Origin of the sequence: Vibrio sp. S457-15 (assembly GCF_000960545.1) — a bacterium.
GTDB classification, from domain to species: Bacteria; Pseudomonadota; Gammaproteobacteria; order Enterobacterales; family Vibrionaceae; genus Vibrio; species Vibrio parahaemolyticus.
Genome location: NZ_JYOQ01000121.1, coordinates 346029 through 403699, shown reverse-complemented (window position 1 = coordinate 403699; position 57671 = coordinate 346029). Strand labels below are relative to the sequence as shown.

The following is a 57671-nucleotide window of genomic DNA, read 5'->3' as shown; positions in this document are numbered from 1 at the left end:
AATGTGGCAGATGTTCGTTAGGACTCAACGGCGTTCTACCACCAAGATAACTCCAACACACCTGCCAGAATGATTGCGGACTAGGGACATTTGGCATCTCGTTTTTAACGCGGCCGTTTTCAAATTGAGGCGAGTGGTGAACACGGTGCGCCAACTGCGCATGGTAGGTTTGAGGGGAAATCAGTGAACTTGGCTTTTGTGTCTTTTGTTCACTCGTTAGGTATGTGCGCTTAAGTATCGTTTCAGACATATCGTAGTTTTGTCTCGCTTGTGAACGCTCACATTAGGTTTATTAAAACGTGCGTGTATGTCTATTTCGTGACCAAAATGAGGTGTAAGATGAAGATTCAGTTTCAATCAAACGTCTTCTATTTAAGGATACGGTTCTCATACCTTCTGAATACTGCGTCGGTTTGAAAGGAGAAAACTATGGTGACTTGCAGCCAATACGATTTTATTGAAATCGCCTGTATGTTTAAGCTCCCGATCGAGATCACACTAAAAAATGGTGAAACTCATCAGGGCAACGCGTTCGACACAGGCTACGACATGCAGCGACAAGAGTGCTTGTTTTTAGATATGGATGGTGAGCACATCGCCTTCCCGACTGAACAATTAGTCGCAATGCGCGCGCTCAAAGCCAATCCGCATTTTGATGAAGTGACGTTTGAGTAAACGTCCTTCTTTCACTGATACCGTCCAATAAAAAACGCCTCTCAAGCTGACACAACTTGAGAGGCGTTCTCTGGCACAGTTCACCTGAACTTGTTGTTATTCACGCGACCGGATGAAAACCAGCATCGGCATCATGATCACGAACATCACTCCTACAAGCTGGAAAGTGTGTACAAACGCAACCATTTGCGATTGCTGCTGCAACATCTGTTGGTATTGGTCTAACGCAACCGGGTCGGTAATGGAAAGCCCCTGATTGGCCGCCCAGTCATGCAAGTTAGGATTATAAGGATTAATACCCTCTCCCAGCGCATGCCATTGCTGCTGACTATCACGATATTGGAACGTGGTGGCGATAGAGATACCAAACGAACTACCAATCGTACGGAACAGATTGTAAATACTCGCCGCCGCAACAGATTGCTCTTTCGGAATCGTTAAATACGCCAAGGTTGATAGCGTCGAGAAGGTTAAACCAAGCCCCATCCCCTGAATCATGCTCGGCATCACTATCCAAAATGTATCGATCTGCAGTGAGTATTGCGTCATCAAATAGCTACCAATCCCGATGCAGCTCAAGCCAAAGACTATTTTGATTCTGGGATCGAATTGCGGATTGAGTTTAATCACCAAAATCAACATCGCCGCCGACGCCAACCCACGCGGTGCCATTAATAAGCCAGTGGTTGAGACCGGATAATCCAGCAAGCTTTCCAACAGCATTGGTTGTTGAGTCGTCAGACCAAACATCGCCATCGACACCACGGCAATCATCAATGACGAGACCATAAGGTTTCGGTCTTTCAGTAGCCACAATGGCGCTATTGGACTTTTGGTTTTCCAACTGCGATAGATCCACATCACCAATCCCATTACTGCGAGCAATATCGCCGTCTGAATCATACGTGAGTCGAGCCAGTCTTCTTCGTTACCTTTATCCAACACAAACTGCAACGCGCCCACACCTAATGCCATGTAACCGATGATCCACCAGTCAAAGTTAGGTTTGGATTTGTTGTCGATGTGGATATAGCGATAAATCAAAGAGGTACAGATCAAACCGAATGGCAAGTTGATGTAAAAAATCCAGCGCCAGTTGATGTTGTCGGTGATCACGCCACCCACGACTGGGCCCAAAATAGGACCAAGCAAAATGCCGATAGAGAAAATCGCCATCGCTTTGCCTTTTTGTTCGTACGGATAAATCTGTACTAACGTCGACTGCGCCAATGGAATCACCGACGCGCCGAAAGCGCCTTGGATAATGCGAAATAGCACCATCTCTTCAAGCGACTGTGCTTGCCCACAAAGCGCACTGGCAATCACAAAACCGATCACGGCAACCAGCATGACTTTGCGTTCACCAAAGCGAGACACCCAGAAACTGGTCATCGGAATGAAGATCGCTTCCGCCATGCTGTAACCCGTCAGCACCCAAGTAATTTGGTCTGCCGTTGCGCCCAACGCGCCCATCATGTGCGATAGCGACACGTTCGCAACGGTCATATCGATTAACACCATGATGGCAGAAAGCATCACGGCGACGGTGGCAATCCCCCGTTTGTCTGCCGTAATTTGATGGTTCATTGCACGCTACTTTGCAAATCAATGGTGACTTCTGAGCTCGCACCCACGCGAAGTTGCGGCGCATCGGCCGGTACTTCTAATGCCAAACGTACAGGGAAACGCTGTTTGATTTTGACCCAGTTACCCGTTGCGTTTTCTGGTGGCATCAAGGAGAACGATGTACCACTCGCAGGCGACAGCTGCTCTACCGTTGCTTTCCACACCACGTCTGGGTACATATCAATCACCACATCCGCATGCATACCAGGTTTGATGTGAGTAAGATCGGTTTCTTTAAAATTCGCGCGTACCCAATAGCTGTCTTTTAAAATCACAGGGAACAGCGTTTGACCCACGCTAACGACCGAGCCTACGTGCGTATTGATTTCACCGGCAATGCCATCCACTGGTGACGTAATGTCGGTGTAGCTCAAGTTCAGCTCCGCTTGCGCTAACTGAGCTGCCGCTTGTTGAACGACCGCAGCCTCTGCGCCTTCTTCACCACGGTTCGCAATGGCTTTTTCTACCGTCGCGCGCGCTTGCTCTAAGCTCGCTTGGGCATTGGCTAGTTTGTTTTTCGCCGTATCTAAATCTTGGTCCGACGCCAGTTTGCGTTTCACCAGTGAGTCTGTACGTTTGTACTCCACTTGCGCTTCTGTCAGGTTAGAGCGCGCCGCATCTAAGCCCGCTACGGCTTCAGTTACCTGCTTATCGGCAACGTCATGTTGCTGGACCGCCAATTGGTATGCCGCTTTTGCTTGCTTCACTGCCAACAGATATGGGCGTGAATCTATCTTCAGCAGTAGGTCACCTTTATTAACAGATTGGAAATCTTTGGCATCCACAGAAACCACTTGGCCTTTTACCTGAGGCGCTACCGACAAAATTTTTGCCCTAACGTAGGCATCTTCCGTGCTTGGATGACTGTCAGAATACTGCCAAGACCAATACATCGCACCAAATGCGATAACACAGAGAGTAAAGAAAAGAGTTTTTACCAGCTTAGATCTGGAGGAAGAATGCTTCGCGATGTCGCCGCTCATTTATATTGTCCACTTGTTCAATTATGTGATCAGTGTAGGACTTTTCGATCTTGGAACAATAAAATGATCTGCAAGGTTAAGATCCAGTTTTAAACCTTGAACTATTGCTTGAATCGTGTGCAATCTAATACACACGGAAATGCAGATAAAAAAAGGGGCAGTCCCCGTAACCGCCCCCAAAGTCATGCCAATAATTGTAATGCGCGTGTAATGTGTGTAACTACCGCTTTTCTTAGAACTTGTAACCGCCGCTGATCATAAATACCCAAGGGTTAATTTTGACGTCAGTTTTTTGCTTCGCTCCACCAAATTTGTATGTTGCTTCTGTTTCAATGTTTGCATACCACGCTGATGCGTTAAGGAACCATTGATCATTGATCATGTAGTCCACACCTACGTTTGCTGCTAAACCAAATGAATCGTCTAGCTTAAGATCAGTTAAGCCCACGTTTTTCGCTTTGTTGTTAAAGCCTTCATCAAAAAAGATAGTGTAGTTGAGACCTGCACCAACGTATGGACGGAACTTACTTTGTGGCTCGCCAAAGTAGTACTGAACCATAAGCGTTGGTGGAAGGTGTTTGGTGTCCGCGATATCACCAAGACCTAACAAGTCTGTTGAAATATCGTGGCTGAATGGTGTTGCTGCTAGAAGCTCTAGACTGATGTTATCTGTGAACATGTAGCCAAACGTCAAACCAAGCTGCGTATTTGAATCCACTTTCAATTCTTCTTGAGAACCAAGAATCTTATCGCTGCTGTCATTTGGAACGACAGAGGCCGCACCAACACGAAGAACGAAGTCACCTTGTTTATGAGCGAAAACACTTGGTGACATGAGTGCAGCAACCACTGCTAGACTGCAGATTGTTTTTTTCATTTTTTATTTCCTTTTGTAGCGCTTCGTTATGTCGTACCCAAAGGTGTGCCTGCTGAATGGCCTTAGGTTTCAAGTAAACTCAGCGCCTTGAAGCACACGGGCATCTATATTTTTTTTTGAGCTGCGCGCAATCTAGCACATAGAAACCCTACTATTTTGATGGAAATCAATTTGTGAAAAATATAGGTTTTTTGTATAGAAAAACGACATACCGATCAACAAATTATGCAAATCGGATACAATTCTGTAATGCAAACTGTGCGTGTGAGAAGCCATGCATACTCAAAAATACGAATCCTCTCGCTAAGGCTCGTAGCCAGCAAAAACTTTTTTCTTCCTCTACGTCTTCTATTTTCAAGAAACAACCCACTTAAAACGCTCGTTTTCCCCCTTAAAATCTCGATTTGAGGGGTTTGTAAAACACTGAAATACAAGAAGTTATTTTTCTTGAAAATCAGTCACTTGGAGTGCTAGTCTGCTCGCAGATAAGGAGAAGACATGTTAAAAACCGATCTCATTTTTGAACGAGAAAACTTTTCTCATCACGATTTTCAGAATGCCACCTTTAAAAACTGCCACTTTTATATGTGCAGTTTCGACCATGCCGATCTGCGCGATGCTAAGTTCATCGACTGTCGCTTTATCGAATCCAAAGCGCTAGAAGGATGTAGTTTTCGTTTCGCGAACTTAAAAGATGCTAGCTTTACGAACTGTATGCTGGCAATGAGCCTGTTTAACGGCGCAAATTGTATGGGCTTGGAGCTGCGTAAGTGCGATCTCAAAGGGGCAAACTTCCAAGGTGCGAACTTTGCTAATCGCGTCAGTAACACCATGTTTTTCTGTTCTGCTTTTATTACTGGCTGCAACCTCACCTACTGTAACTTCGAGCGAGTGTTACTAGAAAAATGTGACCTCTTTGAAAACCGTTGGAACGGTGCGAACCTCGCAGGGGCAACTCTCAAAGGCTCGGATTTATCTCGCTGCGAATTCTCGCCAGAACAATGGGGAACCTTTAACGTTGAGCAATGTGATCTGACTCATGTCGAACTAGACGGGCTGGATGTTCGCCGCGTTTCTCTGTTTGGTGTTAAAATTTGTGATTGGCAACAAGAGCAATTGCTTGCGCCTTTTGGACTGATCATTATCTAAGGAAAGGCCATGAACCTGTTTAAAGACTTACCGAATAACCTCGACGAGGAAGTGTTCGAAGACCTGCTGACCCACAAAAACCTGCGTATAGAACGCATTGTCTCAACAGGGCAAACCTCGCCCAAAAGTGGCTGGTACGATCAAGAAGAACATGAATGGGTATTGGTTCTTAAAGGAACTGGAGAGCTGACTTTTGAATCAGGTGTAGTGAAACGACTTGAGGCAGGCGATCACGTGACAATTCCGGCTCATACCAAACACAAAGTGAGCTGGACTGACCCAACGCAAGAAACCATCTGGTTGGCAGTGTTTTATCAATAAACACAAAACGATCTTAAATCGAAAGATAGGCGCTGAATTTGCTCGATACTACCAAGCCGTCACTGGCACTGTTTGATTTTGATGGCACCATCACTCGAGAGGATATGTTTAGCCTTTTCCTCCACTATTCTGCTTATGGCCTGCGCAAGCGAGTAGGAAAGGTCGCTATCATGCCATTTTATGCGCTGTACAAACTCGGAGTGTTACCCGCTCGTCTTATGCGTCCGCTCAGCAGTTTTATTGCATTTTCAGGGAAAGAAACGCAGCAAATTGAAGCGATTGGCGCTCAGTTTGCCCATGAAGTGATCCCGCTGTACTTACGGCCAGAAGCGATGGAAAGGTTGGCGTGGCATCAACACAGAGGCGATACCATTGTGGTGGTGTCGGCATCACTCAATGCGTATCTCAAGCCTTGGTGTGAAGCGAACGGTTACCACTTGCTGTGCAGTGAACTGATCTCAGAACAGCCAAAACTGAGTGGCTTTTACCAGCAAGGTGATTGCAGTTTAGAAAGAAAAGTCTCGCGCGTTAAGGCGGCGTTTTCGCTCGACGAGTTTGCGTCTATTTATGCCTACGGTGATACACACGAAGACATTCCGATGCTCAAACTGGCAGACTACGCGATGCTCAACTGGAGCGAGTGGAGAGCAAGCGAATAACGATATATGCTCTGATTTTCAAGACAACCACTCGCCAAAGTGGTCGCTTTAGACTGAAAAAACAAACCCTTCTCACATGAGAAGGGTTTTATTATTCAGGGCCCGAATAACTGGCTTAACGCCATACCCCCCATTGACCCGTTGTGCCTGGTTCCTCACCAGACGTCCACCACTGGGCAGTCCATTCTTTGCCGTTGTGCGTCACCACATCACCTTGGTTGTAAACGGCCGTCTTGTCCCACAAGTTGGTTGGCTCAACTGGTGGCGGTACATCCGCTTTGATCAGTGACAACGCATAACTGAAGTCTGCGCTTGGCGCTAATACTTGGTTCGCATTCACGTTCTTACTATCGAACATGTAGTGGTTCATCTCTTGATGCCAAATGCCTACATACCAATCGCCCGTTTGCTGCGCGTTAAATTGATCCGCAATTTCTGCCGCCCAAGTAGCCGTATTGTTTGCGCTGATTGGTAGTGAAATATCGACAATTTCATTCCCCGTCGCATTAAACGTACGGAAACGCACCGTATCGCCAGACTCTACTGGCCCAAAACCTTGCTGAACAAAGTAGCCTAGAGATGTCAGATTGTTGCCCGGTTCGGTTGGATCTACAGGGTCAGTCGGTGGCGTCGTGCCCGTTCCGTTTAACGTAATGTCACTACAGTTGTAGAAACCTTCCCCAGCGACATCAATGCGCTGCCAACGAGTATAAAGCACCGCATCGCCGGAACGATCAGCAGGGAAAGTCACCTGAATACGGTAGCGTTTTTCCGCATCAACATACACATCACCTGCGGTGTCGATCAGCTCTAAATCACTCCAAGTAAGAGGCTTTGAATCATCATAAGTTGGCTTGGTGAGATAGAATTCCCAGTACGATGGGTTGTGCGGCGCTTTACCGTAAAACACCAATTCAATTTGGTTGTTTGCATCTGGCGTAACATTGGTGCGCTGCCAGTTTGGAGAAGGAATGTTCAAGCCTTTCTTAGCGGCATCGCCGGCAGAACACAGTTCACCGTCACGAACCACCGCCTGAACGTGTGCCATGTCGCGGTAGTTTGGTACGTTCGCCGCGATTTCGCTGCGTTGCACAAACGGGTACGCGCCAGATTCTTCAAAAGCCGCTTTACACGCTTGGTTAGGAATCTCGTTGGTCCAAAAACCACCGTCTAAATAACACGTATTTTGACGAGCACTTGGAAACTCTACCCAGCCATGGGCGTTGACGTTAAATGAGCTCAATGCGGCAACAGCGCTTAAGCTCAAAAGAGGAAGTGTTACATGTGATTTCATCGTTCATCCTTAATTTTGCTGACTCGCCGCTCTGAAACACAAGCGGTTTAAGCAAAACTAGCAGGATGGGATTATTTAGAAGGTGAGAATAAATATGGAAATTGTAAGAGTGCCATCTGCTTTCCAGCATTTGTTGTGAACCATTCTCATACTCGACTGACTCTTTCGAGTCACTTCAAATTCGTGTGCCACAAAAACTGTCACTCTCGTTTGGCTAGCGCTCGTCTTTTGGTGTGTCCATCACCACCATGGTTGTGATCGACTTGACGTGTTCGCACTCACCCAACACATCAGCGTGAAACGCTTTATAAGCGGCGAGATCTTGCGTTTCCACACGCAGCAAATACTCGTTCGCACCAGTGATGTTGTGACATTCCACCACCTCGTTTACAAAACGCACATGCTCTTCGAAACCCAGCTGCGCCTGCTTAGAGTGCGAGGCCAAACCAATCGACACATAAGCGACAAAACCCACGCCAAGTTGCTGATTATCCAGTACCGCTCGGTAGCCTTTGATCACGCCTTTACGCTCTAAATCTTGCACTCGGCGTAAGGTTGCAGACGGAGATAAACCAACGCGTTCCGACAGCTCCACATTGGAGATTCTTCCGTCTCGTTTGAGCACTTGCAATATTCTTTCGTCAAATCTATCCATGATGATGTTTCATTGCTTATTTAGTTTCTAATCATCAAATAAAAGCACAATATTGACCTCAGTTCTACTTATAGTTGTTCTCAACTTATCGAGAACTGATTCAAGGAACAATCTATGGAATATCATCAACTGGGCGCTTTGGCGTTGTTCGCTTTTGTCTCCACTTTTACGCCGGGTCCCAATAACATTATGTTGATGACCTCAGGGGCAAATGTCGGCTTTAAACGCACTATCCCACACATGTTGGGCATTACCTTCGGCTTTGGTGCCATGTTAATTTTGGTGGGCATTGGCTTGATGAGCCTGTTCCATGCCTACCCGCTCACCCACTCCATTTTGAAAGTATTGAGCTTGAGTTATTTGCTGTACTTGACGTACAAAATCGCCACCAGCGACAAAACCGAAGCAAAACACGATTTTCGCCCGATGTCTTTTTTAGGGGCTGTCGCATTCCAGTGGGTGAACCCAAAAGGTTGGTCGATGGCGTTGACGGCGATTACGGTATACACCAGCGGCGGTTCTTGGCTTGAACTGACTTTTATCGCCGGTATCTTCTGTTTAGCCAACTTGCCATCGGTGACATTTTGGACGGCGGCAGGCATGCAATTGCAGCGTTGGTTGACCACATCTAGGCGTGTAAAAGGGTTTAACTATGGGATGGCAGCGCTTTTACTGCTGTCGACTATCCCAATGATATAGAAGACAAAATAGCCGTAAAACCGTGATCTAATACAAAGTTCAGGTAGATACTGAATCAATAATCACAATCTAACGCCACTTTTGGACAATGCCAGGGTCATAGTAGCGAAGCAATGCGCTATTTATTAAAAGCACACTAATCATAAGCCACAGCTATTTTTAATGTTCGTTGCTTGCTCGCAGTAACTGCGATGAATCTATCACCCCGGCCAAAAGCTCATGAGCTTAAGGTCCTTTACACAAGGAGCGTTACACAATGCACACTCGCAAGCTTATTCTTGCTGCCACTTTTGGATTATTATTGGCGGGTTGCAGTCAAACATACACCACAACCAATGCTGAAGTCATTCCACCCGAGTATCCAGTGGATTATTTCTTTAAAAACAGCGAAGTTTCTAGCTATCAAATCTCTCCTGCTGGTGACTACATCTCTATGATGAAGCCATGGCAAGACCGTAAGAACATCTTTGTTTATCCCACAAATAACCCCGATCAGATAAAACGCGTCACATCCGTAACAGGACGCGACATCGCATACTACTACTGGGTTGGCGAAGACACCGTAATTTACTCTCGTGATACGGGAGGAGATGAGAACTTTTATCTCGTGACGGTTAATGTCAAAACAGGCGAAGAGAAAACCATTACACCGACATCCGGTGTTGTGGCATACGTCATCGACACACTAGATAATCAACCCGATGACATTTTGATTTCGAGTAACGAGCGTAACCCGCAAGTCTTTGATGTATATCGACATAATCTAAAAACAGGCGAAAATACTCTCGTCGCGCAAAACCCGGGCAATGTGCGCTCATGGGGTACCGATCACGATGGCAACATTCGTGTCATCACCACATCAGATGGTGTTAATACCTCCGTTTTATATCGCGATACGGTTGAAGATGAATTTAAGCCACTAAAAAATCTCACTTTCAAAGAGAGCTTTAGCCCCATTTCATTCACGCCGGACAACAAAAACTTATATGTGGCCTCACGAATTACGCGTGATAAATCAGCCATCGTTGAATACGATGTAAAAGCCAATAAAGAAATACGAGAAATCTTCTCTCACCCGGAAGTTGACGTGAATAGCGCTCACTACTCTGAAGCGCTTAATAAGCTGGTTTCAGTCTCTTACGTGACAGATAAAAACCACTATCACTTCTTAGATGATTCCTACCAAAAAACGTTCGAACGCCTCTCAGAGAAACTGCCAAATGTAGAAATTTCTGTAACCAGTGCGACGCGAGATGAAAGTAAAATGATTGTCGTCACCTACAGCGATGTCGATCGACCAAATTACTACTTCTACGATCGTAACGCAGACAAATTGGAGAAATTGGCAGAAAACGCTCCATGGCATAAGCCAGAACATATGGCGAAGATGACGCCTATCCAATACACCGCTCGCGATGGAGAAACTATTCATGGGTACCTAACGCTGCCGAAGGGTCGAGAAGCCAAAGATCTGCCTTTGCTTGTGCTCCCACACGGCGGTCCGTGGGCTCGTGATCACTGGGGATTTCAGCCTGAGGTACAATTATTCGCTAACCGTGGTATCGCCGTGCTGCAAATGAACTTCAGGGGCTCAACTGGTTATGGTCGCGAGTTTTGGGAGAAGTCGTTCAAGCAATGGGGACAATCCATGCAGGATGACATTACCGACGGTGTCAAATGGGCTACCGAACAAGGTTACGCACAAGATGGCAACGTATGTATTTATGGTGCCTCTTATGGCGGCTACGCAACTCTGGCGGGGGTGACATTCACTCCGGATTTATATAAGTGCGGAATCGACTACGTTGGCGTATCTAACTTATTTACCTTTATGGACTCCATTCCACCTTATTGGGCACCATTCCTTGCAATGTTACACGAGCAAGTAGGCAATCCGAATGATCCTGAAGATGCGAAAATGATGAAAGCCTACTCACCAGTGTTCCATGTCGACCAAATTAAGGCACCCTTATTGGTCCTACAAGGTGCACAAGATCCACGCGTGGTGAAGAGCGAGTCAGACCAAATCGTTGATGCACTGCGCGAACGAGGCGTCGAGGTCGAATATATCGTGAAGGAAAATGAGGGGCACGGATTCCGCTCTCTGGAGAACCGTCTTGATGGTTACCAAGCGATGGATAGATTCCTAAAGACACATTTACTTGAGCAGACTCAGTAAGCCTTTACATCGTTAAGTTCGAAAGGGCATGTTGGCGTGCCCTTTCTTATTTTTCTACGTATTTTGCTCGACCCAGCCCCCAGTACTACTGCAATCCTCCAAGAATCCAGCTCAATTCACAGTGTAAATTTATATAAAGACACTACCCTCTTATGAGAGATCTTGATAATCTTAAATGAGAAAGAGAATAATTATCGAGTAGAGTCAAGGATGAAGAAGAAGCCTCAACCTAAAACGATTGTTGTCACAGATACAGAGACAATTACCCCAAATATGCAGCGTATTACTTTGCAAGGTGAAGCGCTAGGCCAGTTTCCACGCGACTGCGAAGGTAGCTACATCAAACTATTGTTCAATGAGATGGGCGGTACCGATTTGAGCACGCTAAGCGACGATAACCGACCATTAATGCGAACCTATACTATTCGTCGTTTCCATCCGGAAACACACACCATCGAAGTCGATTTTGTCCTCCACACCACACAAGATTTACAGTGTGGCTTTGCCGCGCGTTGGGCGATGGCCGCACAAAAAGGCGATACGATTAATATCGTAGGTCCAGGCAGTATCTCTAATTTAAATACCGAGGCTGATTGGTTCTTTATGGCCGCAGATATGACAGCACTTCCTGCCCTTTCAGCGAAAATTCGTACGCTACCAGAAGAAGCAAAAGGCTACGCCGTGATCAGTGTGATGTCTGCGGCAGACATCCAGCCTCTGCACGCACCAGCTGGTATAGAGCTAATTTGGCTTACAGAAGGTCAAACCCTAGCAGAAGCGGTACGCGAACAAAAATGGCTAGATGGGGACGCCGCAATATGGTGTGCGTGTGAGTTCGATTCAATGCGCGCGCTACGCCAATACTTCCGCAACGAGAAAGAAGTTGATCGTGAAAATATCTACATCAGCAGCTATTGGAAACAAGGCGTGTCGGAAGACGGGCACAAAGTGATTAAACGTGAAGACGCGGAATCCAATCAATAGTGATTCATGTTTTTTCGATTCCAGCTCTCATCCCAATAAAAACGCCCGGCATTACCGGGCGTTTTAGCAACATACCTTGTAATGAGGCACTTTAAACTGCTAATCAACAAGCTCTTGCGCCAAAAAGTCGATCAATAACCGCACTTTTGGCGACAAATTGCGACTTTGCGGATACAGCGCCCAAATGCCTTCGCGATCGTCGCGGTAATCGGTCAGCACCTCGACTAACTCACCACTGTCTAATGCTTCTTGAACGTAGTAATCCGGCAGCTGCACTAAACCAAGACCGCGTTTCGCTGCGTCCACCAAAGCAAAACCGCTGTTGCATTTAATCCGTCCCGACACGCGTAAAGATTTATCGCGTTTATTTTCCTTAAAGTGCCAATAGTCGACCGAGCCAACCAAGCATTGATGCCGTCCCAATTCCGACAACGTATGTGGCTCACCAAAACGCTCCAAGTACATCGGACTAGCACACACGTAGGTTTGACGTGAGGAAAGACGCTTGGCGATCATGCTGGAATCTTGCAAGCGGCCAAGACGAATCGCCACGTCCACACCTTGCTCAATCAAATCCAGCTTTTGGTTGGTCAGCACTAAATCAAGATCCACACGCGGGTACTTTTCCAAAAACTGATGCAAAAGCGGCGCGAGATTCATTTCCCCATACGTCACAGGAGCCGTCACGCGAAGCAAACCGCGCGGTTCGGTCTGCATTTGCGTGACGGCAAGCTCGGCCAGTTCTAACCCTTCCACCAAATGTTTACACTGCTGGTAATAGAGTTGTCCGGCTTCAGACAGGGAGACTTTTCGCGTCGTGCGATGCAGCAATTTCACCGCAAGTCGTTCTTCAAGAGCTGATACCCGACGACTGATTTGTGCCACCGATGTTTTCAGCTTAGCTGCTGCTCCGGTAAAACTGTTGGTTTCCGCCACAGCAACAAATTCGCTGACCCCTTCCCAATTCGCCATGCTGTATTCCTGTCGACCTCTTTTAGACAAATAGTGATGAAAATGTTCTCGTCGCGCTACGCTTTGAAAACGGGAGAATTTTACGCGTCAGGCAACGGACGAAGATCGCCGTACTGCGCATCAAGTTCAATGCCGAAGTATTCTTTCAATGCATCCAGATAGGCTTGGCCCGGTTCTAACTCTAATTCTGTCTGCTCACCTTCGCTGGTGTATTTGAGTGTGTAGTTAAGCAATGTCACCAACCCACTTTCTGTTGCTTTCGCCGCGACTCTTGCGCTGGTAAAACGCGAGTTGGGAGAAGTGGAGGTAAAAAAGTTGCCACACGCGATATCACCCGCAAACACAAACTCTAAATCGAAGCTATAAAGGTTGTTCCATGTGTCCGTTCCGTCCGTTGACAACACTTGAAGGAAGTAACCAAACTGGGCATCTTCAACAAAGCGGAAGGTTTGTAAATCCGTCTGAATCACTTGGTTGAGGATAAACGGCAATGGCGCGCGCGGCGTATTGGAGCCAAAGCCTACATCGACAATCCATGCTTGTTCATCCAGCGTCACCAACGTGATTTGATGGCTGCGACCTGTCGGCGTCCCCATCACGTGAACACGCCCAAGTAAGCTGCGCGCTTCAAACCCGAGGGTCTTGAGCACATCGAGCATTAAGCCATTCAGTTCAAAGCAGTAGCCACCACGGGAGTGATACACGGTTTTTTGAATGATGTCTTCAATCTCAACAGAGATGCCACGCTGCAACGAAATATCAAAGTTCTCAAACGGCAGGCAACGGTGCTGCGCTACGTGAATCTTGTGCAATGACTCCAAATCGGCGGGTAACTCACTCGGCAAACCGAGCTTGGTTAAATAGGCGTTCAGATCCGTCTTATTCATAATCACTCTTACTTATCTGATGGGTTGATTGTTTTCTACTCTAGTCCCTCTACCTAACCTCAGGTCAATCGCCTTTTCCGTTTTCCCTTCTGTTTTGAGGAGGCATCACACTCTTGTAGTCCACTCACCTTAGCATTATTACGTATATGTAAAAATCATTTTCAAAATGGACGGATTATCATTTTTATTGAAACACCTAGAATGGACACCAACAAAACGACGCAGCGCAGGAAGCAAACCTTAACTACGCTTATTACGTCACTCCATATACTGAGAATATAAAGGAAAATCCAATGACTCTTGAAATCAAACCTGGTCAAACTCACATCAAATCCAAGGCAATGGTTGCGTGGGCGGCTGGCGAGCCACTGAAAATGGAAGAAGTGGATGTACAGCTTCCTAAAGCGGGTGAAGTGCTAGTGCGCATCGTCGCGACAGGTGTTTGTCATACTGATGCGTTCACTCTGTCAGGCGACGATCCAGAAGGCATCTTCCCTTCAATTCTTGGTCACGAAGGCGGCGGTATTGTTGAAATGGTTGGCGAAGGTGTTACCAGCGTTGAGGTTGGCGACCACGTGATTCCTCTTTACACCGCAGAATGTGGCGAGTGTAAGTTCTGTAAATCGGGCAAAACCAACCTTTGTCAGGCCGTTCGTGAAACACAAGGTAAAGGTCTGATGCCAGATGGTACAAGCCGTTTTTCTATCAACGGTGAAACCATCTTCCACTACATGGGTTGTTCTACTTTCTCTGAGTACACAGTGCTACCTGAAATTTCACTAGCCAAAGTGAACAAGCAAGCGCCTCTTGAAGAAGTGTGTCTACTAGGTTGTGGCGTAACGACTGGTATGGGCGCGGTTCTGAACACTGCAAAAGTTGAAAAAGGCGACACGGTTGCGATCTTTGGTCTGGGCGGCATCGGTCTTTCAGCGATCATCGGTGCGCGCATGGCAGGTGCAAGCCGCATCATCGGTATCGACATCAACGAAAGCAAATTCGACCTAGCTAAACAACTTGGTGCTACAGACGTCATCAACCCACAAAAATTCGACAAACCAATTCAAGAAGTGATTGTTGAAATGACGGATGGCGGTGTGGATTACTCATTCGAATGTATCGGTAACGTAAACGTAATGCGTCAAGCGCTTGAGTGCTGTCACAAAGGTTGGGGTGAGTCGGTGATCATCGGTGTTGCGGGTGCAGGTCAAGAGATCTCAACTCGTCCATTCCAGCTGGTTACGGGTCGTGTATGGCGCGGCAGTGCGTTCGGTGGCGTGAAAGGTCGCTCTGAGCTTCCAGAAATCGTAAACCGCTACATGGCGGGTGAGTTTGGCTTACAAGAGTTCATTACTCACACGATGGGCTTGGAAGACGTAAACAAAGCATTTGATCTGATGCACGAAGGTAAGAGCATCCGTACCGTTATCCATATGGATAAGTAATGCTGACTCAGGCTCTCCGTAGGGGGAGCCTGAATTCATTCTGTTGTTAGAGAGTTTATCCATGACCATTGAAAATGTAAGCCAAACCAAAGTGTTTGGCGGTTGGCACAAACAATATACACACGATTCTAAAGCGTTGAACTGCACCATGCGTTTTGCGATTTTCTTGCCGCCGAATGCAACCAAATCCAACCCAGTACCCGCTTTGTACTGGTTGTCGGGCTTAACCTGCACCGATGAAAACTTTATGCAGAAAGCCGGCGCATTTCGTATGGCGGCAGAACTTGGGATTGCCATCATTGCTCCGGACACCAGCCCGCGTGGTGAAGGCGTTGCCGATGATGCAAGTTACGACTTGGGCCAAGGCGCAGGCTTTTATCTCAACGCCACTCAAGCACCGTGGTCACTGCATTACCATATGTACGACTACGTCACGCAAGAGCTGCCAGCCATCATCGAAGCCAACTTCCCAGTATCGGATGTGAAATCAATCTCTGGCCACAGCATGGGCGGACACGGTGCGCTCACCATTGGCCTTAAGAATCCGACACTATACCGCTCGATTTCAGCATTTAGCCCAATCAGCAACCCAATGCAGTGTCCGTGGGGACAAAAAGCATTCACCGCATACTTGGGCACTGATATCGAAAGTTGGAAGCAATACGATGCAAGTGAGCTTTTGAAGAAAGAAAAATCACCCTTACCAATTTTGGTTGATCAAGGCGATGCGGATGGTTTCTTGAGTGAGCAACTCAAACCGGAAGTCTTATTATCCGCAGCAAAACAACACGGTTCAGAATTGAATCTGAGAATGCAATCTGGCTACGACCATAGTTATTACTTTATATCGAGCTTTATAGACAATCATTTAAACTTTCACGCAAAATATTTATTTGCGTAAATAACAATGAAAATAACTTGATGATATATAAAAATAAAGCCACCAAATTAGGTGGCTTTATTGTATGACGTATTTAATAAATAAGTGCGATTATTCCAATAAAATCCAACGCACACCAAACATGTTGAGCTAATTATTTAAATCTTAAATTCAATGTTAATTCTGAGCGAGAGTTCATTAGGTGAGAATGGTATGGATTTTCATTGAAATTCGGTTAAATGACGTTAAATCGTCATATAACTCGATAATAATTTCTTTTTAATGACCTTTTAATTATTAATTAAGAAGTCACTAAAGAACCTTGACGTGAAGTAAACCTACAGTTACTTTTCAAACATAACATATTATAAAATCTCATACGGTTGGCTTTGTCATTAAAATCATAAATAATTTACCGCTAGCAACTTTTTGTTCTAGCTCGGTAAAAAGAATAAAAAACAAAAGGGCGTATGATGAAAAAAATTGTATCACTCAGTTTGCTGCTGTTCGCACCATTCCTTTCTGCCAATTCCATTACTTTTAGTAGTCCTCAACAACCTAGCGTCACACTTAAACTGGAAGAGCTTCAATCTCTCCCAACCACCAGCTACACCACTGATTTACCTTGGATTCAACAATCTTCAGAGTTTCTTGGTGTAAAGCTCAGCACGCTGCTGACTCATGTTTATGGAAGCATCCCAGAGCAAGTCGATATCGGCAGTTTAAACAACTATCACTCCACCTTATCTCGCAAAGATATTGTTCGTTATCAGCCAATTTTGGCGTACCAGCAAGATCATCATTACATCAAAGTGAGAAATAAAGGCCCTTACTGGGTGATATACCCTCTTAGTCAATATCCTGAATTGGATCACAATGAATATCATGCCCAAATGGTATGGCAAGTTAATGAGATGAAAATAAAACAAAAATAATGAAGTTATCAGAAGCTTACCCAATTAAACAAAAAAATTATTCGACGACCAGCAAAATGCTCCTTTTGGTTTTTGCCACTTCTTTATTGCTCGCAAATGTCATATTGCTCCAACAAACTCGGGTCTTAGCGCAAAGTTTTACTGATGAGCAAAAACAAGCGACATGGTTTTTATTCCAGTTATCGAAAGAACTTTCTGAGCTCGTCAGTGAAGCACGTCGACTGGACGAAAGTGTTTTAAAAATAGAAGGTGCAGAACTTCAGTATGAGCTTGCTTGGAGCCGTTTTGATTTATTAATAAATAGTAAAGACGTCTACACCTTTTTTTCTCGCAATCACATTCAACAATATTTTTTGCAACTGTTTAATGAGTTTAAAGAGTTAGAACCACTGTTGGTGGAAGCCAAAACCGGCGACAGCCAAGCGGCAGCTCAGTTTTATCGCGCCACTCAAACGCTGTATTTAAACTTGGTGGACTTTGTGAACCAGAACTTTCGCTTAACCAGCCAAGTGTACGAGACACAAAAAGATGAAAGCCAACGATTGATGAAAGCGCAATACATGCTGTTTGCCACTTTCGTCTTGTCGATTTCGTCGCTGACTTACTTCTTCTACAGAGAATCGCACTTCCATCGTAAGCTGGCGTTGAGTGACCCCCTTACTGGCCTTGGCAACCGAAATGCTCTGTTTCTCACGTTGAGAAATAACACCCGCAACCGAACGGCTTTTTCTTTGTGTCTGTTGGATCTAAACGGGTTCAAAAACGTGAATGACACGTACGGCCACCAAGCTGGTGATACAGTGTTGTGCGAAATTGCCAAGCGATTGAAAGACATGAATATTGATAGCTTCAGTACCTATCGGATGGGTGGAGACGAGTTTGCTGTCGTGATTGAGTCCTCAGACGTCGATGCAGAGGAGGCGAAAAAACACATCCATTCAGTGTTTGATACTCCGGTTCTGAACGCGAACAACGTATCGTCACTGTCGACCAGTATTGGCGTCGCACACTACCCAAGTGACAGCGATAATGTTGACTTTCTTATCAGCATAGCGGATAAGCGCATGTACAAAATGAAATTTCAACGTTAAACGGTATTTATGATGAGAAAGTTCATGCAAATACTGCTTCTACTGGCAGTCATTGCGGCAGGTGTGTTGGCTTGGGTATTCATCCCATCGCACGAAACCATCGGGCAAAAAACGCTTGAGCAGGCACTCAACGACGACTACAGCCTCGTTGGACATCGAATCTACTCAACCGATCCGGATGCTGGTAACCGATTCGGCTACTTCGTATTGGCAACGGGTCAGAGCATTGAAGAACAAGAGCCGTTTTTGGTCACTTCGGATCAGTTTATTCGCATGGAACAAACGGGTGATAACACCTTGTCTGTGACCGTCAATGGCCGTATCTACCAATACCACAACGACTTGTGGGTACCAAAATCGGATGGAAAGTTGCAGCACTTTTTAGTCAGCGCAACCGCTAAGTACGTGCGCTAAAAAACGGGAACATTACTACCCCATCCCACCACACACAAAAAAAACAAAGCCCTGCATGTACTGCGGGGCTTTTTACGTTAAGAAGAAAGTAACATCGAAAGGAGGGCGTTACTTCGCTAACACTTTCTCTTTAATCACTTTGAGTACCCCAGCCTCTTGGTTGCTTGGCGCAGAATAACGAGCGATTTTCTTAATCTCTTCATGCGCATTGGCAACCGCGTACGAATGCTCACTGACTTGCAGCATTTCGAGGTCGTTGAGGTAATCACCAAACGTCATGGTTTCGGCCGGAGTAAAATTCATCGTCTCTTGAAGATGCTTAATGGCCGCGCCTTTAGACGCCTCGGCATTCATCACATCCAGCCAAATTTTTGCGCTCACTACAACTTTATGCGTTGCGCCAAACTTCGCGTTCATGGTCGGGAACAGGAGCTCTTCCGAACCGTCAAAGTGACAAATCGCTACCTTGATGAACTCGTCTTCGACCTCAAGCAAATCCGCCACCGTTTCACAGCGATGGTAGTACTTTTGAAACTCTTCCAGTGATTGCTGATCATGCGTTTCGATGTACGCCGAGCGCTTGCCACACAATACGATGTTCGCTCCGTCAATTTCACGAGCCGCTTTCACAATCTCCGCCACTTCCGCTTTAGGAATTGTGCAACTGTAGAGCTCTTTGTCTTGGTACATCACCAAGGTGCCGTTTTCGGCCACATACAACACTCGATCTTTGATTGGCGCGAACGTGTCTCGCAGGCTGTAATACTGACGACCAGACGCAGCGGAGAACAAAATGCCTTGCTCTTCCAGTTGCAAAAACAGGTCGAAAAACTCTGGATCCAAACGACCGTATTGGTCAAGCAATGTGCCATCCATATCGGAAGCAATAAATTTGATGCGAACTTGTGACATTAACTAAAACTCTAAATGACGCTGCGAAAAATATATCCATGTAAGGTACAGGATCTTGTATGAATCTCAAGTCGGGATGACGACGCCTTTCGCGATTACCAAGGGTGCAGTTTAAAGTAATCTTCACTGTGATCGATGAAGGCTCTCACCGCAGGAGACAAGTGTTTACGTGATGAATACAGCGCGTAAATGTTGAGATCATTTGGCTTCCAATTCGGCAACACCGACTCAAGCTGACCCGATTGCAGATAGATATTGCTCAAATAGGTTGGCAGCATCGAAATACCCATGCCTTGTAACGCGCCATGCAATAACGCCGTGGCCTCATTGCTGGTTAGGCGACACTCAATTCCCACCGATTCGAACTGGTCGCTCTGAGACAAATGCCACACGTGACGCTCAAAGTTTTTGTAACCCAAACAGTCGTGTGAAGATAAATCTCGCGGATGCGCGATCGCGTGGTGAGTTTGCAAGTATTGTGGCGATGCTACCAACACCGATTCACACACCGCAATCGGCTTACCAATCAAAGAAGGATCGGGATCTGACGCAATTCGGATTGCCAGATCGATGCGTTGTTCGGTTAGATCACTCACTGAGTCTTGCAGATCTATGTCGATATGCACTTTGGGGTGCTTTTGCATAAAACTGTTTACTGCTGGGATCAACTGCGAGAACCCAAATGAAGTGCTAGACGCGAGACGGATTTTTCCGGACAGCTCACCATCAACGGCAATATTCGACGTCAACGTATCGGCCTGTTTTAACCAGCGCTCAATCTGAGGCAAGCTGCGCTCCCCTGCGGTGGTGAGCGACACCTTGCGCGTGGTGCGGTGCAACAAACGAGTTTGCAGCCAGTTCTCCATCGCCTCTACATAACGAGTCACCATTGGCCGAGACATGTCTAACCGCTCTGCGGTCGCGGTAAAACTGCCAGAATACACCACATCCACAAACACTTTTGCTGCCGTTACTCTGTCCATAGATTTGCTCGAAATAAGAAATAGTGATGTACATTATTGTGTATTTTTCCGAGCGTATCAATTTCCTAATATAGATCCCGTTCCCAAGCCATCGTCGCTTGGCCCCAAATTCTTTAGGAGCTTATTATGAAAAAATTCACTTTGATTGCTGCATCCGTTTTAATGGCAAGCCCTGTCCTAGCGGCAAACCACTCTCCCCTTACTCTTGAGGTTTACAACGCCGACGGTAACAGCTTCCACGTTAACTCAACCTTGGTATACGGTGAGACTGACGCCATGGTCATCGACACTGGCTTCACCAAAGCTGACGCGATGCGCATTGCCGCTAAAGTGTTGGACTCAGGCAAAACGCTTAAAACCATTTTTATCAGCCAAGCGGACCCAGACTACTACTTTGGCGCAGAGGCCCTACACCAACAGTTCCCTGATGCGCAGATCATCGCAACGCCTGCGGTTCAAAAAATTATTCAAGAGAAATTGGCTGGAAAGCTGGCGTACTGGGGACCAAAGCTTGGCGCAAACGCACCGGTAAAACCAGTGATCCCTGTCGCGTACAATAAAGCATCATTAGAGCTAGAAGGTCATAAGATTGAAATTCGTGGTAACCATGGCACATCAGCACACCGCCCTTACCTATGGATTCCAGATAACAAAGCGATTCTAGGTAACGTAGCCGTGTACTCAAACGTACATTTGTGGATGGCCGATGCCGCTGACCAAACCGCCATCAATGCTTGGGAGCAGCAGCTTAGCGAGATGCTTGCGCTTAAACCTCAAGTGGTCATCCCTGGTCACATGAAAGCAGGCACAAAGCTGAACGCAGACACCATTCGCTACTCGCAACAATACTTGCAGGATTTTCAGCAAGCGAAAAAACGCAGCAATAACAGCGCTCAACTCATTGACACCATGTCAGCGAAATACCCAGAAGCTCAATTACCAATCGCGCTAGAAATCGGTGCGAAAGTGCATACTGGTGAAATGTCATGGTAACCGTGCATTACTTCTTCGATCCCATGTGTGGTTGGTGCTACGGGGCATCACCACTCATCGAAGCCTTGATGGACACCTCTCAATTTAAGGTGGAGCTTCATCCCGGCGGCATGATTGAGAAACGCGCGATTGAGCCTGAATTTCGTCAGCACATCATCAACAGTGACGCTCGTATCGCAACCGAAACCGGAGCAACGTTTGGTGAAGCATATCTGCAACGCGTGAAAAGCGAAGATGCGTTTGTTCTTGATTCTTATCTACCCACACAAGCGATCTTGAGTGCGGAGAAAATGGGGCTGAATCCATGGCACATGCTAAAGGCCATCCAATCTGCGCATTATCAGCTCGGGTTAAAAGTGAATGAAGCATCGACGCTCAAAGCCATTGCAGAATCGCTAGGTTTAACAAGTGATGCGTGGGAGCAAAACATGACGTTAAGCGAAGCCGAACTAGATGAGAGAATTCACTCCAGCCGACAGTTGATGCGCCAGTTACACGTTGGTGGTTATCCAACCCTGATTGTAGAAGTAAATGGCGAGTACTTGACCTTGCCGCACTCAGCCTACTACGACAAACCGGCACAGTGGAAGCTTGCATTACAAAAACTGCAATAAGCTCTTCCCCACTCGCTCTTGTTCTTAATCCAAGAGCGAGTGCCAACACCGACATGGCAATCCTGACTCAAACAGGTACAATCCTCGCTCGATTTTTTACTCGCGCGGATACCCACCATGCACTCGCCTGAACATTGTTTTACTCGTTTTACTGCTGATACTTCTGGCTATGAATTACCAACGCAGTTTACGTTTCCGTTCTACTACACGCCGCATCCTCTTTGCGTTATAGCCGCAAAGCAATTGCAACAGCATTTATTAGCGCAAACCGACTTCGAACACGATTTTGGTTTGGTTAATGAAGAAACGGGGCGAGGCAAAATGTTTGGCGTATTGCTGGTAAAAAGCCCTCAAGGCGAGCTCGGCTTTTTAAGTGCATTTTCTGGCAAAATTGCTGACCAAAACTTGATTCCAGGGTTTGTCCCTCCTGTGTACGACATGCTGACCGATGAAGGCTTCTTCCGCGCAGAAACGGATGCCATCAACGCCGCCAATGCGGAGTACAAAACCTGTGCCGCGAATCCGGAATTGGCAGATCTTAAAGCGCAAATACAAGCCGACCGAGCCGCTTATCAACAAGAAGAGCAAACACAGCGCCAAGTAATGATTGACGGCCGCGCCGCTCGCAAACGACAGCGTCAACAGGGCGAGCAAACACTCAATGCCGATGATCTCAAAATCTTGTTGGATGAGTTGGGTAAGCAAAGTGTCGCCGAGAAAAACGTTCTCAAATACTTAAAGCAAGCGTGGGATGAAAAGCTTGCAATCAAAGAAGCGCGATTGGCCGAGTTAGAGCAGCAACTTGCTCACCTGAAAGAGCAGCGCAAGACACTCTCCAACGCTTTACAGCACAAACTGCATAAACAATACCGCTTCCTAAACAACCATGGCGAAGCACGCGACTTGGTGGACATTTTTTCGGACACCACAAACCCAGTACCACCAGCAGGTGCAGGGGAATGTGCTGCGCCAAAACTGCTCCAATACGCGTTTAAACACGGATTCAAACCGCTGGCGTTGGCAGAATTTTGGTGGGGTGTGTCGCCAAAGTCTGAAGTTCGCCAACACAAAAAATTCTACCCATCGTGCAACAGCAAATGTCAGCCGATTTTAGGCCATATGATGCAAGGGCTGGACGTCGAACCCAACCCATTAGCGGAGAATTGGGCAGAAGACAAAGAGCTGGAGATAATCTACCAAGACGACGCTATGGTCGTCGTCAACAAGCCCTCGGGCTTACTTTCAGTGCCTGGTAAAACTATCAAGGACTCTGCTTATACGCGCCTACAAGCGATGTACCCTGATGTGGAAGGGCCGTTTGTGATTCATCGCCTCGACATGGCGACCTCTGGCATTTTGGTGTTTGCCTTAACCAAACGCGCGAACAAAAGTCTGCAAAAACAGTTTATGGCTCGCGACGTACAAAAACGTTATATGGCACTGCTCGAAGGCGTATTAAACGAGCCTGAAGGGGAAATCTCACTGCCAATGCGTGGTGACCCCGACGACCGCCCACGTCAACTGGTGTGTTTTGAACACGGGAAACATGCAGAAACCTACTGGCAACTGATTGACGTCAAAGATGGACGCAGCAAGGTATACATGTATCCGAAAACCGGGCGAACTCACCAACTACGTGTACACAGTGCCCATCACATGGGGTTAAACATGCCGATGGTTGGTGATGGTTTATACGGCGAAAAAGCGAATCGCTTACACCTGCATGCTGAGATGCTAGAGCTGGATCATCCATACAGCAAAGAGCGCATGGTGTTCAAAGCTGAGTGCGAATTCTAACGTCTTCCAGATTTTAAATAACAAAAAGGCACTGACTAACAGTGCCTTTTTGGGTTTCTAACAACAGAATAAGCGTGATGCGCGATACCAAAAACCGTTAGCTCACCTTAAACTTGGTCCACACCTGAGAACGCCAACGCCTTGCCATGATGATACCACGCACCCATTCATCGAGAGCGATTGCCATCCAAGCCCCTAAAACGCCATAACCCAAGTGGATGCCAAAGATATAAGAGAAAAGCACGCCTAGTCCCCACATACTCAAAATCCCCATTTGCACTGGGAACTTGATGTCACCCGCGCCTTTGAGCCCCGCGATAAAAATCAGGTTAAACACACGTCCGGCCTCGAGCAAAATTGAGCCCATGACTAACGAACCTGCCAATGCGAGTATCTCTGGTTGATCGGTAAATACGCGCAGAATCTCTTCTCTAAACAGGTAAATCAGTGTGGTTGCCGCCGTTGATGCCACAAATCCCACTAAGAAGTAGATTTGTACACGTTTTAAAATGCTGCTCACCCAACCTTTACCGATGTAGTAACCAGTCTGAATTTGCGCTGCCTGACCAATTGCCAACGCGAAAGCAAACGAGAAACGGGCAATGTTTTGTGCATAAGTGAAAGCTGCCAACGATGCCGTCCCCATTTGCACCACAAAGTACACAATGCAGATTTGCGCCACGTTGTAAGACAGCACTTCACCCGCGTTCATGCCGCCGATTTTTAAGATCTTTTTGTAAATCTTTGCGGGCACTTGTTTCATGGTCGACATCGGCAGTTCAATGCTGCTGCGAGCGAGAATAAACCATAACATTAACGTACCGATGACTTGGCTGACGACGGTTGCTATTGCTACACCTTGCACACCATACACAGGTAAACCGAATGGCTGGTAAAGCGCAATATAGTTACCAATGATGTTGAACACACCCGAGATCAAGTTTACCACCATTGGAGAGCGTGAATAGCCATGGCTACGCAGAATGGTCGTAAAGACTATGCCTATGGTGACGTTGAACGTCATCGCTCCGCTGATCAGCAAATATTCACGTGCGTATTGCTCGACTTGTGCCTCCAAACCGTAATACGGGAGCAGGAATATCGCGCCAAGCACGGCAATCACACTCAATAGCACACCGATGATCACAGACAGCGCAATACTTGCTACGCCGACATTCACAGACTCTTGCTCGCGCCCTGCGCCATTGTATTGGGCAATCAAAATCCCCGTTCCGCTGCTGACAAACGTCGAAACGATGATTAAGAAAAAAGTAATCTGCGTGATCACACCAACAGCGGATACGGCTTTGTCCGAGTAGCCACTCAGCATGAACACGTCACTGGTTCCTAAAGCCGTCCGTAGCAAAATTTCGACAAGAATCGGCCAAGCTAATGCCACGATGGACATTCGTTGGTTGATGTTTTGGCTTTTAGGCATGTTTTTAACCTTTCCAACAACTAAAACTGCCTCGCAGAGAACTGTGAGGCAGTCTATAAAAAGTAATTCGGGATTCGTTTGAGATGAAACTGAGATTCAGCGCGGATTTTAGTCGGAGATTGGTCACAACGACAACAATAATTCCTGTCATTTGAGGAAAATATTTCTAATGATTTTTCAAGCCCACGCGACTCATTGACGGCGCTTAGAGATCATCGACTGACGAACAATGAGCTCAATAGGTACGCGGTTGATAAGTGGCTTAACGCCGTTAAATGACGCCATTCAGCGAATTGAGAATCGACTCGCCAACAGCCGTTTTTATGCATTATCTGTATTTATCAACGTGCACACATCAAGGTAACTTTGTAACCGTCATCACCATATTGCAGGCAACATATCGATAGATATCGTAATAAACAAAACCCTTGGCGTCGTCACACCCAGAAAATTCCTTACAAGATTCAATCACCTCGCAACATGACTAAGTTCACATTTGGCGATTTTGTTATTCTATTTATCGCTAAAATACCGCCTAGAATAGACGTACATATCAATTTAAGTAGGGATAGAAGATGTCGACATTGGCCGGGGCTCGCCTAGAAGAAATGGCGGATATCCGCTCGACGAGAAAAAAGAAAATCGTTTTTCTGTGTTCTAGCATTGCCGCCACACTATTGGTGTACGGCGCTATCGTCCAATCGCTCGAAAATCATTGGGGATTAAGCGTTTTGCATGCCTTCAGTGCCATCGCCTGCTTAGGGATCTGCTATCTCATTAAAGTTCAAAGGCATCACAAATATGCCGATTTACTGCTCAGCGCCGTCATCATGTTTGAGGGGTTATTACTGCTTCTTTTTAATGATGCGCCCTCCGGAAAATTATTGTGGCTCTACCCCATCGTCGCAACCATCATTTTGATTAACGAGTTCAAAGTCGGTTTACTCTTTAGCGCTACCTACATGATTTTGGTTTTCTTTGGCATTACGTTTTTAGACGGCTTACCTGCCACTGGCGATATGATCGAACGCCGATTCATGTTCACCTTGATAGCCATCAGTTTTGTCTGCCATACCTTCTCCTACTACTACGCAAAAGTCGTCAGCTACATTCAAACCCTTTACCGAGAAGGGATTGAGGAGTTGGCCTACCTAGACCAACTGACGGGCTTAGCGAATCGTTGGAGCTTTGAAACGTGGGCCAGAGCAAAACTGCACGACATTGACCACTCAGACGAACGCAGTGTCACTGCGTTGGTTTTTCTCGATATCGACAATTTTAAGTACATCAACGACACCTATGGCCACGATGTTGGCGACCAAGTGTTGAAAGCATTTGCAACTCGATTGAAGAAAAGCATTCGTAACAGCGACCGAAAAACCGATAAACATGACTACTCCATTGCGCGCTTTGCAGGCGATGAGTTCGTGTTAATGCTTTACGATGTGCGCAGTAAACAAGACCTAGATGGCATTTTGGATCGCATCGTTAATTTGTTCCCAAAGGGATATCAAAACTACGATACCTATAATGAGCTGACGATGAGCGTAGGAGCCGCAATCTATAAACAAGACGCCAACGATTTATCAGAGCTTACCCGCTGCGCAGACAAAGCGATGTATGCCGCGAAACACACGGGTAAAAATCAGTACGCGTTTTACGAACATTGTTCTCATGCTGGTGAGCTGCGCAAACAACAAGAATCAATGCTTGAGATGACAGAGGCGTGCTAAGCCTCTGTGAGTCGCCCGATTATGCAAAAAAGTGCATCGCCCACAACCCAAGCGCTAAAAACACGATCAACCAGAAGGCTTGACGCGCCCGGCTTGGTTTTCCTTGTTGTGGTGCAATCACTGGCTTAAAAGCTCGCTCCTTCATTTTTCCGACCAAGCTTTTTTCTATCGCCTGTTTGTAAAACTTGCGTCTTTTGTGCGCCGCGTTCGCTACTTCAGTAAAGCGGTGTCGCTGTTCATTCGTTAAATCGCTCGCTTCGTAGCGAGGAGGGAGATCAGAATGCTTACGTTGTACTGCCATCACTTCCTCCTTGGTTGATGGGTGTACTTATACTAAGTATATACACAGTTGCGCATAAATAGCGCCAAGATACCGAATTCTAAGCGATATCTCGTGCGCCAGTTCAAGGAAATTACGCAACTAAAAAAGCCACCCGAAGGTGGCTTAAAGCAATTCAGCATTTGTACCGATTATAGGTATTCGCACAAGTAAGCCGTTGCGTCTTTCACTTGCAGCTCAAATGATGAGTTACCTTCAACATCAAACGACTCACCGCTGCTGTAGGTTGTCCAATCGGCTTCACCTACGCGTTTCACCACGAGAGCACCTTTAACGACTGTCATGCGCTCAGGAGCCTGCGTACCAAATGTGTACTCGCCCGGAAGCATCACACCGACACTAACATCCTGTCCGTGCTGGTTAAAACCTAGTGACTTTACACCGCCTGCAAAATAGCTATTTTCCTTAATACTCATTATTGGTTTCCTTATCAAAAGTCCGCTCTTTTTTACCCTGTTTTTTTCTGCGACTCAAGCCTTTAAAGCACAGAGATTCTACCGAATTGAGAACTCAGTTAATCAGCGCAGAATTTGGCTAATACAACAGGAAAGAATAATTCGAAATTTGCAGCCCATTCTTAATCACTAAGGAGTCAATCATTAACGACAAATCAATCAGTAATAGTGTATCCGATTGTAAAAGTGGACATTAGATCATAGTTTCTGGGTCGCAACGGCGAGATTGTTTGTTTTTAGTGCGGAAGGTTTCCACCATATTAAAAAAGGACGATAAGAGTACTCATGGCCATACCCGCTCGCAGGAAAAGGAAACAAGATAAAGAACCGCAACTTTCATTTTGGGCTCGACACCAGCTTAAGATGGTCAAAAGTGCGTTCGTTATTTTTGTCTGCAGTTTGGTGGCTTTTTTCGCTTATCAGCTCCACGTCTCCTACCAAGATTACATCGACCCCGAACACGTCTATGGTGAGTGGATCGAAATTGGTGCTCCCCCTTATCAAACCGAACGCCTTATTTTTACCTCCGATGGGGTGTATCGAAATCATCGTTTGATCACCACGGAGTTTGCGTTTGATGGCAAAGTCATCACCTTAAATACCGGATTAGGTGAAACCGCGTATCAACTTTCTGGCTCTCACCTGTCACCACAAATACGCCGAATTGAACCTCGAATCCCAGATCAGCGATTCATTCGAAAGGGATTTGAGCATACTGTTCAAGGTTCAGAAGTGGGCGCAGCATCAAAACGACGAGCCGCACTGAGTGAACATTTCAGTCGCGACTAGCACGTTTTTTACCTCTATTTTACCGTCCTAAGGCACTTCTACGCGATGAAATAAAACCTTAATAAACAATCAAATAAGATATTCGTCGCATTTATACCCGCCAAAATTGAGTAAACAATTAATTTAATTCCTGCCAAATATTTATAAATTATTGACTCAGTCTTACATTTTCCGTGTAACAGAGTGTGGGTTTTATTTAAGTTCTCTCATGTGACTCGAAAACCGTTTTAATTTTTTTTGACGAAAAAAAACTCTCTGAAATGCTGAGTGTGATGCTTTTGCACGTGGTGTAAATCTGATCATCTTATCTGGTGCAAGAGCAGCTTATGTTCACGAAAGAACATGAATCCAAGGATTGAGAGAGAAGTTATGATTCGATTTAACCTATGTGCAGCTGGGGTTGCTTTAGCGCTATCAGGTGCTGCAGTCGCAGCTCCGACCGCACCAAGTGTCGATATGTACGGTTCTAATAACCTTCAATTTTCTAAAATTGAACTGGCTATGGAAACCACATCTGGCTACTACGACATGGTGAAATACCATGACCAAGCTAAAATCACCGTTAAATTCAACCAGTGGAGCGGTACACCTGGCGACACTTACAACATCTATTTTGATGGCGTAAAAGTCGCAACAGGCGCTATCACTGGCGGCCAAACCACAGCAACATTTGATTACGGCCAAGGCGGCTTGTACCAAATGGAAATTGAAGCGTGTGATGCTACAGGCTGTTCGAAAAGTGCTCCTGCAGAAATCACCATCGCGGATACAGATGGCTCTCACTTGAAGCCACTAACGATGAACGTTGATCCAAACAACAAAACATACAACACCGACCCTAGCGTCGTGATGGGTACGTACTTTGTTGAATGGGGCATCTATGGTCGTAACTACACCGTAGACAATATGCCAGCCGACAACTTAACTCACATCCTTTACGGCTTTATTCCAATCTGTGGTCCAAACGAATCTGTTAAGTCTGTTGGTGGTAACAGCTTTAACGCTCTTCAAACTGCATGTCGCGGTGTGCCTGATTACGAAGTGGTAATCCATGACCCATGGGCCGCTTACCAGAAGAGCTTCCCGCAAGCTGGCCACGAGTACAGCACGCCTATCAAGGGTAACTACGCAATGCTAATGGCATTGAAACAACGTAACCCTGATCTAAAAATCATCCCATCTATCGGTGGCTGGACACTGTCTGACCCATTCTACGATTTCGTTAATAAAGCGAACCGCGACACATTCGTGGCATCGGTTAAGAAATTCCTGAAAACTTGGAAATTCTACGATGGTGTAGATATTGACTGGGAATTCCCTGGTGGCGGCGGTGCTGCAGCAGATAAAGGCGACCCAGTAAACGATGGTCCAGCTTACGTTGCATTGATGCGTGAACTGCGCGCAATGCTAGATGAGCTAGAAGCAGAAACTGGCCGTACTTACGAGCTAACTTCAGCAATCGGTGTCGGCTATGACAAGATTGAAGACGTAAACTACGCAGATGCCGTTCAATACATGGACTACATCTTCGCGATGACTTACGACTTCTACGGCGGCTGGAACAACGTTCCTGGTCACCAAACTGCACTTTACTGTGGTTCGTTCATGCGCCCTGGCCAATGTGATGGCAGCGGCGTAGATGAAAACGGCGAAGCTTACAAAGGCCCTGCGTATACAGCAGATAACGGTATCCAACTTCTTCTTGCTCAAGGCGTTCCTGCGAACAAGCTAGTCCTTGGTACTGCAATGTACGGCCGTGGCTGGGAAGGCGTAACACCAGATACACTAACAGATCCAAACGACCCAATGACAGGTACTGCGACAGGTAAACTGAAAGGCAGCACTGCACAAGGTGTTTGGGAAGATGGCGTAATCGACTACAAAGGCATTAAGTCATTCATGCTAGGTGCAAACAATACTGGCATTAACGGCTTCGAGTACGGCTACGATGCGCAAGCAGAAGCCCCATGGGTATGGAACCGTACAACGGGTGAGTTGATCACATTTGATGACCATCGCTCAGTGCTAGCAAAAGGTAGCTACGCGAAATCTCTAGGTCTTGCGGGTCTATTCTCTTGGGAAATCGACGCGGATAACGGCGACATTCTCAACGCAATGCACGAAGGTATGGCTGGCGGTGTAGTTCCTCAACCAAACCGTAAACCAACAGCCGCAGCTGGCGCAGATCAATCGGTAACTGGCCCTGCAAGTGTGGTTCTAGATGGTAGCCTATCGAAAGACTCTGACGGCACTATCGCGAGTTACGCATGGGAACAAGTATCTGGTACAGCAGTGGTACTAGCAGGCGCAAACACAGCGAAAGCAAGCTTTGATGCCGCAGAAGTTACTGCTGAAGAGCAATTAACTTTCAAGCTGACAGTGACTGACAACGAAGGTGCAACGGCATCTGACCTTGTTGTAGTAACTGTGAAGCCAGCAGGTGTGGTTGACCCAGTGAACAACGCGCCAGTAGCGCAAGTTGTTGCTCCAGCAACAGCAAACGCTGGTGACGTTGTGGTTGTAGATGCATCTGCGTCTAGCGATGCAGACAACGATACTCTTACTTTCAACTGGACTCTGCCTCAAGGTCTGAACGCAACGGTAAACGGCTCTAAAGTGACGTTCACTGCTGCGGAATACCCGCAAGACACAAGCCTAAGTTTCACTGTAAGTGTGAGCGACGGTAAAGCGTCTTCATCGGCAAGCGCGATAGTGGTTGTTGCACAGCACACAACCGATCCAAACCCAGGTACTTGTGACAACGCATGGGATGCGAGCGCAGTGTACACAGGTGGCAACCAAGTGACTCACGCAGGTAAAACGTGGGAAGCGAAATGGTGGACTCAGGGTGACGATCCAAGCAAGTCTGGCGAATGGGGTGTATGGAAAGAAGTTGGCGTAGCTAACTGTAACTAAGCCTAACATTCTGAGTGTAAACCTTGCACTCACAGAAGCTAAAAACGAAAAAGGACAGCCCCCGGCTGTCCTTTCTTTTTTCATTGTGATTAAACATCACTAAGCCAATAACTACACGCGCTCAATCAAGCGGTCGAAGCTGCTAAATACTTGCTCACACTTCATGACTCGCCCATGGCCTTGACCTTGTGTTGTCACCAACTCAACATTTTCAATCTCGTCAGCGGCTTGAGCGGAAATGCTGTGTTTAGTGAATTTATCTTGCTCATCATGCACGATGATCGTGGGTGCCGCTCGCTCCGAGAGTCGCTTCAGAGGGTCGATCGATTGCAATGGGTAGCCATACTGATCTTCCACTTCCGATACCACCGCTTTGAACAGTTTCATTGAATAGCCAGAACGCGCAATGCTGCCAAACAAGTTCTCTACGTAATTCAACACTGGCGCAATCAATAGCAGTGGCTTGTTTTCCAATTTATGATGACGGCACTCAAGTGCAGACGCCGTTCCCATACTATGTCCAACCAATCCGACGACGCCTTCTTCTACCGAGTCGAGAACCTCTTCCAAACCACGCACAAAGCCCGGAATATGGCCATATTGACCATCACTTTCACCATGTGCTGGATGATCGTAAGCCAACGCTGTAAATCCACAAGCCGCGATATGCTCCATCAACGGATAAAACTGGCTCGCCGTGCCCGACCAACCATGAGTCAGAACCCACACAGGCCCCTGACCCAACGAATACGTTTTGATAGCCCCAGTGTGCCCTTGGATTTCTGCTTTAACTAATCCTTGTGGCTCCGCATTTTTTGGTTGCGTACGCGCTGGAGTAAGCAGAAGTTTTCGCGCTGTTTTCTTCGCATGCGATGGGGCTAATGTGTGGTGCAAGCGGGTACTGATGTTGACGAGACTGCGCTTCACACTAAAACGCTGCGAGGTATTAAAATAGATTTTCTCACTCATGATCTTTTCCTTAGTTATCAGCACACTTACAAAAATAGAACGGTCGTGCTTTTTATGCTGATAAGAAAGAGCGAACTCTGTCGCTCTTTAAAATGTATCTTCGTTACCCGTAGACGGTGTTAACCTCTCCATCGAGCAAGCAAGTTGTCGATGCCTTGCCAAAATAGGCGTAAGCTCTCTTCCTCACCTTTGATCGAATAGAAAACATGCGCGCTCAGGTACTGCCCGTATAAATCGAACGTCGCCTGACGAGTATCTAAGTCGCTTATAAACTCTTGGTTTTCTTTGCCTTTCGCAATTTGAATTTCTAGATAACTTAACCAAGTATCAATCGCTTTACGTAATGCCGCTTGTAACGGACAACTTTTGTCTGCGGCATCATTCCACGCATCAAGGAACATACAACTGCCTTGAAATGAATGGTTCCACGTCATCCAAGAATCCAACAACCCTCGGATTTTCCGCTCAATATTGCTATCACCAAGCCCGCGTGCAGGTTCAATCACTCTTTCAGCAAACACTTGGTTTGCGTACTCAAGCACGGAAAGCTGCAAATTCAACTTGGAATTAAAGTGAGCAAACAAACCACTTTTGGACATGCCACACTGCTTCGCTAGTTCGCCAATGGTGAGGCTTTCTAAGCCGTCTTCACTGGCAATTTCAAATGCGCGCTGCAGAATGAACTCTTTCGTTACTTTTCCTTTTTTCATAACTGTAGTTTTAGCACGGTCGTTCTTTTTTGCAATGAAGAGTTAACTGGTCTAACCATCTATCCATATTATTTTCTTGCTAAGATCGACCTATTGAGTGGGTTAATAGATGCGGAATCAAGAAGTTTGAAGTGAGTCTTAAATTCAGACATTGCTAAGGTTCAAGCTGCAATGTGTTGATTTTTTCATGCATGAAGTGCGTCGCGAATTGTTACTTTCGCTGAAGTTTTTTATTCATTTAGGTAAGTAACGTATGGCGACAAACCGAAAAATAGCCAGTTTAGAATTTGCACGCATCATTGCCATGGTGGCAATTGTCGGTCTGCATTGCCAAATGGCCCTCACTTATTGGCAGTGGGATGGCGTACCTTGGGTTGGTTATCTTCTTAATCAGCTCGCTCGTTTTGCGGTTCCGCTTTTTTTCCTTATTTCTGGTTACCTTATACAACCTAAGCTGAGCAGCAATCCACTCGAAACTTTAGCCAACTATGCGAAACCTCTAATGAAAATTTGGTTGGTTTGGAGCGTGATCAGCTTACTCATGCCGTTCCAATGGCAAGTCGTAGCAGAAGCAGGATACCTTGCCGAACGACAAGGCTACTGGGGATACTTAGCGTCTGCACCACTGAATTCATTACTAGAAGGCGGACTTGTCCACCTGTGGTTTATTCCCGCATTGGTGATTGCGGTCGCTATCATCGCCTTCTTAGTTCGAATTGGCATGACACAGTTACTTCTTCCAACAGCAGTGCTGCTTTACGTCTATGGTGTTTTGGCAGGCAGCTATGCACCTCTCACCGATTTACCTGCTCCGTTTTTCACTCGTAATGGGCCATTTTTCAGTACCTTGCTTGTGGTATTTGGCTACTTGATTCGAGAAAAACAGTGGCTTTGGTCACGCAACAACACCATTCGCCTGATTCTCCTCGGTATGGCTCTGCACTTTGGTGAAGCCTACTGGTTGATGCAGTACGATGTGGCCTTCAACTCTAACGACTTCTTGTTTGGCACCGTCATTTGGTCGCTCGGCGTGTTCATGTGGCTGTTAGTTCATCCTAATTTTGGCAACATGCCATGGGTATTCAAGTGGGCCCCAAGTGTTTTAGGCGTTTACGTGAGCCATCTGTTGGTCATTATTGCCATGATGAACATAGCGGGCTTTTTAGGATTACAAGACTTAGCTAAAGATGCCTTCTTGTTTCCTGCCACTCTCGTCGTGACCTTGTTGTTGGTAAGGGCAATTGAAGCATCTCCACTGAAAAAAGCCCTACTCCGCTAAATGGATTCAGCAATACGCTAACACTAAAGTGTTAGCGTATTGATTTTTAAAGTGAGAGTTCTCTCTCACTCACCAAAATTTGACTTTCTAATCCTTCAGAATTTGCCGTCACTCACAAAAAACATTGTTCATTTGCTTTAGATTGACTCGACTATTACAACATTGCTCATTAAACGGAGGCTGTATGTGGGCAGGTCAGGGACTCATTCCTTTTCTAGAAATTAGCCATTGGCTAACTTATGGTTTATACGCTGTTGCGATCTTATTTGGCGCGGCGAGCATTGCGTCACTCAGAAAATAGTGGCGCAAGCTACCCAAATCTTAACTCCTACTGTTAATTCGAGCTCTCTCACAACTAACCCCTTAATTTATGGCTAATATTTCTCCAACAAGACAAGGGAGAAATGTCTATGCCAATCTATCCTATTGTGGCTTTCTGCTGTTTGTTGTTCTCAAGTTCAAGCTTTGCAGCGGCATCCAGTGATCTTAATCTGGTGAACTCCGCCGTGGGCTATATCGCTCTCATTCTTTTCTCGATCGCTTATATTCTGGTCATGCTCGAAGAGTATTTGAAGATGAGAAAATCCAAACCTGTACTTCTCGCGGCAGGTCTGATTTGGATTTTGATTGGTTACACCTTCGCCCAGCACCACCAGCAAGACGTGGCAAAAGCGGCGTTGGAACATAACCTACTTGAGTACGCCGAGCTGTTGCTGTTTTTGCTCGTCGCGATGACCTACATAAACGCGATGGAAGAGCGCAAACTCTTTGATGCTCTACAAGCGTGGATGGTAGGGAAAGGGTTCGGGTTCAAAAAGCTGTTTTGGCTGACGGGCTTTCTGGCGTTTGTCATCTCTCCAATCGCAGATAACTTAACTACGGCCCTTTTGATGTGCGCGGTGGTAATGAAAGTGTCTGGCGACAATCCAAGGTTCGTCAATCTTGCTTGCATCAACATCGTTATCGCCGCCAACGCGGGCGGGGCATTCAGCCCATTTGGTGACATTACAACCTTGATGGTTTGGCAAGCTGGGCATGTGCGGTTCTCTGAATTTATGCCGTTGTTTGTCCCTTCTTTAATAAACTATGTCGTGCCAGCGTTTTTAATGTCCCTTTTTGTACCGAACACCAAGCCCAATACCATCCACGAGCATGTCGAATTAAAACGTGGCGCAAAGCGCATTGTGCTGCTGTTTGTCCTCACGATCGCTACGGCTGTCTCCTTCCATGCTGTTCTTCACTTCCCACCCGTGGTTGGCATGATGATGGGCTTGGCGTACCTACAATTCTTCGGGTACTTCTTAAGAAAAACCCTCAAACATTCGCTCGCGAAAAAAGCGGCCATGGCGATTGCGAATGGGGACGATCATGCGCTGAAACGTTTAGGCTCTGTCGTACCGTTTGACGTATTCCATCGTGTTTCTCGCGCCGAATGGGATACCTTGCTGTTCTTCTATGGCGTCGTGATGTGTGTAGGCGGCTTGAGCTTGCTCGGTTATCTCGAATTGGTTTCAAACGTCATGTACACCCAATGGAATCCGGTTTGGGCGAACGTGATGGTCGGTGTGCTTTCTGCCATTGTCGATAACATTCCGGTCATGTTTGCGGTACTAACGATGGACCCAAGTATGTCCACTGGTAACTGGTTGCTTGTTACGCTCACCGCGGGCGTAGGGGGTAGTTTGTTGTCGATTGGTTCTGCCGCGGGTGTGGCTTTGATGGGCGCAGCGCGTGGCCAATACACTTTCTTTGGCCACTTAAAATGGACGCCCGTGATCGCTCTGGGCTACGCCGCCAGTATTGCCGCTCATTTGTGGATGAACGGCGGCTTGTTTACCTAATCCCAATGACCCCCAATGACACGCCTAGCTACTTAGTCTAACGATCCGATGGATGGTTCACGCCATCCATCACTTCAATATCACCCAATTCGTACGGGTTAACGCCCTCTAAACATCCCACGTTGTAACCGTACTCACTTGGATCTGATCGGCGTTGATGGTGTGTGTAAATGCCACATTCACTATAGAAAAAATGCTTCGCGGTATGCGTATTAAATTGGTAGCGCTTTAAAACATCGTCACCTTGAACGATACGAATACCACTCAAAGGGACTGAAGCCACAATCGCACCTCGACGACGACACATAGAGCAATCACAGCGTCTCGGCTTTTCAATTCCGTTGGGTAACGTAAGTTCCAGTTCGACTTTTCCGCAGTGACAGGTCAGTCGATGCAGGGGGTTAATTTGAGTGTTGCCAACTTGCTTAATCATCGCTTTTCCTTGTTGTTTTTATTCATGTGTACATTATGTTAAACAGCTTAACATCATCATAATCTTGTCCAAAAACTCGACATTGGTCACTTTTCGCGACATTTTATCGGCCGATTTATTAGTCGCTATTTTGGCGACTTTTTACCGCGTTCGATAGACAGATTGTCTCCGCTGCGGTTTTTAAACCAAGGAAATTGTTTTATGGATAAAGATCATAGCCTCAGAGAAAACCTCTTGGCTCTGACGCTCGGGAGTGCGTTGGTGTCACTTGGGGTGATATTTTTCAGCAAAGTAGGATTACTAACTGGCGGCACCGCTGGCTTGGCTATCTTTCTGACCAAAGTCAGTGACTTCAGTTTTGGTCAAATATTTTTCGCCCTTAACCTCCCTTTTTATATTCTGTCTGTGATGCGCATGGGCTGGAGGTTTACGGTTAATACCTTTATTGCCGTTTCTATTGTCTCCTTCGCGGTCGACCATCTGCACCACGTGATCGAAATTTCCCGAATCGAACCTTTTTACGCAGCGTTGTTGGGCGGTGGATTGATCGGTATTGGTATGCTGGTGATATTTCGTCACAAGATGAGTTTGGGCGGCTTTAACATTTTGGCCTTGTACCTTCAGGAACGCTTTGGGATTCGAGCGGGCAAAATTCAGATGGCGCTCGATTGTGCCATCGTGGTGATGTCGCTGTTTATTGTGGATGTGCACCTTATCGCTCTCTCCGTTCTTGGTGCCATTGCGACCAACTTGATTTTGGCGATGAACCACAAACCTGGACGATACCAGCCAAAACCGCAAACGGCATAATCAACACCTAGAAATACGAAAGTGTTTAGACAGCCAAAAAACCCCTAGCCATTAGCTCGGGGCTTTTTGCTGTGGCGGTAAACCTACGCCAGTTCGCTGGTTGTGCAGTATTGCTGCACCTGCGCATCCAATTGTTTTTTGCATTGCTGGCTAAGTTGAAAATGCACTTGCATCAATAAGTCATGCGCATAAAACAGCTCAAACGCATCGCCGCCGTTTTGCAGACAAATGGCTTCACATCGTTCAGCATGCACTTTGGCTTCTTTAGGTGCATCGGCTTTCAGCAAGCTCATCGCCAAACGATATTCTGCGCGCTCTTCCTGCATCCAACCGCCCGCTATTTTCCAATAATCCAGTGCTAGCCTTGCAGACTCTAACATCCTCGCTTTCTGCTCGTCAGTACGCTCTGAGAGCTCTTCATACTGACAAGCCAAGTTGTTTGCGGTGATTGCGATCGAACGCGCTAGCACCTCTTCTGCATCGTGTGGTGTCATTCCTAATGCGGCTTTCGCCAACCATTGACTCGCTGGTTCAAGCTGAGTAAGAGCAGAAAGTTCGTTCGCAATAAGAGAGAACACGCGACGCTGATCTTGCTCCTCCAGCAATGCTACATCCTCAGTGCCATCGACAAAAAAGCGTGCAACGGCGATGCTACGTTTAAACGCCAAACTCTCGGTAATGGCGCGATCATCTAAGCTGTCTAAACAGGCAAGAAACAGTTCGGGATGCTCAAGGTGACCAATTGCGGTGTGCAGCATTAGTGCAAATATTCGCTCAACTTGGCTGAGCGCTTCCACCTCATTCAGCGCCGTTTCTAACTGAGCATAGACCTGTTCTGGCTTTTCCTCGTGCAGCTGCCAACACTCACTCATGAATGCATCAAAATCCATTTTGAAAGACATGCCCTTGTTATCCTTGTTATCTTGTTCGTAAACAAACCACTCTACACAATTCTCAACCGTGCGTTGCACGCCAAACAACAATATGAGAATCGCCTCACTTAAAGTGGTGTACCTTGCTCTAATGCGAGCAAACGTTGTTTGCGTTCTACCCCACCAGCATACCCAGTCAGTTTGCCACTTTTACCAATAACGCGATGACAAGGCACCACAATGGAAATAGGGTTCTTGCCATTTGCTAACCCAACCGCACGCACGGCTTTCGGGTTGCCAATCGCGTTGGCGAGATCTTGATAGCTCCACGTCTCGCCGTATGGAATGGTCGTTAACGCATGCCACACTTGATTTTGAAAATCGGTACCTGTCGCTGCCAAAGGCAAATCAAATTCGTTGCGCAGACCCGAAAAGTATTCGTCCAACTGGGTGACGGCTTGGCGCAAAATCGGATGCTGATCATCTCTTCGCCCCAATTCACTTGGCTTGGTCGTACAAGTCTCAAACCAAATGCCAAGTAAGCCCTCAGCGTTAGATTGGATAGTGACCGCACCTAGTGGGCTCGGCATCTCGGTATAAACTGTGTTCATGATTGATTCCATAAGTGAAACGTCGCGTAGCTTCCCCAAGGGGCTGCGGTGTGCGTATTGAGTGATGGGTAGCGCTGCATCGCTTTTTTCACCACTAAGTCTTTATCTAAAAAGCAATCGGGTTGGGATTGCCCACGCAGTTGAGCATAACTGACCGTCCAAGGTCCAATGCCTTTCAACGCTAACCATTGTTGCGGATCCGTCTCCGCGTTGCTTTGCATAAACTGAGCGAAACGCACCAACGTCTCTTTACGACTTTGCGGCATCCGCAAAAAACTCACGTCGGCATTCGCAATCGCATCTGGCGTCGGGAAAAAGCGCTTGTCAGCATCACCACAGAGCGTTTTTACCAATAAGTTAAGCTGGCCTATCGCGGCCTTGACCGACACTTGTTGACCAAGAATGGCTCTAACCCCGGCTTCCCAAGGATTCCACACTCCAGGAATCCGAATGCCTCGGTTCGAAACAAGCCCCGGCGCCACATAATCCAAATGCTGCTCGACAGTACAGATATCGGTGTCGAGATCGAACATACGACGCACTCCAGACACTAAGTTTTGCAGCTTCGCAACTTCTTCAATTTCGAATTCAAGCTCAAGGTTTCCTTCACCTTTGATCGCCTTAAACCACGCTTTGCTGTTATCCAAACAAACGTTGCGTTGGTAACTCTCGCCGCTCACCCGCTCCACGCCCTCAATGGCTCTTAATCGGTAAAAATCCAGCATGTGTTGCCAATTCAACTCGCCACGATAAGACAACGCAATTCGATTCGTGCTCACGCCATCAAATTCTCTTCGACGAACTTGAGAAGGCGTGAGCTTCAGAAACTTTTGGAACGCATCGTTGAAACGACGCGTGCTGTTAAAACCGGCGGCGAAGCCGACTTCCGTAACCGACATCGAACTGGAATGCAGCAACTGCTTGGCGAACATTAACTGCTGATATTGCGCGTACTGTTTTGGTGACATGCCGAGATACTGCTCGAACAACATGCGCAAGTAACGATCAGAAATCCCAACGCGCTCTGCCAGTTCAGACACCGAGTGGTGATGCAGCTCTCCTCGATCAATCAACGAAATCGCGCGTTGAAATGTTGTTTCTACGCCTTTCCATGCCCACGATCCCGGCGCGCTGTCTGGGCGACAACGCAAACAAGGACGATAACCCGCTTTAAGTGCTTGGGCTTTATCGGTGAAGTACTCTACATTTTCTTCTTTGGGTAGGTTCGCCGGACAAATCGGTCGGCAGAAAATCCCTGTGGTTTTTACCGCGACGTAAAATCGACCATCAAAACGGCTGTCTCGCGACACTCGCGCCTTTTGGCACTGCTCGAAGGTCAACGATGTATGAGGATGGATAAACATGAAGCGATCCTTGCTCGTGCATTCTGTGGAAACAACTCGATATAACTTCATTGTAGAACGCAGAACAAATGAAGATTAGCCATTTTCGGAACTCAATATTGAGATTTATTGGCATTAGCGAATTTGTACACTAAAGTTAAATCCAGAACATCACAACAACGTCGGCTAAAGGGAATTGGCATGGACTTACATACTTGCGTAATTGTACTAAGAAACCAAAAGGTTATTACCAGTAAATCCGTTGATCACTCCATTGGGATCATCGAACGTGACTCAGGTAACGAAATTTCAGAAATTCAAATCAATGCCACAGATGGCGTGAATATTCGGACCTATCACTACAACAATGTCGAGGAGTCGTTAGAAAGTTTGATGAACCTTTGATCTTCTACTTTGGACACACCTTTCTCCCTTGTAATCGTGAAAGCAATGAGCACAGCCCCCTGTGCTCTTTTTTTTTTGCGTTTTGATCAACAATATTTTTCTCTCACATACCAAATCCATCGAAATTTACGACTTAGTTGTCGTTAAAATCGCTAAATTAGCCAATCTTACTCCCAATAAATTACAGATAAGCATCTGAGCAAAAACGTTAAAACATACTAATTCGAATTTATTGAACGAGAAGGTCAAATAAAGCCAATTAATAACCTCATCAACCACGCCTAAACTGTTCTCAACAGCTCAGGAGCAGACACACTCCCACTGAAACAAACATATCGAGGACAGCATCATGAAAACACTTTTACACAAAATCACGACATCACAATCAGGTTACAGCGCACTGGCATTACGTATCCCTATCGGCATCATCTTTATGGCGCACGGCGCTCAGAAACTGTTTGGCTGGTTTGGCGGCTACGGCTTGGAAGGCACAGGACAATGGATGGCATCAATTGGACTTGGCCCTGGCGTATTGATGGCATTTCTTGCTGGTAGCGCAGAATTTTTCGGTGGCTTGTTTATTCTACTTGGTTTGCTGACACGCCCTGCGGCAGTCGCACTCTCATTCACTATGGTTGTGGCGATTTTCTCAGTGCACTTCGAAAACGGCTTATTTATGGCAAACAACGGCTACGAATTTGGCCTAGCTCTGCTAGCAGCAAGTGTTTCACTGGCCTTTTCTGGCGCAGGTAAAGCGGCGTTAGATAACTTCCTAAACAAAAAATTCTCCTAACCACGGACACTGGAGGCACTGATGATCACCGTAAGACACGCCGAAGACCGAGGTCGAGCAAACTTTGGCTGGCTAGACAGCAAACATACGTTTTCTTTTGGTAGCTATTACGATCCAAAACACATGGGCTTTTCTGAACTGCGAGTCATCAACGATGACCTAGTTCAACCCAACGCAGGCTTTGATACTCATGGTCACCGCGACATGGAGATCATCAGTTATGTGCTAGAAGGTGTCATTGCGCACAAAGACAGTGAAGGCAATGTACAAACGTTACCTGCGGGGGAGTTTCAGCTGATGTCGGCAGGTAAAGGCATTTACCACAGCGAATATAACGCATCAGAAACAGACCCTTTACGCTTTTTGCAAATTTGGATTCAACCTAACACCTTTGGGAATAAACCGGGCTACCAGCAAAAAGATTTTGGACGTAATTCAGGGTTAACCACCATTGCAACCCCAACGGGAGAGAGTGGCACACTGCACATCAAACAAGATGCGTATTTGTATCAATTGATTTTGGAGCCGAATCGCGAACTCGCCTTCGACATCCACTCTGGAAGAAATGTTTACGTTCATCAAGTATCGGGAGAGCTGCATATCGACAACACCCTGCTAACGGGCGGTGATGGCGCTAAAATCGAAGCTCAGAGCAAGGTGACATTTCGTAACCTGACCAATCAATCGGTTACTGCGTTAATCTTTGACTTGCCGTAACTATCGGTTCATAGATATCGAACTATCGCCATCCGGTGATAAATCTCGCTTAAAAAAGAAAGCCCCCAAGGCAAACGCCAAGGGGGCTTTTCATTTTTCCGTTTTCATTGACGCCAAGCGTTAATGGTTTGCATCCGATGATGCAGACCCAATCTGTTGCAAGCTGTAAGCCGTGAGAGGATCGATTTCTTTCACAATCTCTTCGACCTGTTTAATTGCTTCTACAGACGTGCTGGCTTTGCGATAGCTTAAGTAGATAGGTCGGTACCAATCTTCCACTCCAGATACCTTGTAGAGCTGCCCATTCGCAATAAACGGCTCTACGAGAGACACCGGCAGATACGCCGCGCCGCCTTTCTCTAAAATGAAGTCCAAAGCAATACGCGCAGTCGATGTGCGCAGGTACGGAGCCGGAATTTTAGGGTGACGCTCAGAGTGCTCAGAAGCGAAGCGTGTTCCCCAATCCACATACACATATTTGTGCTCAAACACCGTATCTAATGAATCTTGCTCGGTAGAAACCAGCACAAGGACAACATCCGCGACTTTTTTACAATTAAGCTCATCAGCTTTGATTTGGTCAAACGCAAATGCCATATCTAACGTGCGCTCTAATAAGCTACGGCTTAGCATTTCACGGCCCATCACCTCGGCCATAAAGCCGTAACCGCCGAAAGAATCCGTCACAATACTCAAACAGTTTTGCAAATACGCATCCCAAATGTTCGGCGTACCGCCCATGGTGAGCTGTAATGCTTTTCCATCTTCAAGTGATAATTCCAGTTTTGCTTGCTGCAATGTGGTGACCATAACTTCGGCATAACTGATTAAGCGTTCCCCTGCAGAGGTCAGCTTTATGTTATTTCGATCACGAATAAACAATTGCGTATCGAAGTAACTTTCCAATTGTTTGATGCGGGCACTGACCGCTGCTTGCGTAATATACAGGTTCTCAGCTGCGCGTCCGAAGTGACGAACCTTTGCCAGCTCTAAAAATGTTCTAAAGACCTTAACATCCATAAACCAACTCCTGGTTAATATCAAACCAGATTAACAATTAATTAAAATCTTGACGACAAAAAAGTTTTGTTTTTCTTTTGTTAGCTTTGCGCCTAATTTTCGCCGTAGTTCACTACATTCATCAATAACGGTTACAGAGGCTGTTGACATGTCTGACACTGAATTCCGTCATGGCAAAAAACGTTTTTACGACAACGTAAAATTCCCACGCGGCTTTGCAAAGTCTGGCGATTTTACTCTTTCGGAAGAGGAAATCCTAACAATTTATGGGGATACTATGCTTGGCTTAGAGTCAGGCGAGTTAACACCTGAGAATAGCGAAGAGAAACACTTCGTCAAGGTGCTAGAAAACCCAGGCAAAGCGAAAACTAAAATCGAGCGCACTTGGTTAAAATACACCCAGCTGGCTCGTGGTCGTAAGCGCTTCCATACGCTAAACGGTCGCAACAAACCAGATGCGGCTGACGACTATGCAGAAGAGAGTTTGGCTGAAGACGATTAATAAGAAATAACCAAACGTCAGATGTTCAACAAACGTTCATCATTCGGTGTGAGTGAACGCTTCTGACCCATTTCTTCTCCTAAAGCCCAAGGGCGCGTTCTCCCGAGGGCTTTTTTAATATCTGCGATTTTGGTGCATGGGAAATGTCGACCTATTTCGCCAGCATCGCAATCTTTTTCAAAAACGTTTCTTTTAAGTGCTCCTGCTCGTACTCTAGGTGATACGTGTTGTGGAAACCCACTTTCAGCTCCACGCCGTTGCCTCTTAAAAAGACGTTGTAACCATCGTAATCCGAGAACGCCTCCACACCTTCATAGATCTTACCGAACTCCGTTGGCGAACCGTTGTTCATGACGTTTTCGTACGCTTGTAGCACTTTGCTTGGATCCAATTCGTTTTTCATCGTGATATCCCTACCTGTTCACACGCTGTAATTATGGTTAAGGAATGATTTACCTGCCATGTACGAGGTTGAGTGAGATCAAAATATTTGAATTTTTTCCGCTACTTACCACCCAATAAATCCAGAACATCGACGCTTGATGTTTACTTTATAACTTAATTCAAGCCATAAATTTTACGCATCTATCAATGAACTCAAGTGACCAAAAAACACTCACAAGTTAACGATTTAGCGTAACGCAAACGTAAAACTGGTTGCAAAAGGCAACATTGGTTAAAGAAAAAGCAAATTTTTGACCTAAAACAATAGCAGTTCGTCATTACTTATTTTATAATGCGAATTAATGTTTCAGAACATCTTAAATTCCAATAACTAGGGGCACAAAATGAGACTTATCCCGTTAACTCGAGCAGCACAAGTAGGTAAGTGGGCAGCTGCGCACATCGCTAAGCGTATCAACGATTTCAAACCTACTGCTGAGCGTCCATTCGTTCTGGGTCTACCAACTGGTGGCACTCCTCTAGCAACTTACAAAGCACTGATCGAGCTTTACCAAGCTGGTGAAGTAAGTTTCAAACACGTTGTCACTTTCAACATGGATGAATACATCGGTATCCCTGCGGATCACCCAGAGTCATACCGTTCATTCATGTACAACAACTTCTTCAACCACATTGATATTCAAGAAGAAAATATCAACCTGTTGAACGGCAACACTGACAACCACGAAGCAGAATGCAAACGCTACGAAGACAAAATCAAGTCTTACGGCAAAATCAACCTATTCATGGGTGGTGTAGGTAACGACGGTCACATCGCATTCAACGAGCCAGCGTCTTCTCTGTCTTCTCGCACTCGCATCAAGACACTAACTGAAGATACTCGTATCGCGAACTCTCGCTTCTTTGATGGCGACATCAACCAAGTTCCTAAATACGCACTGACTATCGGTGTAGGCACACTACTAGACGCAGAAGAAGTGATGATCCTAGTGACTGGTCACAACAAAGCACTTGCACTAGAAGCGGCTGTTGAAGGTTGTGTAAACCACCTATGGACAGTTTCTGCTCTTCAGCTGCACCCTAAAGCAGTGATCGTATGTGACGAGCCTTCACAACAAGAGCTTAAAGTGAAGACAGTTAAGTACTTCTCTGAGCTAGAAGCGGAAAACATCAAAGGCTTCTAATCCTTCGGGCAATGAGCCAAGATAACCGCTAAAAACACAAAACCCGTGAATCATCACGGGTTTTTTCGTTTCTGGGCATGACAAATACCATCACATCGCAAGCATCTTCGTTCATTTGAGAAGAACCTCAGTACGCTTGGATGCCAAATTGGCGCAGACGTTTTGGCAATACTTCATCCAGCTTGTCTAATTCACTTGGCTCTACTTCGATCAAATTGAAGTTGTGTTGCTGATACACCGTGCGAATGGCTTCTCGCTCTTTTTCTGGCGTCTCTCCGCTATCACTTCCCCAAAACTGAAGGTACAGCTTGCCAGCAGGAAGATAAAAATCGCTCATCACTTCTTGTTCTATCGGGAGTTGTCGCTCGTAAGCATGGACAATGCCAGCCAAATACAACCAGTTATCAATTAATAACTCCCCTTTTGAACGAACATAGTGCCCATCCAAAGTCCGGTGTTTGGCTTCGAATTTTTGACGAAAACTGGAGTAGGATTTGTCGGTGGAGTGCGACTCCGCATCTTGCCCCAAAAACTCCACTACAGATTGCTTCAAACGCTTGTTGCGCAAAACGACATCGTGCCAAACCACAAAGGTGTTTTGTGATTCTTTGTCTGCACGCTGTTGACCACCTGCTCGAATGCCCGCTTCGGTGACTTGCCATCCGTCTTCCGATTTACTTATCCAGCCTAGCTCACTCAACAATTGGTTGATTCGCTTGGCATTAAGGCGAAGTTTATCGCCAAGTTGTGTGGCACTCAGAGTTTTCCCAGAGGTAGGATTCAGCTCAATATGCAAGTTCGTAGGCCAGACAATAAACTGCCCAAACTTGGGGTGGTCAACATATTCACCGCCGAACTTAGCGCCCTCTTCCGTCAGGATCCATTTGTCTTCTTGGCGAGTGATGTAACCGGCGCGTTTGAGATCTGAAAACAGCAGCTTGGCGTCAATATTGCGCATTTTCGCTAATGCTGATGTCGATATTTTTTCTGACATGTGTGGAGCCTCCTGCTGCTGGGAAAATAACATCTTGTGAATGATATTAACGCATTGATTTCATTGCTTGAAGCAAGAATGAGAAAGATTCATACCAAGAAACAAAAAAGCCAGTCTTTTCCGACTGGCTTTGCCTTTAAATGATTTTAAAATTGGCGTGCTTACGCCTTTCGCCGATTATTTGATAAAGGCGATGCAGCCTTGCAAAATCACTAAGTTAACGATGTCGATGAAAAATGCACCGACAATCGGCACTACCATAAACGCCTGTGGTGACGGGCCGAAACGGTTCACGATAGACCCCATGTTCATCACGGCTGTTGGGGTCGCCCCCAAACCAAAACCACAGTGTCCACTAGAAATTACCGCCGCGTCGTAGTTGCTGCCCATGACGCGGAATGTCACGTAGTAAGCGAACACCGCAAGAATTACCGACTGCACGGCAAGGATGATCAAGAACGGAATGGCTAGGTCAAAAATGTTCCACAGTTTTAGGCTCATTAGCGCCATTGCTAGGAACAGCGACAATGAAACCGTACCGAGAATATCCACGGTTTCTAAGTCGACTTTGCGAACTTTCGTCACTTCCATGATGTTGGTGATCACCACACCAATAAACAACGCGTAGACAAAGTCTGGAATCATCAACCATTTGATGCCAAAGCTGCTCACCCAGTTTTCTAGATAACCCGCCCCTGTCACACACAACAAAATAATCGACAAGCTTTCGACCACTTTCTTTGCAGTAACTCGGTCTTCTTCGTGCTCGTTATAAGTCACGAGTTCAGGAAAACGTTGGTGACTTTGATTTGTACGGCCGTATTCCGATTCTAGGTTGTTTTTGTCTATCAAACGCTGTGCCACTGGACTGCCGATGATGCCGCCAATCACCAAACCAAATGTCGCAGATGCCATCGCAACCTCAAGTACGTTATGTAGCCCGTACATATCTTGGAAAGTCTGCGACCAAGCAGCGCCTGTTCCATGACCACCAGAAAGCGTAATGGAACCCGCAATTAAGCCCATTAACGGATCTAAGCCCAATGCGGTCGCCAAAGACACACCAACGGCGTTTTGAATAAGAATGTACGCTGATGCCACCGCGAGAAAGATAAACACCTTCGCACCACCTTTGATCAGCTGGGTGTAGTTTGCCGCTAATCCAACGGTGGCAAAAAACATCAACATAAAGGTGTTTTGCAGTGGTAAATCGAAGGATAAATCAACGCCATTAAAGTGCATTGCGGTAATCACACAGGCGATGACTAACCCACCAACAATCGGTTCTGGGATATTAAATTTTTTTAAAATTGGAAGTTTGGTGTTGATAAATTGCCCTAGGAACAACACACAAATAGCGACGAGAAACGACTCCTGTGGGCCGATTGAAATAACATGATTCATAAAACCTCTTTTTTCCTTTTTCTCATCCGCTGAGTAATGCTTCAACGAGAGATAGGTAACGAATCCAATCAGATTGCCTATTGAGTCCTTATTTTTCTAGGGTGAATTCCACTCTAGTTCTCACTAAATAAGAATTTTTTGATTTTAATATTCAATAAATTCTCACTCAGTGATAAACGTGAGTTTTGTCGTAAGTTTCTCACGCTCTGAAGTACCTCTAATTGCGGATTCTCAGCTTATGAGAAGCGGTTGTTTTTATATCAATTTGAAATAGAAAAACGCATCCGATTGCGTGCAAATATTCGGTGCAACGTGTTGAAAACGGACTCCATAAACACGCTGTTGTGTGATGGCAAAAAGATTAATTCTTTCTATTTCTCAAACCCAGTGTTATACATATATATAACACCAATTCAGCCATAGGATGTTTATCATGACGCATTGGCATGATCGCCAACCGATTTTTCGCCAGTTGGCTGATCAAATCACCCAACAAATATTGCAGGGCGTCTGGAAAGAAGGCGAGGCTTTACCCTCCGTCCGCAGCATCTCTGCCGATATGAAAATTAACCACCTTACCGTCATGAAAGGCTATCAGTTACTTGTTGATGAAGGGCTGGTGGAGAAAAAACGTGGCCAAGGCATGTTTGTCGCACAAGGGGCAATTCAACAATTGCGCTCTGCGGAAAAGGCTCGCTTTCTTGAACAGCAAATTCCTCAAATAGCCGATACATTACAACGTCTGGACATGTCAGTTGATGAACTTGTCCAGCAACTCAACCCCCATATGAAAGGTGACCAATGAGCGCATTAGTCAGTGTAAAAAACGTCTCCAAGCAGTACCGTCAACAAGGAGAGGCGCTTCATGATGTGAGTTTTGACTTACATGCTGGTCAAGTGCTTGGTTTGCTCGGCCACAATGGCGCGGGTAAATCGACGCTTATTAACGCCCTACTCGGCGCCCACGACTACGAAGGGACTATTCGCATCAATGGCTTCGAGCCCATGATGCAGCGTGACAAGATCATGCAGAATTTGTCGTACATCTCAGATGTGAATGTTTTGCCAGATTGGATGACGGTCTCTCAGCTTCTGAGTTATACCGAAGGGGTTCATCCGGGTTTCAATCGCAGCAAAGCGGATGCGCTGCTTCGTCAAACCGACATCAAACCACGTGCGAAAATCAGAGCCCTTTCGAAAGGGATGAAAGTGCAATTGCACCTTGCCATTGTTATCGCAACCAATACACAAATCCTGATTTTGGATGAACCAACTCTTGGTTTGGATTTGGTTTACCGCGACACCTTCTACCGTCATTTACTGGAATGGTTTCACGATGGTGAACGCGTTCTGATCATCACCAGCCATGAAGTTTCCGAGATCGAGCATCTGTTAACCGATGTGTTGATTCTTAAACACGGTCGCCCGGTGCTGCAAACCTCAATGGACAGTATCAGTGAAAACTACTTTATTCTCGATGCCAATGACGAACACCGTGCGCAAATTGAAGCGATGCACCCACTCTCTTCTCAAAAAGGATTGGGTACAACGAAATGGCTATTGTCTTCACAATACGCTGATCGAGCGGCAGGGCTTGGCGATGTTCACGGTGTAAAACTGGCGGATCTGTTTTTAGCGTTACAAAAGGAGGCAGCATGATGCGCTCTGTCGTCGCAATGTTGCGTAAAGAGTGGTTAGAAAACCCACTAGTATTGCGCTTACCTTTGTTTATGTTGGCGTGTGGAGCGTTGCTTTTTATTAGTTTGATGAGTAACACCACGTTGCAACACAATATGTTTTTCGAAATGAGCCTCAGTGGCGATGTGAGTGATATTCACAAAGAACTTGGGGATGACGTCAACATGCTGATCACTGGTGGCGCTGGTTTGCTGTCTATGTTGCTTGCCATTCAGTACTTCCCTAGAACGCTGCGTAAAGAGCGTGCCGAAGGCAGCATTATGTTTTGGCGCAGTATGCCAGTTAGCGATCTAAAAACGCACCTCGTGAAGCTGACGTTTGGTTTGTTGGTGATCCCGCTGGTGTGTTCTGGCCTCGTTTTGGCGGCTGATTTTATGCTGTGGTTACTTAATATTTCGACCGACCAACAACTGGCTTTGCTCTATCGTCAAACTTCGCTTGGCTACGTGCTGCTGCACTGGGTGGAGTTCTTAGCAAGAATGGCGCTCGCAGGCGTGTTGATGCTGCCACTAGCACTTTGCGCGATGGCAATTTCGCAGAAGGTAAACTCGCCGTTGGTGATTCTGTTCATCGCGATTTATGCGCTACGTTGGATGCCAATTGCGATGTTTGGTTACTACGGGGTGGATCAGTTCTTCTCAGCTGTGCTCTATTTGCCTCTGCATGCGATCATCGCCTCTAACCCATTCAGTGCGATTCCTGAAGCGGGTTGGGCCAACGTCGGCATCTACGCCTTTATTGGGATACTGGCGTGGACGGCAAGTTTGAAGTTCAGCCGTACCATTCAATAAACAACGGCTCGAACAAAAATCGAGACATAAAAAAACGGTCACAACCTGCGTTGTGACCGTTTTTATTTTTACCCTTAGGGGCTCATCTATCCAATCGTCTAGCCAAGGAAAGAAATGTAACCTTGCAAGATGATTAAGTTGACGATGTCGATAAAGAACGCGCCAACAATTGGTACCACCATAAATGCCTGAGGCGAAGGACCAAAACGGTTAACAATAGAACCCATGTTCATCACCGCTGTTGGCGTCGCACCCAAACCAAAACCACAGTGACCACCCGAGATAACCGCCGCATCGTAGTTGCTGCCCATTACCTTAAAGGTCACGTAATAGGTGAAGATGGCCAAAATCACCGACTGAATCGCCAGAATCACTAAGAATGGGATCGCCAAATCAAAGATGTTCCATAGCTTCAAGCTCATGAGAGCCATCGCCAAGAACAGAGACAGCGACACCGTACCGAGCATATCGACGGTTTCAGCGTCCAGCTTACGAATCTTAGTCACCTCTAAGAAGTTCGTAATAATCACACCAATGAACAGCGCGTAAACGAAATCAGGAATCATCAACCAAGAAATTTCGTAGGTACTCACCCACTGTTCAACGTACTTCGCACCCGTCACACAAATCAGTAAGAAGAAGAGTTTTTCCACGACCTTTTTCGCCGTTACTTTGTCTTCTTCGTACTCGTTGTACGTCACCAGCTCTGGGAACTTCTCGTGGGTTTTGGCATCTCTACCACCACGACCGTACTCAGATTCGATACCATGTTTTTCCACTAGGCGTTGAGCCACTGGGCTACCAATGATACCGCCGATGATCAAACCAAAAGTGGCCGATGCCATCGCGATTTCCAGAACGTTATTTAATCCGTACACGTCTTGGAAAGTTTGTGACCACGCCGCCCCCGTGCCGTGACCACCAGACAGAGTAATCGAACCCGCGATTAACCCCATTAATGGGTCTAAACCCAATGCCGCCGCAAGTGACACGCCGACACCGTTTTGAATGATGATATAGAAAGACGCGACCGCTAAGAAGATAAAAACCTTCGCGCCTCCTTTCATCAACTGAGTGTAGTTTGCCGCTAAACCAACCGTGGCAAAGAACATCAGCATAAAGGTGTTTTGTAACGGTAGATCAAACTCCAAGTCGACACCGTTAAAATGAAGAGCAGTAATGATGCAGGCTACGATAAGGCCACCTACAATCGGCTCAGGTATATTGAACTTCTTTAAAATCGGTAACTTAGCATTAATAAAATGCCCCAAGAAAAGCACACTGATCGCAACCAAGAAGGATTCCAGTGCACCTACAGATATTAAATGATTCATATCGCCTCTTATTATTGTTCTCTTCATCCTCCGTAATGATTGAGTGTTAGTTTAACCTTCATTCAATAGCAAATTTTCTCGCTTTATTTCCGAAAATACTCATTAGATGGTGTCATGCGCCTTAGGCTAGTTTAAGGGCGCTTGTTAAGCATTGTGCCAATGGTTTGCTGTTTGCCGCCCTTAAATGTGAAAGGAGCCTTTACAGCTCCTTCAAATGCCCTTTGCCTCAACCAAAAACGCGTGGTCAATGCGCCGGGTATAATGTTGTGAGTAAGTTCTAGTGACACTTTCTGAACCGCGCAATGGGCTCCCTTACTTAAACAGAATGCGTCGATTACTATCGAACAAAGTTCCTTCCCGCTGTAACCGTCAAAACGCCGAGATCGCGTTCAAACAATTGAGTTTGCTTGTTCCTATCGTAGTTTTTCAACTCTGACTCATGGTGATTTAAACGAATCGATGCCAAGGAAACGCACAAGCTGCAACAATAGTTTTCGTCACAACGGAGCGAGATTATAACATATCGCTGATAATTTTCCTCATTTCAGTGACATTCGCCATCTTTATAGTTGCTTTCCGCAATGATTAACTGCTCAATATCATTTCCACAGATAAAAGAGCGAAGCGCGTTAAACTTAGCCTCATCCCAAGAATACATCTTAAGAGCCAATAACTTATCAATCGTCTCTGAGTCAAAACGAGTTTTGATCGGCTTAGCAGGAGCGCCCGCTACCACGGTGTACGGCGGCACGTTTTTCGTTACGACACTGTTTGCGGCAATCACCGCGCCCTCGCCAATCGTAACGCCTGGCATGATCATCGCGCGCATTCCAATCCAAACAGCATCTCCGATAATCGTGTCGCCCCTGCTTTGATAGGAGCGTTCGACATCATCAAGAAACGGATACAAGCAGAACCAATCGGTTCGATGATTGTGGTTGCCACCCATTAAAATCACCGCTTCGGCGGCGATACAAACGTAGTCACCAATATAGAGTTGGTCGACTTCCCAACGGGGTTGCCACTGCTTGCTGATTTCATCCCCCAGCAGATAACGAACGACGGATTCCTCAAAACCATTATCCCAGCAATCGCTGTAATAACTGTGAGTACCTTTAATATGGATGTTGGCGTTTTGCACCACTTGGTGCAGATACTGAACTTTAGACCAATGTTTAGTCATGGCATTTGCCTCTTCAATAGAGAGTAAAATTTTGCCACGGAACGATTTCTCGTGGCGCTGTTGCTGCGTTCTCAGTCAACAACGCCTATTGGATTCGGGGTTGTAACAACAGTGGATTAGGCATAGTGATCTCCTTTAGGCGAACTATAAAACGAATTGTCGCAGAGTGACAGACGCCAATCCCGATTATTCATTCGCCAAAAACATGTATAATTTTTATGCAAGCCATTCAAATAACAAGAGCTCAACATGAAAATTCAATCGCATCTCCCTGCACTATTACTCTGCGCCGCTTCTGCCAACGCAGCGGACAATATTCGTATCGAGTACATGCCCGCAGAAACAACTCATGACAAACTTGCCGAGCAATCCATTCAAAGCAGCGATGTGAACCCGATTTTTGTTCGACTTTCTCAAGCCTACTTCCCTTTTCGTAAACCGCTCACTCTGATTTATGGCGGCGAAGATGGCCCTATGTACGATCCCGACACGCACACCATCCATATTCCGTATACGTTTTACTTGGAGTCACTCAATTACTTCTCCAACAACCAATATGAAGATCGCTACGGAAAATCGCCAAAGACTGGTGCATTAGATACCTTATTACACACTTTGCTGCATGAAGCAGGGCATGCGTACATCGAGGATCAAAGCATCCCTGTGTTGGGGAAAGAAGAAGATGCCGTTGACAATTTCGCCACTATTTTACTGATCGACTATTTAGACGATGGCGCCGATATGGCCATCAGTGCTGCCGACATGTTTGCGTTTGAGTCCGATGACAGACCCGACTATTACGATTTCGGCGAGTACATTGACGAACACAGTTTTGACCTGCAGCGTTACTTCTCCACTTTGTGCTTGGTGTATGGCAGCGATCCTGAACAGTACAAATCGTTACTCGACGAAGTTGAAAAAGACTACCTTCGAGATCGCAAAGACTTCTGCCAATACAATTACGAAAACATTCGCACTAACTGGCAGCACTACCTGTAGCACAATGAACCCAAAGAAGCATCGCCACGTAAAAGCAGCGAGAAACCATCAAGCAGCCCCAATGCAATGACGAATTGATATGACTAAACTGACTATTTTCTACGACGGCACTTGCCCACTGTGCGCCAAAGAGATGAAGGCATTACGCCAACACGATCATGAGCAAGAGATAAACACCGTTGATATTTACAGCGACGCTTTTTCGGCCTACCCGCAAATCGCCCCTGATCGTGCCAACACCATTCTGCATGCCTTGGACAACCACGGAAATTTACTCCTCGGGCTGGATGTGACCTACCGAGCTTGGCAGCTTGTTGGACGAGGTTGGTTGTATGCACCACTGCGCTGGCGACTCATCAGACCTGTTGCGGACTGGCTTTATCTGCGCTTCGCCCAAAATAGGTATCGCATCTCATATTGGTTAACGGGCACTTCTCGTTGTAATTCTAGCCGCTGCTCTCGGTAATTGTGATCACGCTTGAAAATGTTAATACGCTCGCGATAAATCGTGCATTTCCAGTACTTCTCTCCTACTAAGTCGGTTAATCTGCAATCACTACAAAAATAAATAGCTATATATTTATCCGGCAAATCGATTGAATTTTGCCTTTTCGTAACGCTGCGCCGAGAAGTAAGGAAGTCTCTATGAATCTAACCATAAGAAAGCGACTGTATATTCTTTCCATCATTCCAGTGCTCACCATTGCACTAGGTATGATGTGGTTCACCTACCTGCAAACTAACGCTTATAACCAACAGCAAATTGATCAGACCCACACCACCATGATGGCGATGAAAAAAGCCGAGCTGAAAAACTATGTTCAGATGGCTCGCTCGGCGATTGAACCGCTACTCAAGAAAAATGCGACATTAGAAGAAGCTCTTCCCGTTTTACGAGAGCTGGAATTTGGTGAGACGGGCTACATCTTCGGTTACAACTCCAAAGGCGTCCGTGTTGTGGTCGGCAAGAACGACAAAGGCATCGGTGAAAACTTCTATAACCTGCAAGACAAGAAAGGTAATTACCTGATTCAAGATTTGCTGAAAAACGCCAAAACGGGTGAATTCACTACCTATTACTTCGCGAAACTAGGACAAACAGAGGCGCTACCGAAATTGAGCTACTCAATGTTCATTCCTGAGTGGGATTTAATGATCGGTACCGGCTTTTACACCGATGACATTGATGCCGTCATTGCAGAAATGGAAGCTTCAGCCCATGACGCGCTCAACACGACTCTAGTGGCCATCGCGCTGTTCTGTGTTTCTATCGCTGCCGTGGTTGCTATCTTCGCCGTGTTTGTGAATCGTAGCATCATGCGACCAATCGAACAGTTTGATACCTCGATCCAATCCTTCGCGCAAGGCGATGCCGACCTTACAGCACGCATGCACGAATCCAACGTACCTGAGTTCAAACAGTTAGCACACAACTTCAATATCTTTGTTGAAAGCCTGCAGGGCATCATCAAGAGCGTGACTCAAGTCGGTGAAGAAGTCGTCGCAGAAACCAACAACATGTCACAACGCGCCTCTCAAGTCGACGAACTCGCTGGCGGTCAACGTGAAGAAACCGAGCAAGTTGCCGCAGCGATGACGGAAATGACAGCCACCGCGCATGAGATTTCGAACAACGCTAACCAAGCAGCAGAATCAGCCCGACACGCCGATGAAAACGCTCAACAAGCGAAACACATCGTCGATTCCGCTGCAAATTCTGTCGAAGAGCTGGCAAGCGAAGTTTCAGAGGCGAGCACTGTGATTGCCCGTTTAGAGAGCGACGTTCAAAACATCTCATCATCTTTAGAAGTGATTCAAGATATTGCCGAGCAAACTAATTTGCTTGCGCTAAACGCCGCGATTGAAGCTGCGCGAGCTGGCGATCAAGGACGTGGATTCGCGGTAGTAGCAGATGAAGTCCGCAAGCTGGCAAGCCGCACTCAAGACAGTACGGGCGATATCCATAAAATGATTGAGCAACTAAAATCTGGCTCAGATGCCGCTGTACGTGCGATGGAATCAAGCCAAGCGCGCGGTGAAGCAACGGTAGAAGAGGCGCGCGCCGCCTCGGTTGCGTTGCAAGACATTCAAGCAGCGATTGCCAACATTATGGACATGAACACGCTGATCGCCACTGCAACCGAAGAACAGAGCCAAGTGGGACAGGAAATCTCCCAACGTGTTGAGGTCATTTCGCAGCAAAGTAGTCAATCGGCAAGCCTTGCCAACCAAAACCGCTCGGGAAGCCAAAACCTCAATCACAAAGCCAACGAGCTCTACGACTTGGTTGGTCGTTTCACGGTTTAATCCAACAGGCTAACCGACAAACAAAAACAGCGACGCCATGACGTCGCTGTTTTTGTTACGGCCTAGAAACGACTTCGCTATAATGCCGCCAACTTAGCACCCACAAGGGCAAATCGACATGATTATTATGACCACCAATTTCGGTGACATCGAAATTGAACTGAACTTGGAACGAGCGCCAGTAAGCTCAAAAAACTTCAAAAAATACTGTGAAGAGGGCTTCTACAACGGCACGATTTTCCACCGCGTTATCGACGGTTTTATGATTCAAGGTGGCGGTCACACTGAGGACATGACAGAAAAACCAACCCGCGCACCAATCGCAAACGAAGCGAACCGTGGCCTAAAAAACACCGTCGGCACAATTGCGATGGCACGTACCGACGCGCCGCACTCAGCAACTGCACAGTTCTTCATTAACTTGGAAGACAATGATTTCTTAGATCACACCGCCACCACCAACTTGGGTTGGGGCTACGCGGTATTTGGAAAAGTGACAGCGGGCATGGATGTGGTCAATCGCATCGCGAAAGTAAAAACGACCTCTAAGTTTGGTCATGACGATGTGCCGTGTGAGCCAATCATTATTGAAAAAGTGACGATCAGCGAATAATCGCCTCAATCCGCTCCAAGATAAGAAAAAAGCGCCTAACCTCTTCTGAATTAGGCGCTTTTCTTGTTTGATGATTAGTTAGAATTATTGATAGAAAAGCTCGGCTTTGGCACCGACCAAATCGAGTTCAGAACCATGAAAATTAGCTAGGTATTCCGCGACTAGGTTATACCCCACCCAATACCCCATGTACTTCGGCCAGCGGCTTTCATCGCTTCCCAAAAAGTAAGCATCAAAGTTGTATTCCAAGCGCGTTAACTTATCTTTCATCTCTGTGTAAAACGGCCGCCAGTCGCGGTCTTTTATCGACTCAAACAAACTCGGAATGATGCCGCCGTTGACCTGACGTTCAAAATGGCAAGCCAAGCCTTCCATGATCAACACCTCTCCAAGAGTGAGCCCATTTTCTCCCGCTCGCATCCGAAACAGATGATGCAATTCATGCGCGAGCACTGCAGCCAGTTCGTTTTCAATGACGGTTTTAATATCCGTGCGCTGAGTGTCTAGCAAGACTTCGACTCGATAGGGACTTAAGCAGTAACCACCAATGCCACTTTGCGGCGCGTCACCGTGACCAAATGGACTGATGGTGACATCAATATTGGTCAGCTCAAAATGATCAGCGAGTTGCAGACTCAGGCTATTCAGCTGTTCATACAAATAATCAGCAACAGGAGACAACGCTCCCGTCGCATTCAATAAAGTCACACGATAACTCATTTATCTTCCTTGATAATTTAGATGATGTGGGGCGAGTTTACA

The 57671-nt window shown here is 46.3% G+C and carries 58 protein-coding genes and 1 pseudogene (1 of these 59 only partly in view); 33 read left to right on the top strand and 26 right to left on the bottom strand.

The genetic code is table 11. The features are described from left to right. A protein-coding gene (locus UF05_RS12910) for an MBL fold metallo-hydrolase (protein WP_045545643.1) crosses the window boundary here: on the bottom strand, positions 1-250 show its 5' end (the start). Its footprint begins 887 nt before the window's first position; 250 of the gene's 1137 nt are visible here — the first part of the coding sequence; it begins with the start codon at positions 248-250; its stop codon lies off the left edge, out of view. A gap of 179 nt (positions 251-429) precedes the next feature. Here UF05_RS12910 and UF05_RS12905 point away from each other — a divergent pair, with 179 nt between their 5' ends. Beyond that, on the top strand, positions 430-675 hold the full coding sequence (locus tag UF05_RS12905) for a Rho-binding antiterminator (protein ID WP_020841653.1): 246 nt from the start codon (positions 430-432) through the stop codon (positions 673-675). Between the two features lie 96 nt (positions 676-771). Here the strand turns inward: UF05_RS12905 and UF05_RS12900 are convergent, their stop codons facing one another. From UF05_RS12900 to ompW, 3 genes are all read right to left on the bottom strand, one after another. Beyond that, on the bottom strand, positions 772-2262 hold the full coding sequence (locus tag UF05_RS12900; protein ID WP_045545642.1) for an MDR family MFS transporter: 1491 nt from the start codon (positions 2260-2262) through the stop codon (positions 772-774). After that, positions 2259-3284, bottom strand: a complete 1026-nt coding sequence (locus UF05_RS12895; protein ID WP_045545641.1) for an HlyD family secretion protein — start codon at positions 3282-3284, stop codon at positions 2259-2261. The genes UF05_RS12900 and UF05_RS12895 overlap by 4 nt, the downstream gene beginning before the upstream one ends. 232 nt (positions 3285-3516) lie before the next feature. Further along, complete coding sequence (gene ompW, locus UF05_RS12890) at positions 3517-4161, bottom strand: outer membrane protein OmpW (RefSeq protein ID WP_029838642.1); 645 nt, start codon at positions 4159-4161, stop codon at positions 3517-3519. Positions 4162-4659: 498 nt separating this feature from the next. Between ompW and UF05_RS12885 the strand changes: the two genes are divergently transcribed. From UF05_RS12885 to UF05_RS12875, 3 genes are read left to right on the top strand one after another with little or no spacing between them, the layout of a single operon-like run. After that, on the top strand, positions 4660-5310 hold the full coding sequence (locus tag UF05_RS12885; RefSeq protein ID WP_005391967.1) for a Qnr family pentapeptide repeat protein: 651 nt from the start codon (positions 4660-4662) through the stop codon (positions 5308-5310). 9 nt (positions 5311-5319) lie between these two features. Next, a complete protein-coding gene (locus tag UF05_RS12880; protein WP_029865421.1) occupies positions 5320-5631 on the top strand; it encodes a cupin domain-containing protein in 312 nt (103 codons plus the stop codon). Positions 5632-5669: 38 nt separating this feature from the next. Beyond that, positions 5670-6290, top strand: coding sequence for an HAD-IB family hydrolase (locus tag UF05_RS12875; RefSeq protein WP_005460778.1), 621 nt, complete (start codon positions 5670-5672; stop codon positions 6288-6290). A 115-nt stretch (positions 6291-6405) separates the two neighbouring features. Here UF05_RS12875 and UF05_RS12870 read toward each other — a convergent pair whose 3' ends face one another. Both UF05_RS12870 and UF05_RS12865 read right to left on the bottom strand, forming a co-directional pair. Then, on the bottom strand, positions 6406-7584 hold the full coding sequence (locus UF05_RS12870) for a lytic polysaccharide monooxygenase (protein WP_025501431.1): 1179 nt from the start codon (positions 7582-7584) through the stop codon (positions 6406-6408). Between the two features lie 214 nt (positions 7585-7798). Further along, the gene (locus UF05_RS12865; RefSeq protein WP_005482841.1) at positions 7799-8239 is read right to left on the bottom strand and encodes an Lrp/AsnC family transcriptional regulator; all 441 of its coding nucleotides are present in this window, start codon (positions 8237-8239) and stop codon (positions 7799-7801) included. A gap of 114 nt (positions 8240-8353) precedes the next feature. Between UF05_RS12865 and UF05_RS12860 the strand changes: the two genes are divergently transcribed. The 3 genes from UF05_RS12860 to UF05_RS12850 all read left to right on the top strand — a co-directional run bounded on the left by UF05_RS12860 (position 8354) and on the right by UF05_RS12850 (position 12101). Beyond that, the gene (locus UF05_RS12860) at positions 8354-8938 is read left to right on the top strand and encodes a LysE family translocator (protein WP_025631375.1); all 585 of its coding nucleotides are present in this window, start codon (positions 8354-8356) and stop codon (positions 8936-8938) included. A gap of 256 nt (positions 8939-9194) precedes the next feature. Next, positions 9195-11117, top strand: coding sequence for a S9 family peptidase (locus UF05_RS12855; RefSeq protein ID WP_045545640.1), 1923 nt, complete (start codon positions 9195-9197; stop codon positions 11115-11117). A 210-nt stretch (positions 11118-11327) separates the two neighbouring features. Beyond that, positions 11328-12101, top strand: coding sequence for a siderophore-interacting protein (locus UF05_RS12850; protein ID WP_045545639.1), 774 nt, complete (start codon positions 11328-11330; stop codon positions 12099-12101). Between the two features lie 99 nt (positions 12102-12200). Here the strand turns inward: UF05_RS12850 and UF05_RS12845 are convergent, their stop codons facing one another. After that, positions 12201-13073, bottom strand: coding sequence for a LysR family transcriptional regulator (locus UF05_RS12845; protein ID WP_020841645.1), 873 nt, complete (start codon positions 13071-13073; stop codon positions 12201-12203). 80 nt (positions 13074-13153) lie between these two features. Continuing rightward, complete coding sequence (locus UF05_RS12840; protein ID WP_045545638.1) at positions 13154-13960, bottom strand: arylamine N-acetyltransferase family protein; 807 nt, start codon at positions 13958-13960, stop codon at positions 13154-13156. Between the two features lie 293 nt (positions 13961-14253). Between UF05_RS12840 and UF05_RS12835 the strand changes: the two genes are divergently transcribed. From UF05_RS12835 to UF05_RS12815, 5 genes are all read left to right on the top strand, one after another. Continuing rightward, positions 14254-15402: an S-(hydroxymethyl)glutathione dehydrogenase/class III alcohol dehydrogenase gene (locus tag UF05_RS12835; protein ID WP_005464962.1), complete on the top strand. Its 1149-nt coding sequence runs from the start codon at positions 14254-14256 to the stop codon at positions 15400-15402. Between the two features lie 61 nt (positions 15403-15463). Beyond that, positions 15464-16303, top strand: a complete 840-nt coding sequence (gene fghA, locus UF05_RS12830; protein ID WP_020841643.1) for an S-formylglutathione hydrolase — start codon at positions 15464-15466, stop codon at positions 16301-16303. 452 nt (positions 16304-16755) lie between these two features. Further along, positions 16756-17217 (top strand): oxidoreductase, encoded by a 462-nt coding sequence (locus UF05_RS12825; RefSeq protein WP_005482833.1) that lies wholly within the window; start codon positions 16756-16758, stop codon positions 17215-17217. Continuing rightward, positions 17217-18308: a GGDEF domain-containing protein gene (locus UF05_RS12820; protein ID WP_045545637.1), complete on the top strand. Its 1092-nt coding sequence runs from the start codon at positions 17217-17219 to the stop codon at positions 18306-18308. Before UF05_RS12825 ends, UF05_RS12820 begins: the two co-directional genes overlap by 1 nt. A gap of 9 nt (positions 18309-18317) precedes the next feature. After that, complete coding sequence (locus UF05_RS12815) at positions 18318-18722, top strand: hypothetical protein (RefSeq protein WP_031813571.1); 405 nt, start codon at positions 18318-18320, stop codon at positions 18720-18722. 108 nt (positions 18723-18830) lie between these two features. Here the strand turns inward: UF05_RS12815 and UF05_RS12810 are convergent, their stop codons facing one another. Continuing rightward, complete coding sequence (locus UF05_RS12810) at positions 18831-19634, bottom strand: Cof-type HAD-IIB family hydrolase (protein WP_025508925.1); 804 nt, start codon at positions 19632-19634, stop codon at positions 18831-18833. A gap of 95 nt (positions 19635-19729) precedes the next feature. After that, the gene (locus tag UF05_RS12805; RefSeq protein WP_045545636.1) at positions 19730-20617 is read right to left on the bottom strand and encodes a LysR family transcriptional regulator; all 888 of its coding nucleotides are present in this window, start codon (positions 20615-20617) and stop codon (positions 19730-19732) included. A 126-nt stretch (positions 20618-20743) separates the two neighbouring features. Here UF05_RS12805 and UF05_RS12800 point away from each other — a divergent pair, with 126 nt between their 5' ends. The 3 genes from UF05_RS12800 to UF05_RS12790 all read left to right on the top strand — a co-directional run bounded on the left by UF05_RS12800 (position 20744) and on the right by UF05_RS12790 (position 24021). Beyond that, positions 20744-21610 (top strand): MBL fold metallo-hydrolase, encoded by an 867-nt coding sequence (locus UF05_RS12800; RefSeq protein WP_045545635.1) that lies wholly within the window; start codon positions 20744-20746, stop codon positions 21608-21610. Next, the gene (locus UF05_RS12795) at positions 21604-22224 is read left to right on the top strand and encodes a DsbA family protein (RefSeq protein ID WP_045545634.1); all 621 of its coding nucleotides are present in this window, start codon (positions 21604-21606) and stop codon (positions 22222-22224) included. Before UF05_RS12800 ends, UF05_RS12795 begins: the two co-directional genes overlap by 7 nt. Positions 22225-22341: 117 nt before the next feature. Continuing rightward, positions 22342-24021 (top strand): RluA family pseudouridine synthase, encoded by a 1680-nt coding sequence (locus UF05_RS12790; RefSeq protein WP_045545633.1) that lies wholly within the window; start codon positions 22342-22344, stop codon positions 24019-24021. Positions 24022-24118: 97 nt separating this feature from the next. On the opposite strand, the gene UF05_RS12785 is transcribed toward UF05_RS12790, so the two are convergent. Then, positions 24119-25459, bottom strand: a complete 1341-nt coding sequence (locus UF05_RS12785) for an MATE family efflux transporter (protein WP_045545632.1) — start codon at positions 25457-25459, stop codon at positions 24119-24121. 575 nt (positions 25460-26034) lie between these two features. Between UF05_RS12785 and UF05_RS12780 the strand changes: the two genes are divergently transcribed. Next, complete coding sequence (locus tag UF05_RS12780; RefSeq protein ID WP_005464995.1) at positions 26035-27192, top strand: GGDEF domain-containing protein; 1158 nt, start codon at positions 26035-26037, stop codon at positions 27190-27192. A 19-nt stretch (positions 27193-27211) separates the two neighbouring features. Here the strand turns inward: UF05_RS12780 and UF05_RS12775 are convergent, their stop codons facing one another. Then, positions 27212-27493, bottom strand: a complete 282-nt coding sequence (locus tag UF05_RS12775; protein WP_005464981.1) for a hypothetical protein — start codon at positions 27491-27493, stop codon at positions 27212-27214. A 170-nt stretch (positions 27494-27663) separates the two neighbouring features. Then, positions 27664-27948 carry a pyrimidine/purine nucleoside phosphorylase gene (gene ppnP, locus UF05_RS12770; RefSeq protein WP_005464991.1) on the bottom strand — a complete coding sequence of 95 codons (285 nt, stop codon included), beginning with the start codon at positions 27946-27948 and terminating at the stop codon, positions 27664-27666. Between the two features lie 324 nt (positions 27949-28272). Between ppnP and UF05_RS12765 the strand changes: the two genes are divergently transcribed. Together UF05_RS12765 and UF05_RS12760 are read left to right on the top strand one after the other, a co-directional pair. Then, positions 28273-28776 (top strand): DUF2850 domain-containing protein, encoded by a 504-nt coding sequence (locus UF05_RS12765; protein WP_005497678.1) that lies wholly within the window; start codon positions 28273-28275, stop codon positions 28774-28776. A 369-nt stretch (positions 28777-29145) separates the two neighbouring features. After that, positions 29146-31692 (top strand): glycosyl hydrolase family 18 protein, encoded by a 2547-nt coding sequence (locus tag UF05_RS12760; protein WP_045545631.1) that lies wholly within the window; start codon positions 29146-29148, stop codon positions 31690-31692. Positions 31693-31803: 111 nt separating this feature from the next. Here UF05_RS12760 and UF05_RS12755 read toward each other — a convergent pair whose 3' ends face one another. Then, the gene (locus UF05_RS12755) at positions 31804-32661 is read right to left on the bottom strand and encodes an alpha/beta fold hydrolase (RefSeq protein ID WP_031850025.1); all 858 of its coding nucleotides are present in this window, start codon (positions 32659-32661) and stop codon (positions 31804-31806) included. Between the two features lie 119 nt (positions 32662-32780). Beyond that, on the bottom strand, positions 32781-33371 hold the full coding sequence (locus UF05_RS12750; protein WP_045545630.1) for a TetR/AcrR family transcriptional regulator: 591 nt from the start codon (positions 33369-33371) through the stop codon (positions 32781-32783). Between the two features lie 253 nt (positions 33372-33624). Here UF05_RS12750 and UF05_RS12745 point away from each other — a divergent pair, with 253 nt between their 5' ends. Together UF05_RS12745 and nhaD are read left to right on the top strand one after the other, a co-directional pair. Further along, complete coding sequence (locus UF05_RS12745) at positions 33625-34650, top strand: acyltransferase (protein WP_025633214.1); 1026 nt, start codon at positions 33625-33627, stop codon at positions 34648-34650. Positions 34651-35060: 410 nt separating this feature from the next. Next, positions 35061-36491, top strand: coding sequence for a sodium:proton antiporter NhaD (gene nhaD, locus UF05_RS12735; protein ID WP_025633215.1), 1431 nt, complete (start codon positions 35061-35063; stop codon positions 36489-36491). A 37-nt stretch (positions 36492-36528) separates the two neighbouring features. Here the strand turns inward: nhaD and UF05_RS12730 are convergent, their stop codons facing one another. Then, positions 36529-36924, bottom strand: a complete 396-nt coding sequence (locus UF05_RS12730; protein ID WP_045545629.1) for a GFA family protein — start codon at positions 36922-36924, stop codon at positions 36529-36531. Between the two features lie 201 nt (positions 36925-37125). Here UF05_RS12730 and UF05_RS12725 point away from each other — a divergent pair, with 201 nt between their 5' ends. Further along, positions 37126-37734 (top strand): YitT family protein, encoded by a 609-nt coding sequence (locus tag UF05_RS12725; RefSeq protein WP_005464880.1) that lies wholly within the window; start codon positions 37126-37128, stop codon positions 37732-37734. Positions 37735-37817: 83 nt separating this feature from the next. Here the strand turns inward: UF05_RS12725 and UF05_RS12720 are convergent, their stop codons facing one another. The 3 genes from UF05_RS12720 to UF05_RS12710 form a co-directional block, all read right to left on the bottom strand. Further along, positions 37818-38636 carry a hypothetical protein gene (locus UF05_RS12720; protein WP_024700806.1) on the bottom strand — a complete coding sequence of 273 codons (819 nt, stop codon included), beginning with the start codon at positions 38634-38636 and terminating at the stop codon, positions 37818-37820. 98 nt (positions 38637-38734) lie between these two features. Beyond that, positions 38735-39217, bottom strand: coding sequence for a methylated-DNA--[protein]-cysteine S-methyltransferase (locus UF05_RS12715; protein WP_005464913.1), 483 nt, complete (start codon positions 39215-39217; stop codon positions 38735-38737). Continuing rightward, positions 39214-40581 carry a DNA-3-methyladenine glycosylase 2 family protein gene (locus UF05_RS12710; RefSeq protein ID WP_025632509.1) on the bottom strand — a complete coding sequence of 456 codons (1368 nt, stop codon included), beginning with the start codon at positions 40579-40581 and terminating at the stop codon, positions 39214-39216. Before UF05_RS12710 ends, UF05_RS12715 begins: the two co-directional genes overlap by 4 nt. Positions 40582-40761: 180 nt before the next feature. On the opposite strand from UF05_RS12710, the gene UF05_RS12705 reads away from it, so the two are divergent. From UF05_RS12705 to UF05_RS12695, 3 genes are all read left to right on the top strand, one after another. Next, entirely contained in the window at positions 40762-40965 is a 204-nt protein-coding gene (locus UF05_RS12705; protein ID WP_005464930.1) for a hypothetical protein, read from the top strand. Positions 40966-41314: 349 nt separating this feature from the next. Next, the gene (locus tag UF05_RS12700; RefSeq protein WP_015312747.1) at positions 41315-41758 is read left to right on the top strand and encodes a DoxX family protein; all 444 of its coding nucleotides are present in this window, start codon (positions 41315-41317) and stop codon (positions 41756-41758) included. A 21-nt stretch (positions 41759-41779) separates the two neighbouring features. Next, positions 41780-42475, top strand: a complete 696-nt coding sequence (locus UF05_RS12695; protein ID WP_045545628.1) for a pirin family protein — start codon at positions 41780-41782, stop codon at positions 42473-42475. Positions 42476-42595: 120 nt separating this feature from the next. On the opposite strand, the gene UF05_RS12690 is transcribed toward UF05_RS12695, so the two are convergent. Then, positions 42596-43495: a LysR family transcriptional regulator gene (locus UF05_RS12690; RefSeq protein WP_005464903.1), complete on the bottom strand. Its 900-nt coding sequence runs from the start codon at positions 43493-43495 to the stop codon at positions 42596-42598. Positions 43496-43643: 148 nt separating this feature from the next. Between UF05_RS12690 and UF05_RS12685 the strand changes: the two genes are divergently transcribed. Continuing rightward, positions 43644-43997, top strand: a complete 354-nt coding sequence (locus tag UF05_RS12685) for a DUF413 domain-containing protein (RefSeq protein WP_005464927.1) — start codon at positions 43644-43646, stop codon at positions 43995-43997. Positions 43998-44148: 151 nt separating this feature from the next. Here the strand turns inward: UF05_RS12685 and UF05_RS12680 are convergent, their stop codons facing one another. Continuing rightward, the gene (locus UF05_RS12680; RefSeq protein ID WP_005464900.1) at positions 44149-44400 is read right to left on the bottom strand and encodes a DUF3081 domain-containing protein; all 252 of its coding nucleotides are present in this window, start codon (positions 44398-44400) and stop codon (positions 44149-44151) included. A gap of 385 nt (positions 44401-44785) precedes the next feature. On the opposite strand from UF05_RS12680, the gene nagB reads away from it, so the two are divergent. Continuing rightward, complete coding sequence (nagB, locus tag UF05_RS12675; RefSeq protein WP_005464933.1) at positions 44786-45586, top strand: glucosamine-6-phosphate deaminase; 801 nt, start codon at positions 44786-44788, stop codon at positions 45584-45586. A gap of 127 nt (positions 45587-45713) precedes the next feature. Here nagB and UF05_RS12670 read toward each other — a convergent pair whose 3' ends face one another. Further along, positions 45714-46580 (bottom strand): hypothetical protein, encoded by an 867-nt coding sequence (locus UF05_RS12670; RefSeq protein ID WP_045545627.1) that lies wholly within the window; start codon positions 46578-46580, stop codon positions 45714-45716. Between the two features lie 177 nt (positions 46581-46757). Further along, positions 46758-47984: a sodium/glutamate symporter gene (gene gltS / locus UF05_RS12665; RefSeq protein WP_005464942.1), complete on the bottom strand. Its 1227-nt coding sequence runs from the start codon at positions 47982-47984 to the stop codon at positions 46758-46760. Between the two features lie 433 nt (positions 47985-48417). Between gltS (UF05_RS12665) and UF05_RS12660 the strand changes: the two genes are divergently transcribed. The 3 genes from UF05_RS12660 to UF05_RS12650 are packed head-to-tail and all read left to right on the top strand — an operon-like array spanning position 48418 to position 50473. Then, positions 48418-48789, top strand: a complete 372-nt coding sequence (locus UF05_RS12660; protein WP_005464887.1) for a GntR family transcriptional regulator — start codon at positions 48418-48420, stop codon at positions 48787-48789. Further along, a complete protein-coding gene (locus UF05_RS12655) occupies positions 48786-49643 on the top strand; it encodes an ABC transporter ATP-binding protein (RefSeq protein ID WP_045545626.1) in 858 nt (285 codons plus the stop codon). Before UF05_RS12660 ends, UF05_RS12655 begins: the two co-directional genes overlap by 4 nt. Next, complete coding sequence (locus tag UF05_RS12650; RefSeq protein WP_045545664.1) at positions 49643-50473, top strand: hypothetical protein; 831 nt, start codon at positions 49643-49645, stop codon at positions 50471-50473. The genes UF05_RS12655 and UF05_RS12650 overlap by 1 nt, the downstream gene beginning before the upstream one ends. Positions 50474-50571: 98 nt before the next feature. Here UF05_RS12650 and gltS (UF05_RS12645) read toward each other — a convergent pair whose 3' ends face one another. Beyond that, positions 50572-51807 (bottom strand): sodium/glutamate symporter, encoded by a 1236-nt coding sequence (gltS, locus tag UF05_RS12645; RefSeq protein ID WP_005464899.1) that lies wholly within the window; start codon positions 51805-51807, stop codon positions 50572-50574. A gap of 544 nt (positions 51808-52351) precedes the next feature. After that, a complete protein-coding gene (locus tag UF05_RS12640) occupies positions 52352-52990 on the bottom strand; it encodes a CatB-related O-acetyltransferase (protein ID WP_025516515.1) in 639 nt (212 codons plus the stop codon). Positions 52991-53239: 249 nt separating this feature from the next. Between UF05_RS12640 and UF05_RS12635 the strand changes: the two are divergent. The 4 genes and pseudogenes from UF05_RS12635 to UF05_RS12625 all read left to right on the top strand — a co-directional run. Beyond that, positions 53240-53986 (top strand): annotated as a pseudogene (locus UF05_RS12635) (DUF4344 domain-containing metallopeptidase); the annotation flags it as partial. 82 nt (positions 53987-54068) lie between these two features. Further along, complete coding sequence (locus UF05_RS24650) at positions 54069-54455, top strand: thiol-disulfide oxidoreductase DCC family protein (protein WP_020838350.1); 387 nt, start codon at positions 54069-54071, stop codon at positions 54453-54455. A 179-nt stretch (positions 54456-54634) separates the two neighbouring features. Further along, positions 54635-56296: a methyl-accepting chemotaxis protein gene (locus UF05_RS12630; RefSeq protein ID WP_045545624.1), complete on the top strand. Its 1662-nt coding sequence runs from the start codon at positions 54635-54637 to the stop codon at positions 56294-56296. A 118-nt stretch (positions 56297-56414) separates the two neighbouring features. Beyond that, positions 56415-56909, top strand: a complete 495-nt coding sequence (locus tag UF05_RS12625) for a peptidylprolyl isomerase (RefSeq protein ID WP_045545623.1) — start codon at positions 56415-56417, stop codon at positions 56907-56909. A gap of 84 nt (positions 56910-56993) precedes the next feature. On the opposite strand, the gene UF05_RS12620 is transcribed toward UF05_RS12625, so the two are convergent. Beyond that, on the bottom strand, positions 56994-57629 hold the full coding sequence (locus tag UF05_RS12620; RefSeq protein WP_045545622.1) for a DUF2268 domain-containing protein: 636 nt from the start codon (positions 57627-57629) through the stop codon (positions 56994-56996). Positions 57630-57671: the final 42 nt, after the last annotated feature.

Bases quoted from the DNA above. Each gene is read 5' to 3' on its own strand.
- nhaD (WP_025633215.1), top strand. From the start codon at position 35,061: ATGCCAATCTATCCTATTGTGGCTTTCTGCTGTTTGTTGTTCTCAAGT.
- UF05_RS12715 (WP_005464913.1), bottom strand. From the start codon at position 39,217: ATGAACACAGTTTATACCGAGATGCCGAGCCCACTAGGTGCGGTCACT.
- fghA (WP_020841643.1), top strand. From the start codon at position 15,464: ATGACCATTGAAAATGTAAGCCAAACCAAAGTGTTTGGCGGTTGGCAC.
- UF05_RS12845 (WP_020841645.1), bottom strand. From the start codon at position 13,073: ATGGCGAATTGGGAAGGGGTCAGCGAATTTGTTGCTGTGGCGGAAACC.
- UF05_RS12900 (WP_045545642.1), bottom strand. From the start codon at position 2,262: ATGAACCATCAAATTACGGCAGACAAACGGGGGATTGCCACCGTCGCC.
- UF05_RS12625 (WP_045545623.1), top strand. From the start codon at position 56,415: ATGATTATTATGACCACCAATTTCGGTGACATCGAAATTGAACTGAAC.
- UF05_RS12855 (WP_045545640.1), top strand. From the start codon at position 9,195: ATGCACACTCGCAAGCTTATTCTTGCTGCCACTTTTGGATTATTATTG.
- UF05_RS12670 (WP_045545627.1), bottom strand. From the start codon at position 46,580: ATGTCAGAAAAAATATCGACATCAGCATTAGCGAAAATGCGCAATATT.
- UF05_RS12820 (WP_045545637.1), top strand. From the start codon at position 17,217: ATGAAGTTATCAGAAGCTTACCCAATTAAACAAAAAAATTATTCGACG.
- UF05_RS12775 (WP_005464981.1), bottom strand. From the start codon at position 27,493: ATGGCAGTACAACGTAAGCATTCTGATCTCCCTCCTCGCTACGAAGCG.
- UF05_RS12760 (WP_045545631.1), top strand. From the start codon at position 29,146: ATGATTCGATTTAACCTATGTGCAGCTGGGGTTGCTTTAGCGCTATCA.
- UF05_RS12700 (WP_015312747.1), top strand. From the start codon at position 41,315: ATGAAAACACTTTTACACAAAATCACGACATCACAATCAGGTTACAGC.
- UF05_RS12905 (WP_020841653.1), top strand. From the start codon at position 430: ATGGTGACTTGCAGCCAATACGATTTTATTGAAATCGCCTGTATGTTT.
- UF05_RS12655 (WP_045545626.1), top strand. From the start codon at position 48,786: ATGAGCGCATTAGTCAGTGTAAAAAACGTCTCCAAGCAGTACCGTCAA.
- UF05_RS12880 (WP_029865421.1), top strand. From the start codon at position 5,320: ATGAACCTGTTTAAAGACTTACCGAATAACCTCGACGAGGAAGTGTTC.
- UF05_RS12860 (WP_025631375.1), top strand. From the start codon at position 8,354: ATGGAATATCATCAACTGGGCGCTTTGGCGTTGTTCGCTTTTGTCTCC.
- UF05_RS12780 (WP_005464995.1), top strand. From the start codon at position 26,035: ATGTCGACATTGGCCGGGGCTCGCCTAGAAGAAATGGCGGATATCCGC.
- gltS (WP_005464942.1), bottom strand. From the start codon at position 47,984: ATGAATCATGTTATTTCAATCGGCCCACAGGAGTCGTTTCTCGTCGCT.
- UF05_RS12870 (WP_025501431.1), bottom strand. From the start codon at position 7,584: ATGAAATCACATGTAACACTTCCTCTTTTGAGCTTAAGCGCTGTTGCC.
- UF05_RS12695 (WP_045545628.1), top strand. From the start codon at position 41,780: ATGATCACCGTAAGACACGCCGAAGACCGAGGTCGAGCAAACTTTGGC.
- UF05_RS12765 (WP_005497678.1), top strand. From the start codon at position 28,273: ATGGCCATACCCGCTCGCAGGAAAAGGAAACAAGATAAAGAACCGCAA.
- UF05_RS12840 (WP_045545638.1), bottom strand. From the start codon at position 13,960: ATGAATAAGACGGATCTGAACGCCTATTTAACCAAGCTCGGTTTGCCG.
- UF05_RS12885 (WP_005391967.1), top strand. From the start codon at position 4,660: ATGTTAAAAACCGATCTCATTTTTGAACGAGAAAACTTTTCTCATCAC.
- UF05_RS12825 (WP_005482833.1), top strand. From the start codon at position 16,756: ATGAAAAAAATTGTATCACTCAGTTTGCTGCTGTTCGCACCATTCCTT.
- UF05_RS12865 (WP_005482841.1), bottom strand. From the start codon at position 8,239: ATGGATAGATTTGACGAAAGAATATTGCAAGTGCTCAAACGAGACGGA.
- UF05_RS12895 (WP_045545641.1), bottom strand. From the start codon at position 3,284: ATGAGCGGCGACATCGCGAAGCATTCTTCCTCCAGATCTAAGCTGGTA.
- UF05_RS24650 (WP_020838350.1), top strand. From the start codon at position 54,069: ATGACTAAACTGACTATTTTCTACGACGGCACTTGCCCACTGTGCGCC.
- UF05_RS12705 (WP_005464930.1), top strand. From the start codon at position 40,762: ATGGACTTACATACTTGCGTAATTGTACTAAGAAACCAAAAGGTTATT.
- UF05_RS12750 (WP_045545630.1), bottom strand. From the start codon at position 33,371: ATGAAAAAAGGAAAAGTAACGAAAGAGTTCATTCTGCAGCGCGCATTT.
- UF05_RS12810 (WP_025508925.1), bottom strand. From the start codon at position 19,634: ATGTCACAAGTTCGCATCAAATTTATTGCTTCCGATATGGATGGCACA.
- UF05_RS12745 (WP_025633214.1), top strand. From the start codon at position 33,625: ATGGCGACAAACCGAAAAATAGCCAGTTTAGAATTTGCACGCATCATT.
- UF05_RS12755 (WP_031850025.1), bottom strand. From the start codon at position 32,661: ATGAGTGAGAAAATCTATTTTAATACCTCGCAGCGTTTTAGTGTGAAG.
- UF05_RS12710 (WP_025632509.1), bottom strand. From the start codon at position 40,581: ATGTTTATCCATCCTCATACATCGTTGACCTTCGAGCAGTGCCAAAAG.
- UF05_RS12835 (WP_005464962.1), top strand. From the start codon at position 14,254: ATGACTCTTGAAATCAAACCTGGTCAAACTCACATCAAATCCAAGGCA.
- UF05_RS12850 (WP_045545639.1), top strand. From the start codon at position 11,328: ATGAAGAAGAAGCCTCAACCTAAAACGATTGTTGTCACAGATACAGAG.
- UF05_RS12795 (WP_045545634.1), top strand. From the start codon at position 21,604: ATGGTAACCGTGCATTACTTCTTCGATCCCATGTGTGGTTGGTGCTAC.
- UF05_RS12815 (WP_031813571.1), top strand. From the start codon at position 18,318: ATGATGAGAAAGTTCATGCAAATACTGCTTCTACTGGCAGTCATTGCG.
- UF05_RS12630 (WP_045545624.1), top strand. From the start codon at position 54,635: ATGAATCTAACCATAAGAAAGCGACTGTATATTCTTTCCATCATTCCA.
- UF05_RS12720 (WP_024700806.1), bottom strand. From the start codon at position 38,636: ATGTCTTTCAAAATGGATTTTGATGCATTCATGAGTGAGTGTTGGCAG.
- gltS (WP_005464899.1), bottom strand. From the start codon at position 51,807: ATGAATCATTTAATATCTGTAGGTGCACTGGAATCCTTCTTGGTTGCG.
- UF05_RS12730 (WP_045545629.1), bottom strand. From the start codon at position 36,924: ATGATTAAGCAAGTTGGCAACACTCAAATTAACCCCCTGCATCGACTG.
- UF05_RS12690 (WP_005464903.1), bottom strand. From the start codon at position 43,495: ATGGATGTTAAGGTCTTTAGAACATTTTTAGAGCTGGCAAAGGTTCGT.
- UF05_RS12725 (WP_005464880.1), top strand. From the start codon at position 37,126: ATGGATAAAGATCATAGCCTCAGAGAAAACCTCTTGGCTCTGACGCTC.
- UF05_RS12785 (WP_045545632.1), bottom strand. From the start codon at position 25,459: ATGCCTAAAAGCCAAAACATCAACCAACGAATGTCCATCGTGGCATTA.
- ppnP (WP_005464991.1), bottom strand. From the start codon at position 27,948: ATGAGTATTAAGGAAAATAGCTATTTTGCAGGCGGTGTAAAGTCACTA.
- UF05_RS12790 (WP_045545633.1), top strand. From the start codon at position 22,342: ATGCACTCGCCTGAACATTGTTTTACTCGTTTTACTGCTGATACTTCT.
- UF05_RS12685 (WP_005464927.1), top strand. From the start codon at position 43,644: ATGTCTGACACTGAATTCCGTCATGGCAAAAAACGTTTTTACGACAAC.
- UF05_RS12650 (WP_045545664.1), top strand. From the start codon at position 49,643: ATGCGCTCTGTCGTCGCAATGTTGCGTAAAGAGTGGTTAGAAAACCCA.
- UF05_RS12805 (WP_045545636.1), bottom strand. From the start codon at position 20,617: ATGGACAGAGTAACGGCAGCAAAAGTGTTTGTGGATGTGGTGTATTCT.
- nagB (WP_005464933.1), top strand. From the start codon at position 44,786: ATGAGACTTATCCCGTTAACTCGAGCAGCACAAGTAGGTAAGTGGGCA.
- UF05_RS12660 (WP_005464887.1), top strand. From the start codon at position 48,418: ATGACGCATTGGCATGATCGCCAACCGATTTTTCGCCAGTTGGCTGAT.
- UF05_RS12640 (WP_025516515.1), bottom strand. From the start codon at position 52,990: ATGACTAAACATTGGTCTAAAGTTCAGTATCTGCACCAAGTGGTGCAA.
- UF05_RS12680 (WP_005464900.1), bottom strand. From the start codon at position 44,400: ATGAAAAACGAATTGGATCCAAGCAAAGTGCTACAAGCGTACGAAAAC.
- UF05_RS12800 (WP_045545635.1), top strand. From the start codon at position 20,744: ATGAAAAAATTCACTTTGATTGCTGCATCCGTTTTAATGGCAAGCCCT.
- UF05_RS12620 (WP_045545622.1), bottom strand. From the start codon at position 57,629: ATGAGTTATCGTGTGACTTTATTGAATGCGACGGGAGCGTTGTCTCCT.
- ompW (WP_029838642.1), bottom strand. From the start codon at position 4,161: ATGAAAAAAACAATCTGCAGTCTAGCAGTGGTTGCTGCACTCATGTCA.